This window comes from Veillonella parvula, assembly GCF_036456085.1.
GTDB classification, from domain to species: Bacteria; Bacillota; Negativicutes; order Veillonellales; family Veillonellaceae; genus Veillonella; species Veillonella parvula_E.
In genome coordinates this window covers 807402-865072 of the sequence record NZ_CP138632.1, presented here as the reverse complement: position 1 = coordinate 865072, position 57671 = coordinate 807402, and the positions used below count along the sequence as shown (strand labels likewise).

General features: G+C 37.5%; 51 protein-coding genes (1 of these 51 only partly in view). 45 read left to right on the top strand and 6 right to left on the bottom strand.

What is annotated here, in order from left to right:
• The first annotated feature begins 107 nt into the window (after nt 1–107).
• The 4 genes from ppx to PK1910_RS04130 all read left to right on the top strand — a co-directional run bounded on the left by ppx (nt 108) and on the right by PK1910_RS04130 (nt 6730).
• The gene (ppx, locus tag PK1910_RS04145; protein WP_058948405.1) at nt 108–1655 is read left to right on the top strand and encodes an exopolyphosphatase; all 1548 of its coding nucleotides are present in this window, start codon (nt 108–110) and stop codon (nt 1653–1655) included.
• Nucleotides 1655–3220 carry a Ppx/GppA phosphatase family protein gene (locus PK1910_RS04140; RefSeq protein ID WP_004697172.1) on the top strand — a complete coding sequence of 522 codons (1566 nt, stop codon included), beginning with the start codon at nt 1655–1657 and terminating at the stop codon, nt 3218–3220. The genes ppx and PK1910_RS04140 overlap by 1 nt, the downstream gene beginning before the upstream one ends.
• Entirely contained in the window at nt 3210–5327 is a 2118-nt protein-coding gene (gene ppk1 / locus PK1910_RS04135) for a polyphosphate kinase 1 (protein WP_058948406.1), read from the top strand. Before PK1910_RS04140 ends, ppk1 begins: the two co-directional genes overlap by 11 nt.
• Before the next feature lie 425 nt (nt 5328–5752).
• Entirely contained in the window at nt 5753–6730 is a 978-nt protein-coding gene (locus tag PK1910_RS04130) for a 3D domain-containing protein (protein ID WP_004693280.1), read from the top strand.
• A 122-nt stretch (nt 6731–6852) separates the two neighbouring features.
• On the opposite strand, the gene msrB is transcribed toward PK1910_RS04130, so the two are convergent.
• The 3 genes from msrB to PK1910_RS04115 all read right to left on the bottom strand — a co-directional run bounded on the left by msrB (nt 6853) and on the right by PK1910_RS04115 (nt 10105).
• Nucleotides 6853–7791, bottom strand: a complete 939-nt coding sequence (gene msrB / locus PK1910_RS04125; RefSeq protein ID WP_058948407.1) for a peptide-methionine (R)-S-oxide reductase MsrB — start codon at nt 7789–7791, stop codon at nt 6853–6855.
• Nucleotides 7792–8913, bottom strand: a complete 1122-nt coding sequence (locus PK1910_RS04120; RefSeq protein ID WP_058948408.1) for a 5-methyltetrahydropteroyltriglutamate--homocysteine S-methyltransferase — start codon at nt 8911–8913, stop codon at nt 7792–7794.
• Nucleotides 8914–9166: 253 nt separating this feature from the next.
• Entirely contained in the window at nt 9167–10105 is a 939-nt protein-coding gene (locus PK1910_RS04115; protein ID WP_004697127.1) for a LysR family transcriptional regulator, read from the bottom strand.
• Between the two features lie 106 nt (nt 10106–10211).
• On the opposite strand from PK1910_RS04115, the gene rnmV reads away from it, so the two are divergent.
• Nucleotides 10212–10739, top strand: a complete 528-nt coding sequence (rnmV, locus tag PK1910_RS04110) for a ribonuclease M5 (protein ID WP_004697202.1) — start codon at nt 10212–10214, stop codon at nt 10737–10739.
• A 13-nt stretch (nt 10740–10752) separates the two neighbouring features.
• Nucleotides 10753–11607, top strand: a complete 855-nt coding sequence (gene rsmA / locus PK1910_RS04105; protein ID WP_004697159.1) for a 16S rRNA (adenine(1518)-N(6)/adenine(1519)-N(6))-dimethyltransferase RsmA — start codon at nt 10753–10755, stop codon at nt 11605–11607.
• A 90-nt stretch (nt 11608–11697) separates the two neighbouring features.
• Here rsmA and PK1910_RS04100 read toward each other — a convergent pair whose 3' ends face one another.
• Entirely contained in the window at nt 11698–12945 is a 1248-nt protein-coding gene (locus tag PK1910_RS04100; RefSeq protein ID WP_058948409.1) for a sodium/glutamate symporter, read from the bottom strand.
• A gap of 444 nt (nt 12946–13389) precedes the next feature.
• The gene (locus PK1910_RS04095; protein WP_058948410.1) at nt 13390–14985 is read right to left on the bottom strand and encodes a peptide chain release factor 3; all 1596 of its coding nucleotides are present in this window, start codon (nt 14983–14985) and stop codon (nt 13390–13392) included.
• Between the two features lie 178 nt (nt 14986–15163).
• On the opposite strand from PK1910_RS04095, the gene PK1910_RS04090 reads away from it, so the two are divergent.
• On the top strand, nt 15164–17485 hold the full coding sequence (locus PK1910_RS04090; protein ID WP_058948411.1) for a DNA topoisomerase 3: 2322 nt from the start codon (nt 15164–15166) through the stop codon (nt 17483–17485).
• A 126-nt stretch (nt 17486–17611) separates the two neighbouring features.
• Here PK1910_RS04090 and PK1910_RS04085 read toward each other — a convergent pair whose 3' ends face one another.
• Entirely contained in the window at nt 17612–18910 is a 1299-nt protein-coding gene (locus PK1910_RS04085) for a DEAD/DEAH box helicase (protein WP_004693294.1), read from the bottom strand.
• A gap of 539 nt (nt 18911–19449) precedes the next feature.
• Between PK1910_RS04085 and PK1910_RS04080 the strand changes: the two genes are divergently transcribed.
• The 38 genes from PK1910_RS04080 to PK1910_RS03895 form a co-directional block, all read left to right on the top strand.
• A complete protein-coding gene (locus PK1910_RS04080) occupies nt 19450–19683 on the top strand; it encodes a FeoA family protein (protein WP_004693295.1) in 234 nt (77 codons plus the stop codon).
• 9 nt (nt 19684–19692) lie between these two features.
• The gene (feoB, locus tag PK1910_RS04075) at nt 19693–22062 is read left to right on the top strand and encodes a ferrous iron transport protein B (RefSeq protein ID WP_058948412.1); all 2370 of its coding nucleotides are present in this window, start codon (nt 19693–19695) and stop codon (nt 22060–22062) included.
• A 232-nt stretch (nt 22063–22294) separates the two neighbouring features.
• Complete coding sequence (locus PK1910_RS04070; protein ID WP_004693301.1) at nt 22295–22501, top strand: FeoB-associated Cys-rich membrane protein; 207 nt, start codon at nt 22295–22297, stop codon at nt 22499–22501.
• Between the two features lie 103 nt (nt 22502–22604).
• Entirely contained in the window at nt 22605–22865 is a 261-nt protein-coding gene (locus PK1910_RS04065) for a DUF6110 family protein (protein ID WP_004693303.1), read from the top strand.
• Between the two features lie 14 nt (nt 22866–22879).
• Complete coding sequence (locus PK1910_RS04060) at nt 22880–25018, top strand: heavy metal translocating P-type ATPase (RefSeq protein WP_058948413.1); 2139 nt, start codon at nt 22880–22882, stop codon at nt 25016–25018.
• 115 nt (nt 25019–25133) lie between these two features.
• Complete coding sequence (locus PK1910_RS04055) at nt 25134–25538, top strand: hypothetical protein (RefSeq protein ID WP_058948414.1); 405 nt, start codon at nt 25134–25136, stop codon at nt 25536–25538.
• Nucleotides 25531–26373 carry a hypothetical protein gene (locus PK1910_RS04050; protein ID WP_058948415.1) on the top strand — a complete coding sequence of 281 codons (843 nt, stop codon included), beginning with the start codon at nt 25531–25533 and terminating at the stop codon, nt 26371–26373. The genes PK1910_RS04055 and PK1910_RS04050 overlap by 8 nt, the downstream gene beginning before the upstream one ends.
• Before the next feature lie 49 nt (nt 26374–26422).
• A complete protein-coding gene (locus PK1910_RS04045; RefSeq protein ID WP_012864151.1) occupies nt 26423–27184 on the top strand; it encodes an ECF transporter S component in 762 nt (253 codons plus the stop codon).
• Between the two features lie 100 nt (nt 27185–27284).
• A complete protein-coding gene (scfA, locus tag PK1910_RS04040) occupies nt 27285–27428 on the top strand; it encodes a six-cysteine ranthipeptide SCIFF (RefSeq protein ID WP_004693318.1) in 144 nt (47 codons plus the stop codon).
• 166 nt (nt 27429–27594) lie between these two features.
• Nucleotides 27595–29004, top strand: a complete 1410-nt coding sequence (scfB, locus tag PK1910_RS04035) for a thioether cross-link-forming SCIFF peptide maturase (RefSeq protein WP_004697254.1) — start codon at nt 27595–27597, stop codon at nt 29002–29004.
• A gap of 35 nt (nt 29005–29039) precedes the next feature.
• A complete protein-coding gene (gene hypF, locus PK1910_RS04030; RefSeq protein WP_058948416.1) occupies nt 29040–31319 on the top strand; it encodes a carbamoyltransferase HypF in 2280 nt (759 codons plus the stop codon).
• Nucleotides 31320–31552: 233 nt separating this feature from the next.
• Complete coding sequence (locus tag PK1910_RS04025; protein WP_004693324.1) at nt 31553–31804, top strand: HypC/HybG/HupF family hydrogenase formation chaperone; 252 nt, start codon at nt 31553–31555, stop codon at nt 31802–31804.
• Nucleotides 31764–32882: a hydrogenase formation protein HypD gene (hypD, locus tag PK1910_RS04020; RefSeq protein ID WP_004693325.1), complete on the top strand. Its 1119-nt coding sequence runs from the start codon at nt 31764–31766 to the stop codon at nt 32880–32882. Before PK1910_RS04025 ends, hypD begins: the two co-directional genes overlap by 41 nt.
• 1 nt (nt 32883) lies before the next feature.
• Nucleotides 32884–33891: a hydrogenase expression/formation protein HypE gene (hypE, locus tag PK1910_RS04015; RefSeq protein ID WP_004693327.1), complete on the top strand. Its 1008-nt coding sequence runs from the start codon at nt 32884–32886 to the stop codon at nt 33889–33891.
• A gap of 261 nt (nt 33892–34152) precedes the next feature.
• Nucleotides 34153–34599 carry a hypothetical protein gene (locus tag PK1910_RS04010; RefSeq protein WP_004693328.1) on the top strand — a complete coding sequence of 149 codons (447 nt, stop codon included), beginning with the start codon at nt 34153–34155 and terminating at the stop codon, nt 34597–34599.
• 108 nt (nt 34600–34707) lie between these two features.
• The gene (locus tag PK1910_RS04005) at nt 34708–35820 is read left to right on the top strand and encodes a hypothetical protein (protein WP_004693331.1); all 1113 of its coding nucleotides are present in this window, start codon (nt 34708–34710) and stop codon (nt 35818–35820) included.
• Nucleotides 35821–35857: 37 nt separating this feature from the next.
• Nucleotides 35858–37411 carry an LPS-assembly protein LptD gene (locus tag PK1910_RS04000; RefSeq protein WP_004693332.1) on the top strand — a complete coding sequence of 518 codons (1554 nt, stop codon included), beginning with the start codon at nt 35858–35860 and terminating at the stop codon, nt 37409–37411.
• Nucleotides 37412–37424: 13 nt separating this feature from the next.
• Nucleotides 37425–38288, top strand: coding sequence for a UTP--glucose-1-phosphate uridylyltransferase GalU (gene galU / locus PK1910_RS03995; RefSeq protein WP_004693334.1), 864 nt, complete (start codon nt 37425–37427; stop codon nt 38286–38288).
• Nucleotides 38289–38461: 173 nt separating this feature from the next.
• On the top strand, nt 38462–39028 hold the full coding sequence (locus PK1910_RS03990; protein ID WP_004693337.1) for a hypothetical protein: 567 nt from the start codon (nt 38462–38464) through the stop codon (nt 39026–39028).
• 8 nt (nt 39029–39036) lie between these two features.
• On the top strand, nt 39037–39549 hold the full coding sequence (locus PK1910_RS03985) for a biotin transporter BioY (protein ID WP_004693338.1): 513 nt from the start codon (nt 39037–39039) through the stop codon (nt 39547–39549).
• Nucleotides 39550–39611: 62 nt separating this feature from the next.
• Nucleotides 39612–40718 carry an acetyl-CoA C-acyltransferase gene (locus PK1910_RS03980; RefSeq protein ID WP_004693340.1) on the top strand — a complete coding sequence of 369 codons (1107 nt, stop codon included), beginning with the start codon at nt 39612–39614 and terminating at the stop codon, nt 40716–40718.
• A 1-nt stretch (nt 40719) separates the two neighbouring features.
• A complete protein-coding gene (locus PK1910_RS03975) occupies nt 40720–42015 on the top strand; it encodes an AMP-binding protein (RefSeq protein ID WP_058948417.1) in 1296 nt (431 codons plus the stop codon).
• A 27-nt stretch (nt 42016–42042) separates the two neighbouring features.
• Nucleotides 42043–43041: a nucleoid-associated protein gene (locus PK1910_RS03970; protein ID WP_058948418.1), complete on the top strand. Its 999-nt coding sequence runs from the start codon at nt 42043–42045 to the stop codon at nt 43039–43041.
• 81 nt (nt 43042–43122) lie between these two features.
• Nucleotides 43123–43614 (top strand): Cys-tRNA(Pro) deacylase, encoded by a 492-nt coding sequence (gene ybaK / locus PK1910_RS03965; RefSeq protein ID WP_058948419.1) that lies wholly within the window; start codon nt 43123–43125, stop codon nt 43612–43614.
• 10 nt (nt 43615–43624) lie between these two features.
• Entirely contained in the window at nt 43625–44350 is a 726-nt protein-coding gene (locus PK1910_RS03960; RefSeq protein ID WP_008713648.1) for a ribonuclease H1 domain-containing protein, read from the top strand.
• A gap of 22 nt (nt 44351–44372) precedes the next feature.
• Nucleotides 44373–45296: an NAD-dependent epimerase/dehydratase family protein gene (locus tag PK1910_RS03955; protein ID WP_058948420.1), complete on the top strand. Its 924-nt coding sequence runs from the start codon at nt 44373–44375 to the stop codon at nt 45294–45296.
• A 20-nt stretch (nt 45297–45316) separates the two neighbouring features.
• Nucleotides 45317–45595 (top strand): DUF1294 domain-containing protein, encoded by a 279-nt coding sequence (locus PK1910_RS03950; RefSeq protein ID WP_058948421.1) that lies wholly within the window; start codon nt 45317–45319, stop codon nt 45593–45595.
• Nucleotides 45596–45678: 83 nt separating this feature from the next.
• Complete coding sequence (locus PK1910_RS03945; RefSeq protein ID WP_058948422.1) at nt 45679–47115, top strand: glucose-6-phosphate isomerase; 1437 nt, start codon at nt 45679–45681, stop codon at nt 47113–47115.
• A gap of 9 nt (nt 47116–47124) precedes the next feature.
• A complete protein-coding gene (gene galE, locus PK1910_RS03940) occupies nt 47125–48114 on the top strand; it encodes a UDP-glucose 4-epimerase GalE (RefSeq protein ID WP_058948423.1) in 990 nt (329 codons plus the stop codon).
• A 125-nt stretch (nt 48115–48239) separates the two neighbouring features.
• Nucleotides 48240–49088 (top strand): hypothetical protein, encoded by an 849-nt coding sequence (locus tag PK1910_RS03935; RefSeq protein ID WP_058948424.1) that lies wholly within the window; start codon nt 48240–48242, stop codon nt 49086–49088.
• Nucleotides 49070–50392 (top strand): type II secretion system protein GspD, encoded by a 1323-nt coding sequence (locus PK1910_RS03930; protein WP_038125307.1) that lies wholly within the window; start codon nt 49070–49072, stop codon nt 50390–50392. The genes PK1910_RS03935 and PK1910_RS03930 overlap by 19 nt, the downstream gene beginning before the upstream one ends.
• Before the next feature lie 28 nt (nt 50393–50420).
• Nucleotides 50421–52340, top strand: a complete 1920-nt coding sequence (locus tag PK1910_RS03925) for an ABC transporter ATP-binding protein (RefSeq protein WP_058948425.1) — start codon at nt 50421–50423, stop codon at nt 52338–52340.
• Between the two features lie 120 nt (nt 52341–52460).
• A complete protein-coding gene (locus PK1910_RS03920) occupies nt 52461–53609 on the top strand; it encodes an ABC transporter substrate-binding protein (RefSeq protein ID WP_024061207.1) in 1149 nt (382 codons plus the stop codon).
• Between the two features lie 14 nt (nt 53610–53623).
• Nucleotides 53624–54505, top strand: coding sequence for a branched-chain amino acid ABC transporter permease (locus PK1910_RS03915; RefSeq protein ID WP_024061206.1), 882 nt, complete (start codon nt 53624–53626; stop codon nt 54503–54505).
• Nucleotides 54505–55518: a branched-chain amino acid ABC transporter permease gene (locus tag PK1910_RS03910; RefSeq protein ID WP_024061205.1), complete on the top strand. Its 1014-nt coding sequence runs from the start codon at nt 54505–54507 to the stop codon at nt 55516–55518. Before PK1910_RS03915 ends, PK1910_RS03910 begins: the two co-directional genes overlap by 1 nt.
• Nucleotides 55519–55529: 11 nt before the next feature.
• The gene (locus tag PK1910_RS03905; RefSeq protein WP_058948426.1) at nt 55530–56291 is read left to right on the top strand and encodes an ABC transporter ATP-binding protein; all 762 of its coding nucleotides are present in this window, start codon (nt 55530–55532) and stop codon (nt 56289–56291) included.
• A gap of 1 nt (nt 56292) precedes the next feature.
• Nucleotides 56293–57003 carry an ABC transporter ATP-binding protein gene (locus PK1910_RS03900; protein WP_004697319.1) on the top strand — a complete coding sequence of 237 codons (711 nt, stop codon included), beginning with the start codon at nt 56293–56295 and terminating at the stop codon, nt 57001–57003.
• Between the two features lie 408 nt (nt 57004–57411).
• On the top strand, nt 57412–57671 hold the start of the coding sequence (locus PK1910_RS03895) for a polysaccharide biosynthesis/export family protein (RefSeq protein WP_004693377.1). Its footprint extends 484 nt past the window's final position; the window shows 260 of its 744 coding nt (coding positions 1–260); the start codon lies at nt 57412–57414; its stop codon lies off the right edge, out of view.

Below are 57671 nucleotides of genomic sequence, written 5' to 3'. Positions count from 1 at the left end.
AATTATAAATCATAAAACGCGGTTCTCCCTTATCGATGAGAATCGCGTTTTTCTATGGTATACTAAAGTATATTCAGACTGAACAGAAGTAAGATGAGGATAGCAACATGAAACGTATTGCATTTATAGATTTAGGCTCGAACTCAGTTCGTTTTGTCATATATGAAATTTCTAAGACTGGTAGTTATCGACTGATATATCAAGAGAAAGAAAGTGTACGTCTCAGTGAGAATATGTGGGGAACTCACGAATTGACTAAAGAAGCTATGGAACGCTCTTTGCGTGCTCTAAAAGGTTTTGTACACATGGCTGATGCAATGGAGGCAAATACGATTAAAGCTGTTGCTACCGCAGCAGTACGTTTGGCTAAAAATGGGGATGCTTTTATTAAATCCGTAAAAGAACGAACGGGTTTGGATTTAGAATGTATTGCTGGTGAAGAAGAGGCTCGCCTGGGGTTTCTTGGCGTTATCAATACCATTGGACTTAAGGATTTTATTATTTTTGATTTAGGTGGTGCCAGTACCGAGATAACCCTTGTACGAAATCGTCATATTACAAAATCGGTGAGCTTGCCGATAGGGGCCCTTACCTTAACAGGCACCTATCAGAAGGGGGATGAATATACTCCTAAAGAACTTGATAAACTGACGAAAGTTGTAAAGAAAACGATTAAGGAACATGCATGGCTTCGCAATGTGAAATTACCGCTCCTTGGTATCGGTGGCACTGCTCGTAATATTGCTAAAATGGATCAACGCAAGTTATCTTATCCCATTACAAAGCTACATAATTATGAAATTCCATATCATAGATTCCATGAAATTTTGGAAGAAGTAAAAGGCAAAACTCTAGAGGAACGCAAAAAGATTAGTGGTTTATCATCGGAGCGCGCTGATATCATTATTGCAGGTCTCACTATCGTAGAAGAATTATTTAACTACGTAAATACTAAAACACTCGTTGTTGGTGGGTGTGGTTTGCGAGAAGGTTTATTTTACGACTATTATGGAGCACACTACTTAGGTGGTAACTCTATTATTGATGATATTTTAGTACATTCTGCAGAGAATGTATTATTAGGTATGACTAAACATGAGTTAGTTCATGCTAAATATATTACAGATTTAGCTATTAAACTGTATGATGAATTAGAACCACTTCATAGAGCTAATAAAAATACAAGACGTTGTTTGATTGCGGCTAGCTTATTACATGATATTGGTAAACGGATTAATTATTATAGTCATGCCCGACATGGCTGCTATATGCTTGTCAATAGTAATTTATATGGGCTTTCCCATGTTGAACAAGCTTTTAGCGCGTTCCTTGTTATGAACTCTCATGGTTTGACGCCAAAAGAGTATAAAAACTTCTTATACGGTAAATTGTTAGATCAAGAACAGCGTTTGTTGGGCCAAAAAATATCTATTATTCTAGCCTTGGCTGAAGCTCTTGATGAAAGTCATGAACAATTTATTCGCCATTTATCCGTGAATCTAAAATATACTAGTGTACAATTAGTAGTAACCTATTTGAACGGTTGCGATATAAGTGTCACGAAAGCGGCTGTAGAGAAATTAGGAAAATCCTTCAAAAAAGAATTCAAGAAAACATTAGAAGTAGAGTGGAAGGAAGCTCGTAAGGAGGCATAATGGCATTACCAAAAGCGTTACGATATGCAGTGCTACATGTAGGCTCCAGTAGCATGAGTATTACTATTTTAGAATACAAGGGTATCGATGATGTACGCGTTATAGATTATGCAGCTAGGGAGGTAACCTTTGGGGAAGAATTATTCCAAACCTCTCGTTTAAGTTTTGAAACGATTGAGGAAATTTGTCATATCTTAAAGGGATATAAACAATTAATGGCTGATTACGGTGTGAGTCGCTCTAGATTATATGGTACTACTGTAATACGTGAAGCCGCTAATCGTCGTAGTATTCTGGACCAAATTTATATTCAAACAGGTATGCGTGTTGAGGTTATCGACATGCCTAAAGAGGTGTATTACAAATATGCCTTACTATACTACAAGATGACTAATCAGTACCGCTTGACGGATCCTACAAAGGCAACATTATTTCTTGATATTACTTCTGGTGGTGTAGGTTTAACCGTTTGGCGTGGTGAAAGCTTATTGTTCCAGCGCAATATGCATAGCGGGTCATTACGTGTTATGGAATCTTTTAATCGCAACCAACGTTCCTCTACATCGTTTCCAATGGCTATTACCGAGTATTTACATCGCATGATAGGCCCATTACGGGAGGAGCTTAAGACCTTCAATATTAATAGTGTTATTTTATCAGGCGATGAAGCTCAATATATGGCGCGTCTCATGGGAGATGGCAGTAATAAGGACGATATTATTACGATAGAACCAGAACGTTTTAAGGGCTTCATCAAATCCTTTGATGGTGTAACAGCCACTAAATTGATCAATCGATATAAACTACCTGAATATAAGGCGAATATTTTGATGCCTACTATGATTTTATTTAATGAAATTATAACAGCTATAGAGCCTAAATCGTTGATTTTTAGTAGCTTCTCCTTCTCTCAAGGAATAAGTTGGTTCTATGGCGTTGAGGCGGAAAATAATCCCTTTATGTACCAATTGCGTGAGCAAAATGCTCAATTAGCTCGTGCTGTTGCCGCTAGATATCATACTGACAGCATTCATGATGCTGAGGTGGAACGTTTCAGTTCTTTATTCTGTAAAACATTACGCCATAAAGGTTTACCGGAGCGGTGGGGTTACTTATGCCGCATTGCAGCTATATTGTGTTCTGTAGGCAAGTTTGTTAATTTACGAAACCATGGAGAGCATGCGTATCATATTGTGATGGGCACAGATATTTTTGGGCTTTCAGAAGAAGAAAAACAAGTAGTTGCAAATGTCGTATTTTATCACTATAAGGGAACTCCATCTGATGATGATACATATTTTAATTCCTTGACAGAATTACAAAAGATTCAAGTTACAAAGTTAGTAGCTATCATTCGTGTGGCCTGTGCTCTCGATGCAGGGAGTAACCAAAAAATCTCAGATGTTATATTGGAAGAGCGCGATAATGTATTGTATGTATTCTGTCGCACTAATGAGGATATTTCTTTAGAATGGTGGACGTTTAATCGAGATGCTGAATATTTTACAGAAGTATTTGGTATGGAACTTATGCTTGTAAGAGGAGGTGACCGCCATGTTCAGTAATGCTAAATATTATTTTAATCGTGAATTATCTTGGCTAAAATTTAATCAGCGTGTACTATTAGAGTCCATAGATCCAAATACTCCGCTGTTGGAGCGGTTGCGTTTTATTGCTATTGCTAGTTCTAATTTAGATGAGTTTTTTATGATTCGAGTGGCTGGCTTACGTCATCAAGTTGTGAATGGCATTGTTAAATATGATGCAGCTCATATGGATGCAAAAGCACAATTAAAGGCGATTGATGAATCTGTACAGCGTCTTGTTTCTATGCAAAGCACGTATTTAAATAATGTACTGACTGAACTAGAGGCTCATGGCTTTTTCTTTACCCATCCTGATACACTAGATGTAAAAACAAAAGCTTGGCTACGCCATTATTTTGAGGAACATATATACCCCGTAGTAACACCATTGGCTGTTGACTCGGGGCATCCATTTCCATTTTTAACAAATCATACCATTAATGCAATTGTACGTATCTTTCAAATACAAGAGGATGGGACTAAGGATTACAAGATTGCTATCTTGCCAATACCATCTGTATTAGATCGAATCATTGAAGTTCCGAGCCGAGGCAATAAGGAACATCGATTTGTTTATCTAGAAGATGTCATTACTTACTATGCAAATCAATTTTTCCAAGGTTATGGCATTGAAGATTATATGGTTTTCCGTATTACTCGTGATGCAGACCTTGAAATAGACGAGGAAGAAGCAACAGATTTGCTATCTGAAGTAGAGGCATCCTTGCGGCGTCGCCGTCGTGGTGATGCGGTACGTCTTGAAGTTTGTGGAGAGATAAAGGATCACTTATTAGACTTTGTCCTTACAAGTGTAGAATTAGAGCAAAAGGACGTATATCACATTGATGGACATTTGGATTGCCGTATGTATTTTGATTTCTGTAATTATCCAGGTTATGATAAGCTCCGATATGAACCGTTTGATCCTAAGATTCCTAGTGAATTAGTTGATCATGAAGGTGATAGCTTATTTTCTATTATTGGGAAGCAAGATCTTTTTGTTCATCATCCCTTTGAATCTTTTGCAGTGGTTGAGCAATTTATTGCACAAGCAGCTATAGATCCTGATGTATTGGCCATTAAACAAACATTATATCGCGTTAGTGGGGACTCTCCGATTATTGCGTCCTTAATAAAAGCGGCAGATAATGGGAAACAAGTAACCGTCCTTATGGAGGTTAAGGCGCGATTTGATGAAGAAAACAATATTCATATGGCTCGTCGACTCGAAAAAGCGGGATGTCATGTTATTTATGGTTTAAAAGGTCTTAAGACACACTCTAAAATTACTATGGTGGTACGCCGGGAAACGGATGGTATTAGGCGGTATGTCCATCTAGCAACGGGAAACTATAATGGTAAAACAGCTCGCATGTATACTGATTGTGGTATATTTACTTGTAATGATGAGTATGGTGATGATGCGTCACGTTTCTTTAACTTGATTTCTGGATATTCTGACCCACCGATTTGGAATAAGTTTATTGTAGCGCCTTTAAATTTACGTGAAAAAATTATGGAACTTATTGACCGTGAAATCGAGTTTGCTAAGAATGGGGAAGAAGCCTATATCATTGGTAAGATGAATTCTCTGCTCGATAAAAAGGTCATTGCTAAGTTGTATGAAGCTTCTTCTGCTGGAGTTCGTATCGATTTTATCGTGCGTGGTATTTGTACGCTTCGTCCTGGCATTGCCGGTGTTAGTGATAATATAACAGTACGCTCTATTGTGGGGCGTTTTCTTGAACATCATCGTTTGTTCTACTTCCGTAATGGAGGGAATGAAAGTCTGTACCTATCTAGTGCAGATTGGATGCCTCGAAATTTGAATGAACGTGTAGAGCTTATGATTCCTATTGAAGATAAACGCCATAAAGAACGGGTAAAAAGTATTTTAGATTTATATTTAGATGATACATTAAAAGCTCATTTTATGAGAGCAGATGGTTCGTATCATAAAATCAATGATCGAGAGAATCCTATATCTGCTCAAGAGGAGCTAATGAAAACTGCTATTGAGCATGAACACAGAGAGTCAATGACGGTCATTGAACGGTTACAACCGATGTTAAAAATGAATAGATGATGAAAAAACCTTAATATATTAGGTAATGAATTTTAATACAATTACATAACATATAAAAAGTCCATTATATGGGCTTTTTTACTTTCTTATACATTTAAAAATGAGGAGAAAGTGAAGTTTTGAGTGTTCTAGAAAATATTGGTAACAATTGAAAAACACATAAAAATACAAATTTAGTAATAAAAAATCTGTATATACTATATGTGGTATTAGTGTTGTATATATGTACACAATTCGGAATATATTGTATAGTATTTAAAAATATAGATATGTACGCATACAGTGGACTTTTATTAAAAAATACAAAATACAATCTATTACGAATTCAGTATTTATAAAGGGTTTCGTCTTATTGTTAACTTATGGTGTTTGACAGGTTGTATCTATCTGTAGTAGAATAATACCATTACAGGAGGGATTACAACATGAGAATTCATAAGACACACAAGCGATATATTTCGTCTGTTGTTGCCGGATTGATTGTAACAGCTGTAACCATGACCGGTTTTTCTTATAATGATAAAACCGTTACCGTTATGGTAGATGGTGCAGCACACACTGTTAGAACGCATTTAAATTCTAACGAAGGCATTGTACGCGATGCTGGGGTTAAGTTAAATCCAAATGATAAAGTTATTTCTAGTTCATCTACAGTTCAAAATGGAACAACCTTAACGGTTGTTCGTGCTATTCCAGTTTATGTAACTGTAAATGGTAAAACAAGAGCTGTATTCACTACAGAAACAACTGCTCAAGGTGTTGCTAATGAGCTTGGTTTCAAAGCACCTAACTATGTAGTAGTGGGCGATGAAAATGGATCTGTTTTAAGTGGTACACGTATAACAATTGCTCAAGTAACAAGCCGCTCTCTATCTACAGTAGATCAAGAAGTTGCTGTTGAAGTGGTTCGTCAAAAAGATGATACTATGGCTAAGGGCGAAGAAGAGGTTGTTCAAGTTGGTCAACCTGGCTTAGAACGAGTACAACGTGAAACACTATATAGTAATGGTACAGTTATTAAAACTAATGATGTATCTAAAGTAACACAACGTGCAATGGTACCTACAATTATTAAAGAGGGCACTCGTGAGGTGACTACATCTCGTAATGTAGCAGGACGTGCATCTCGCGCTATCGTAATGGAAGCATCTGCTTATCTTGCTGGCGATGGTGATGGTGCTGGTATTACCGCTACGGGTCTACCTGCAGTACGTGGCATTGCCGCAGTAGACCCAGATGTTATTCCATTGGGTACACGTTTATTTATTCCTGGTTACGGTGAAGCTATTGCTGCCGATACAGGTGGTGCTATAGTAGGTAACAAAATCGACCTTGTAATGGACTCTTATGGGGAGGCTATGGACTTTGGTCGCCAAGACGTTACAGTGTACGTTTTGGACTAATATGATGATTTAGAGCGTATATCTATAAGATATATTCTCTTTTTATTGGACCTACTTAGCTCAGTAATATTCAATTATAATAGATATAGTAGAAGGACGCCTTATGATTAAGGCGTCCTTTTTTAGTCTTCAATATATGGAATTAGATATTCGTACTTTGTACCTTTTAATTCATCTTTAGGGATAAATCGTAAAGATGATCCATTGATACAGTAGCGAAGAGAGCCATTAGGACCATCTTCAAATACATGACCTAAATGAGCATTACCGATGCGGCTACGAACTTCTATGCGATTCATACCATGTGAGTTATCTTGGTAATACTTGATAACATCTTTAGCTATTGGTTTAGTAAAGCTAGGCCAGCCACAATGAGAATCGAATTTATGGGCTGATACAAATAGTGGCTCTCCAGTGGTGATATCTACATAGAGACCCGCTTTAAACTCATCTGTTAGTTCATGGCTGAAAGGCGCATCTGTAGCAGAGTTTTGAGTTACTTCAAATTCTTGTGGCGCTAAAGCCTTTAAATCTTCCTGGGAAGGTTTAGCATATGCATTATCATCGATGAGTGGTTCATCAGATAGACCCAATGGAATGTGACAATAGCCATTAGGATTTTTGTCTAAGTAATCTTGATGGTATTCCTCAGCAGAGTAGTAGTTCTCTAAAGGTAATACTTCGATAGCAAATGGTTTGCCTTCAAAGGCTTGAGCACGTGCTAAGGTACTTTCAATAACGGCTTTATCGGTTGGATCAGTATAATAAATACCCGTACGATATTGAATGCCTACGTCACCACCTTGTTTATTGACACTAAAGGGATCAATAGCACGTAGAAAATATTGAATTAAGTGATCTAAAGATAGTATATCAGCATCGTAAATGACCTTGAGCGCTTCTACGTGCCCACTGTTGTGGCATACATCTTCATAACTTGGATTTTCTGTAGGACCATTGGCATAGCCTACTTCGGTAGAAAGGACACCGGAGATCTTTCTGATATACCCTTGAAGGCCCCAGAAGCAACCACCGCCTAAATATATAGTATGTTCATTCATTTAATCACCCCAAACTTCATGAGCTATTTCTTTGACTAATGCGAGTTTAGCCCATTGTTCTTCTTCGGTCAATTGATTGCCGATTTCACAGGATGCAAAGCCACATTGAGGGGATAAGCAAAGTCTTTCAAGTGGAATATATTTTGTTGCTTCTTTGATACGTTCTTTGATGACTTCTTTATCTTCTAACTCAGGGCGTTTAGATGTGATAAGGCCTAATACAACTTTCTTATTAGGAGAAACTTCACGCAATGGCTCAAAACCTCCAGAGCGATCATCATCAAATTCTAAGTAATAAGCGTCTACATTTTCTTTAGCAAATAGAATAGGTGCAATAGGTTCGTATCCACCACTAGCGGCCCATGTAGAGTTATAGTTACCACGACATACATGTGTAGTAAATGCTAAATCTTTAGGACGACCTTCGAGTGCCAAGTTATTCAAACGTAAATATTTAGCAGTTTCTCCTTCAATGGTTACACTTTTATCCTTTTGACGACCTGTCCAATAAGCATGGTCACAACACATACCCCAAGTACAATCATCAAATTGAATATTGCGGCAACCTGCATCGTAGAGGTCTTTAATTACTTGGCGATAAGCGGCAGCAATATCTTGAATCAATTCTTCTAAATCTGGATAGAAGGAACGTGTTGTAATACCATTGTCTTCACGGAATAACTCTGCCAAAAACTGAGAGGGAGCAGGAATCGTTTGACGCGCCGTAGTATTTTCGTCTTCAAATTGTTTTACAAATTTGAAATGTTCAACGAATGGGTGGTTTGTTCCCGTAATTTTGCCAGTAAGGGCGAGGGAACCTGGCGCTGTTTCTTGACCGACGAATTTGTAACCGTGTTCAAGTTCAATTTCTTTTACGCCATTAAAGCCCCACATGAAGTCTAGATGCCAATAGGCACGACGGAATTCGCCATCTGTAATCACTGGTAGGCCAGCTGCTTTCTGTTTTTGAATGAGGTCTGTAATAAGACGATCTTCAACGGCTGTTAATTCTTCTCGAGTAATATTTCCCTTATTAAAAGCTTCACGTGCTTCTTTTAATTCTGCTGGGCGTAGGAAGGAACCTACGATATCAAAGTGGAATGGTGCTGTATGTTTGGACATAATAATCCTCCTTATATAAACGATTAAACCGATAATTTTGATAGGTTAATTATAGCTAAGTATGATTATATATAAAAATATCAATATGTTTAAGTTGTGTATAGTTTAAAGTTATGTCTATGAGTGATTTTATGCTTTAAGTTATACCCAAGAAGGCACTCTCTAAAATAGAGAGTGCCTTCTTTATGGATTATCTGATACATCTAAATTGAACAATAGTGTTGTATCGCTCTATAAATAATATGATATATAATTATTTTTTGTTTTCCGGTAATTGAATATGTCTACCGTAATTACTAACGTATTGTTCTAGGGCGTGGATATATTCTTGACCTAAACGGCTACGTTGCATTTTATTATTAGTAATGTAGCCAATGTGCATTAAACCTTCTTCGGCAAGTGGAACAGAAATGATATTTTCACCATTTACCTCTTTATCGATTACACCACTAGATACAGTGTATCCATCAAGGCCAAGTAATAGGCTAAATAAAGATGCTCTATCGCGAACACGGATATGTTTTGGGCGCACTACGGTACTGAAGATTTCTTCAGAGAAGTAGAAGGAGTTGTGATCGCCTTGCTCAAAGGAAATATATGGATATTCCTCTAATTCGTCCATAGAGACTACCTCTTTATGGGCTAATGGATGCGTTTTACCAATAAAGATATGAGGATGGGCCGTAAATAATTCAGTAAAGGTTAATTCGTTAGTATGAATTAATTTTTCTAATACAGGACGGTTGAAATCATTATAATAGAGCAAACCAATTTCACTCTTCATATGAGCTACGTCATCGATAATTTCATAGGTTTGTGTTTCTCGTAAGGATACATCATATTGATCGATTTCAGCGCCTTTTAAAAGCTCTACAAAGGCATTGACTGCAAAGGAGTAATGTTGAGTAGACACAGAAAATTGTTTTTTACCACCGCTTTGGCTCTTATATTGCTCCTCTAAAAGGGCTGCTTGTTCTAACACTTGGCGCGCATAGCCGAGAAAGCGTTCCCCTTCTTTAGATACGGTAATTCCTTTATTAGTACGATCGAAAATGGTAATACCCATTTCTTTCTCTAGTTCTTTAATAGCCTTGGTGAGACTCGGTTGAGACACAAATAATCTCTTGGCTGCCTCACTAATACTGCCTATATTGGCAATTGTTGTGACATACTTTAATTGTTGTAAGGTCATAATTGGCCTCCTTTTATATATTACACTATTAATACTACTCGATTATAAGTATTTAAGCAATGTTATATATATGTTACAATGTATTAATAAAATAAAAGGGGGATATATGTTAAAACAAGTCATTGTCGTAGAAGGAAAATCTGATATACAACGTATCGCTCAAGCTGTAGATGCTGATTGCATTGCTACAGAAGGATTTACCCTCAGAAGAGGTGTTATCGATATGATTCGCGTTGCCTATGAGAAACGTGGCATTATTATATTAACTGATCCTGATACAGCAGGGGAGCGAATCCGACGCGTTTTAACTAAAAAATTCCCTAATGCACAACATGCTTTTGTGCCTCGTGACGAAGCGTTTGCAAATGATGATATTGGCATAGAACAAGCCTCTCCTGAGTCAATCAGAAAGGCTTTATCTACATTACACGTAGAGTCTTTAGAATCATCCAACGAATTTACTATGGTGGACTTAGTGCGTCACGGACTGTCTGGTATGCCTGATAGTGCAGCTCGTCGAGCGGTTATTGGTGCTAAATTAGGTATTGGATACGGTAATGGAAAGCAATTTTTATACCGTTTAAATCATTATGGTATAACCCGAGATGCTTATGAAGAGGCAGTAAATTGTTAAAATAGGAGTTAAGATGTTAGAATCAGTAATTGCAAGCCCAGAGGTTGTGCATTATATATGTAAGCGCTTTGATATTAAAATGAGCAAAAAGCTAGGACAAAACTTCCTTATTAAGCGAGGTATAGTCGATGAAATTGTACATGCTGCGGAATTAACCGTGGGAGAACCTGTTCTAGAGGTCGGCCCTGGTATTGGTACCTTGACACAAGGTTTAGCTCAAAGTGGGGCAGATGTAACGGCTATCGAGCTAGATCGTCGCTTATTGGAGGTACTAGATACGACATTGGCATCTTATGACAATGTACGTATCATTCATGGTGATGTGTTAAAGCTTGATGTGCCAACGATTATGAATCATAAACCATTTAAAGTGGTTGCCAATTTGCCATACTATATTACAACACCTATTATTATGTCTTTGTTGGAAAGTAAACTACCTATTGAACGTCTAGTTGTGATGGTGCAAAAAGAGGTGGCCTTACGGATGATAGCAAAGCCCGGTACAAAGGACTATGGCGCATTATCTGTTGCTGTTCAGTATTATACGGAACCAGATATTGTTCTTGATGTACCGCCTAAATCTTTCTTGCCAGCTCCAGCGGTGACAAGTTCTGTTATCCGTTGCGTATTGCGTGATAAACCACCTGTAGATGTGATTGATGAGAAACTATTTTTTCGCGTTGTGAAAGCTGGTTTTGCGCAACGCCGTAAAACATTCTCTAATACGATGAAGACAACGGGTTTAACAAGAGATAGAATTGAAGAGTTATTAGCAAAAGCAAATATTGATGGTCAACGAAGAGGTGAGACCTTTACACTTCAAGAATTTGCCGATGTAGCCAACGCATGGGCAGCTTTAATCAAATAGTATAATACATAAAGAGCTTATTGGACTGATAAAATATCATTCCAGTAAGCTCTTTTTCATGAAAAAAGGACCCGAATGGGTCCTTTTTAGTTAGTAAAGAATGCCAGCCATGGTTGTAATGAGGAAAGCATTCGCAAAGTCAATTAAGAATGCACCTACTAAGGAAACTACGAGCCAAGCACGAGGAGATGGGCCGTGTTTACTTGCTAAGGATAACATGTTAACTAATGCGTTTGGTGTAGCACCTAATCCGAAACCGATAGCTCCGGCACCAAGCATAACTGCATCGTAGTTGCGACCAAAGAGGAAGTAAATAAGGTATGCAAATACACAGATAAGTGCCATTTGTACAACTAAGATTGTAATGAGTGGTAAAGCAAGATCAATTAATTGAACTAATTTCAAGCTGTTGATAGCCATTGTTACGAATAAGGATAATGCTACATTAGATACTGCATCAAGAGCTGCATCGTTGATTTTGTATGCTTTAGTAAAATCACCAAAGTTACGAATTACTGCTGCACAAATCATAGCGCCAATATATGCAGGTAGTGGAGTAAGAACAGATAATCCAGCACTTACGATGGTACCGATGCCTAATGCAAGGCCAATCCACATACAAATTGTTAAAAGATCTTGAGAGTTGAACTGTTTGCCACCACTTTCAACGTGATCTTCGATCATATCGATGCCTTCATCCTCCATTAGCTCAGGATTTTCATAAGGGGTTTTAACTTTATGCATTTTAATAATGCGTTCACCTACAGGCGCACCGAGGATTGTACCAGCTACCATGCCAAATGTTGCAGCTGCAACTGCTGCGGAAGCGGTACCAGGGATACCAAGTAATTGTTCGTAATATGGACCGAAGGCACCAGCTGTACCAAGGCCACCAATCATAGATACAGAACCAGCCATGATGCCAATAATTGGCTCAATTCCTAATGCTTTAGCAATCATAATACCTGCAGTATTTTGTACTACAATCCACACTGCACATGCTAAGAAGAAGAAAATAATGAAGATACCACCCTTTTTGAGGACTTTTAAGGATGCCATTAAACCGATAGTGGTAAAGAAGGCAAGCATTAGAAATGTTTGCAAGGAACCTTCAAAGGTAATGTTTAAGATTTTATAATAAGACAAAATAGCAGTTAAAAATGCAAATGGAAGAGCGCCTACGGCTGGTGCAGGCATACACATACGTTGTAAGAACTTGGAATGCTTATTGATCCAAGTACCGATGAATAAGGTAATTACAGCAAGACCTACAGTTTGAATCATGGACAGTTTTAAGGTCCATACATTGTTGACTAGGGCTAAGTCAATAAGTGGCATAAAATCACTCCTTTAAAATAAAAAATAAAACTGAATTTTATGGTATCATGAATGGTCAAAAAATACTATAGAATATATAACGTATAAAAAGTTTACATTTTTATCTTTAAACACTCATAATAACACAAAAAAACAATAATATTAATAAAGCTATTTTTATGATTATACATATAAATATAGAAAAGTAATAGTATATATTACTTATGTACATAATCATACTATATGTATTCGACTTAAATCTGTGATTTTCCTTCTTGTTATAAAAAAATAAACTGGAATATATTTTTTATATTTATAATTATATAAAATATACTCCAGTTTTAAAATTTAATATTTTTATGTTATTTCGTAAGGCTCTAAATTATAAATGCGATAAATTCGTTCTATAAATGCATGTTAAGATATAACTAAAATATATATACCTAGCAATAAGCTAATTAGAAGTTATAGCTCATGGTGTAATTTAGGGGTTGTTAAGAATGTTACATCCGGATTACGCTCTTGAACCCAACCCATTTGCCATTCGTTAGAGATAAGAACTACGGTGCGATCCCGATTATCTTTTACAATCATCGCATTATCTATACCTTTTAAGGCTGCAATATCAACTTCGCCATCAATCCAACGGGCTACACCATATGGCAATGTATGATTTAATAAATCAACGCCATATTCATTTTTGAGGCGGTACTCAAGAACTTCAAATTGAAGCATACCTACGGCACCGACCACGAAGGAATCAAGGGCACCTGGTTGTTCAAAGATTTGAACAGCCCCTTCTTGAGCCAATTGAGTCATACCCTTTTGGAATTGCTTACGTTTCATAGTATCTTTTGGGGATACACGAGCAAAAAACTCAGGAGGGAAGACAGGGAAGTCGCCAAAGGTTACTTTATGCTTTTGTGCACAAAGCGTATCTCCTACGCCCATAGTACCGGCATCAAAGACACCAATAATATCGCCAGGGTATGCATCTTCTACGATGGTACGTTCCGTAGCCAAAAATTGTTGAGGCTGAGATAGGCGGATTGTTTTATTAGATTGGCGATGTAATACAGACATACCTTTTTCGAATTTACCAGAGCAGATACGCATAAATACGATACGGTCATGATGATTAGGATCCATATTTGCTTGAATTTTGAATACTAGAGCAGAGAAGTCTTCGCTAGTAGGCTGTACCATTTCCTCTACCGCTTGTCGTGGAGCAGGGGATGGAGCTAGTTCTAAGAATTTTTCTAAGAATGGTTTTACCCCAAAGTTCGTCATAGCAGAACCGAAAAACATAGGCGTTAATTCACCAGCACGAACCTTATCAAAATCGAATGGATCGCCAGCAACATCGAGCAACTCAATATCGTCAAGCAATGCTTGGTATACATCGTCACCTAATAACTCTTTCATACGAGGATCCGTTAATGCCCCTTTTTCGGATGCAAGTTTTTCTTGACCATGAGTTTCGTCTTTTGCAAAGAGCTCTATAGTTTCGTGTTCTCTATCGTATACGCCTTTGTATTCGCCATTAATACCGATAGGCCAGTTCATAGGACACGTACGAATACCGAGAACATTTTCGATTTCTTCCATTAGATCGAATGGGCTGCGACCGAAATGGTCAATTTTGTTTACAAATGTAAAAATAGGAATACCGCGTTCTTTTGATACAGCAAATAGCTTCTTTGTTTGGGCCTCTACGCCTTTTGCTACGTCAATAAGCATGACAGCACTATCAGCAGCCATCAATGTACGGTATGTATCTTCAGAGAAGTCTTGGTGACCAGGAGTATCAAGGATGTTTACGCGACAACCATCGTAGTCAAATTGCAATACGGAACTCGTTACAGAGATACCACGTTGTTTCTCGATTTCCATCCAGTCGGATACGGCGTGTTTTGCAGTTTTACGAGACTTTACGGAGCCTGCTAAGTGAATAGCACCACCATATAATAGTAATTTTTCCGTTAATGTTGTTTTACCCGCATCCGGGTGAGATATGATTGCAAACGTACGACGACGTTGTACCTCTTCTAAAAATGTCATGATTCACCTCTATTAATATGTTGTGAAAGCAGATAAATCTTTAGGCTCTACTTTCACAGTCTATATATCGTAAAAATTATACATGATTTTTCTAGTTATGACCACTAAATTGTAGTATAATGAGATTTCATAGAACGGCTTGGGGTTGGCCGTTATCTTCAGGTTAAGGAGGGGAACCATGCGGTTATTTATTGCAGAAAAGCCATCCATGGCTCGCGAAATCAGTAAATGCTTACCAGAAAATAAGAATATCGAAAAGCGGAATGGCTATTTTATCCAGGGTGACGATGTGGTGACCTGGGTAGTAGGTCATGTACTGCATCAGGCTGAGCCCGGAGATTACGATGATAAATATATCCGTTGGCGTCCTCAAGATTTGCCTATCGTGCCAGCTGAGTGGAAATTGCTTGTCACAGATAGCAGCCGTCAACAGTTTGAGATTGTAAAAGACCTTATCGACAAAGCTGATGTCATCGTCAACGCAGGTGACCCGGATCGGGAAGGGCAACTCTTAGTTGATGAAGTTTTGTACTATGTAGGTAATACAAAACCAGTACAGCGTATTCTATTAAATGCCCTCGATGAAAAATCCATTCGTTCTGCACTTGATGATTTGAGAGATAACAAGGACTTTCACAATCTATATCAATCTGCATTGGCAAGAGCACGGGCAGACTGGCTCATTGGGATGAATTTATCTCGGGCATATACATTATCTGAACGTTATAAAGGTAATAAGGTAACATTGCCAATTGGTCGTGTAAAGACACCAACGTTAGCTCTTGTTGTACGTAGAGAACGAGAATTAGCTGCATTTAAACCAGTAGACTATTTTACTGTAAAGGTATTATATAACCATCCTAATGGGGTGTTTTGGGCCACTTGGCAGCCTACAGACGAACAAAAGGGGCTTGACCCAGATGGACGACTCATTAATAAAGCTATTGCTGATGAATTAGTAGAACGTTTACAAGCTGGACCAGACGGTTTTATTAAAGGTGTTACAAAGTCTAAGAAAAAAGATGTACAACGATTGCCTTTATCCTTATCATCCTTACAAGTATTGGCAGGTAAAGCCTTTTCTTATGATCCACAGACTGTACTTGATACAGCGCAAAAATTATACGAAAAGAAATTAACTACCTATCCACGTTCTGATTGTGAATATTTACCACCCAATCAATATGATGATCGCAATGCAATCCTCAACAATCTACAAAATGCAGGTGATGAGAGATTAGCACAGTGGGCTGCCGATGCAGATCGTTCTATTAAGAGCCGTGCTTGGAATGAAAAGAAAATTACCGCCCATCATGCTATTATTCCTACAACGGTGGCTTGCAATATAAATAGTTTGTCCCAAGAGGAGCGAAATATTTATTCCCTCATCAGTCAAGCTTATATTGCTCAATTTTATGGGGAGCATATTTACGAGCAAACTAAAATTGTAGTAGAACAATGTAAGGAAGAGTTTGTAGCTAATGGTCGTGTAGTTATCGAAGAAGGATGGAAATTGCTTTATAAACGACATAAGTCTAAATCTACGACGGACAATGACGAGCCCGATCTAACCGATGAGCGTGGGGCTGAATCAGACCCTAAAAAAGAGATTATTGAAGAAACGGACCACTTGCCAGCAGTTAAAAAGAACGATACTGTTTTATATACGGATTCTTCTGTAGAGGCTAAACAAACAAAGCCACCATCCCGTTTTACGCCCTCCACATTACTACAAGCGATGAAGGAAATTCATAAATTCGTAAAAAATGAAGATTTGAAAAAACAATTAAAGGCTGTATCTGGTATTGGTACAGAAGCAACGCGGGCAAACATAATTGATGAGCTTATCAGTCGAGGCTTTATGAAAACGTCAGGGAAGAAGCAAGTCTTATCTCCAACGGAAACGGGATATCTCTTAGTAGATGCTCTGCCAGAAGAGCTGCTTTATCCTGATGAAACAGCTGTTTGGGAAGAACGCTTAGCACTTATGAGCGAAGGAGCGGATACGTTAGATTCCTTCTTAGCGGATCAAATTAAGTTTTTACAATTATTAATTGATAAACTTGATTTTGATAAAGTAATAAACTCTGATCAAATGATGCCAAATGTGGTACGAACTATAACGAGTCAAAATCGTAAGCGCCCTATGGATAGTGAAAGCGTAGACTTGTCTTCCTTACCTGTATGTCCTAAGTGTAAAAAGGGCCGTTTGCAACAGCGGAATGGTAAATTTGGTGCCTTTTTAGGCTGTACAAATTATCCTACTTGTAAACATACTCAGCCAGTAGAAGGGGATGTTTCTAGTATTGAAGATAATATTGAAGTATCTGATGAAGATAAACAATATAAATGCCCTAGATGTAAAGTAGGTTACTTTGTGAAACAAGAGGTGAGAGGTCGAACAAACTGGATTTGTAGTAATCGATCTCAATGTAAGACCCAATGTTCTGATGTAGATGGGGTACCGAGTATTTATGTTAACAAATCTAACATTACTTAGAAATGATTATTTTTATTGTAAATAATAAAAAGACGCGCACAGCTAAGCTGTACGCGTCTTTTTTGTTTAAAACTGCTTTTGTAGAAGAAAAATTTCTTCATTTAGTTTAGGATATTAAGCTGAATTTTATCTGCGTTTGCCACGACGCCCAGTCTGAGACGTAGACGCGCGGCGTTGGCGTGTATTTGAGCCTTTGTGACCTCGTGCCTTGTGAGCTTTAGCCTTAGTTGATTGGTAAGTGCTTGTAACCTTAGGTTTACTAGCTGATTTTGTGCGTTTCGGAGCAGTACTGGCGTTGCCCTTAGTCTTAATCTGACCATCTTTTGTATATTTTGTAAGCGTAGCTTGAATAGCTCGTTCAATACGTCTTAACCAAGCCTCATCCTGTGGAGTTGCAAATGTTACAGCAATACCTGAGTTACCAGCACGACCTGTACGTCCAATTCGATGGATATAGTAATCTACATCGTGAGGTACGTCGTAATTATATACATGTGTGATACCTTCAATGTCGATACCGCGAGCCGCAATATCGGTAGCTACTAAGATTTGTGTTTTCGCTTTTGCAAAGTCTCGTAGAATTTGTGTGCGACGACCTTGTGTCAAGTCACCGTGCATTTCTGCAATATTAAGCCCTGCTGCGGTTAACTCGTAGGATAAACGAATGGCACCTTCCCGTTTATTACAGAATACAATTGCTAAGAATGGATTGTCATCTTCAATCATTTTGATGAGACGTTGTGTTTTTTCTTCAGGATTCATCATATACACTCGTTGATCAATTGATTCGAGCGTGATATGTTTGCCTTCTGCTGTTACAGAAATAGGTTTAGACATGTATGCCTTTGCGAGATTTCGGATTTTATCTGGAATTGTTGCAGAGAATAGCAACAGTTGCCTATTAGCGTCTGTTTGGCTAATGAGATTTTCAATATCTGGTAAGAAACCCATATGCAACATTTGGTCTGCTTCGTCTAGTACAACACGGCGAATACAATCTAAATGTAGGGAACCGCGTTTTGCGTGATCTAATAATCGACCAGGTGTACCTAGAATAACTTGAGGACGACGTCCCAGTTGCTGTAGTTGGGCTTCAATAGTTTTACCACCGATGAGAGGGAGGATATCTACATTTAAAATAGAACCTAGTTCCTTCGCTTCGTCGGAAATTTGTTTAATTAGTTCCCGTGTAGGTGCAATGATAAGCACTTGTTCTTGATGAACATCAGTATGTACACGTTGTAAAATTGGCAGTAAGAAGGCTAGTGTCTTCCCCGTGCCTGTTTGAGCTTTTGCTATGACATCATTCCCTTTAAAGACGACAGGAATGGATTGTTCTTGAATTGGCGTGGGCTCCTTGATACCTTGTTTTTGTAGGGCTATGATGAGCTCATCACAAACACCTAAAGATTTAAAAGATTTCATGGATTGTCCTTTCTATAATACATATTATATTAATTATACAGTATGCACATACTAGGGGCAAATGAATTGAACTTGGAAGATTTATAGTCTTAATATATTCTAGACTCAAAAAAATATTATAGTACTTTCGAATATATTTTTTTGATAATATATAGAAAAATATTGATATAATTAAGTGAAATGAGAAATGAAAACATTAAAATAACTACATTTAAACTATTTATAAACTGTTAATTGAGAATGTGTTAGCATTTGTAAATGATAATCTTTGTAGTGTTTATTGATTACTGTATCTAAATATATAGCCATGAAATATTAAATTTCAGCTAGTATTCAGTATTTTATTAGATAATCATATAAATAATCTCATATTAAATATGATAATAAAATATAGATATGAGATAAAAATAAACCATAAAAATGATAATAATTGTTGAAATTAATGCTTGATTTGATATAATAATTTAAGATATTAATACGCATTATTATTTTGTGTGGTTAATATGAGGTTGTTAGGTACAATAATTAGGAGGTGTCGTATGGCTATCAAAAAGTTGAAAGACATGAAGCCAGGTGAGTCTGGTCTTATTGTTGCACTACATGGCAGTGGCAATGTTAAGCATCGTCTAATCGACATGGGTCTCGTACATGGTACAAAAATCCATGTTATGAAGTTTGCCCCTTTGGGTGATCCGGTGGAAGTCAAAGTAAAAAACTTTGAATTAGCACTTCGTACAAGTGAAGCTGGCATGATTGATGTAGATGTTCAATAGGAGGTTCAAATGGCAGAAAATGGGCAAATTCGCATTGCCTTAGCAGGTAACCCTAACTGTGGTAAAACTACAATGTTTAACAATATCACAGGAGCGAAGCAACACGTTGGTAACTATCCAGGTGTTACAGTAGAAAAAAAGGAAGGCCATACGAATTTTGATGGCCAAGAGTTATTGTTTATTGACTTACCAGGTACATATAGCTTAACTGCACGCTCCTTGGATGAGTTGGTGGCGCGTAATGTTATTGTAAATGATAACCCAGATGTAATCGTTAATGTTCTTGATGCATCTAACTTGGAACGTAACTTGTATTTAGCGGCTCAACTATTAGAATTAGAAAAACCTATGGTTATTGCCTTAAATATGTCCGATGTTGCGGAAGAAATGGGCATCAAATACGACCTAAAAAAAATGGCAGAAATGACAGGGGCTACAATTGTTAACACAGTAGGTCGTACAAACATTGGTACAAAAGAGTTGTTAGAAGCAACAGTTAGCGTAGCTGCTTCTAAAAAAGCTCCTGGTGTAACAATTAACTATGGTGATTTACTAGAAGGCAAAATTGCTGAGCTTGTAGACTTGCTAAAAGAAGCTGGTACTGTTACATATCCACTCCGTTGGATTGCTGTTAAGTTGCTAGAAAAAGATGCTGACGTTATTGGCAAAGTTATGCGCTTTGATAATACAGAAGCAGTTATTCAAAAAGCGGAAGCAATTCGTGAAGAAATTAAGAATCAAGTTGATCTTGATGTAGTATTCCAAGAATATCGTCACCGCTTCGCAGTAGAAGTATATAATACATGTTTAACACAGGCTCCTACACAATTAGAAACGCGTTCTGACCGTTATGATAAAATTTTAACTCACCGTATTCTTGGTTTGCCAATTTTTATGGTTGTAATGTGGTTACTATTTAACTTCGTAAATACTGTAGGTGCTATTCCTCAAACTTGGATTACAGATGGCTTTACTGCATTACAGGCATGGGTAGTAACAGTTATTCCAGAAGGTCAGTTACAATCACTTATTTCTGATGGTATCATCGCCGGTGTAGGTGCTGTATTATCCTTCGTACCATTAATTCTATTATTATTCCTTGGTATCTCTTTCTTGGAAGATACAGGGTATATGGCACGTGCTGCCTTCGTTATTGACCGTGTAATGCGCGCTTGTGGTTTACATGGTAAATCGTTTATTCCTTTATTATTAGGTTTTGGTTGTTCCGTACCATCCGTAATGGGTGCACGTATCCTTGATAACTACAAAGATCGTATGGTAACAATCTTAATTACTCCATTCATGAGTTGTTCTGCACGCTTACCTGTTTATACTTTGTTTGCAGCAGCATTTTTCCCTCCTGAATGGGCTGGTACTGTAGTATTTGGTGTGTATGCATTAGGTATTGTATTTGGTATCGTATTTGCTAAAATTTTCCGCAAATATTTATTTGCTGGCGAAGCAGAACCATTCGTAATGGAATTGCCTCCATATCATTTACCAACTTTAAAAGCTACATTAACTCATATGTTTGAACGTGGTATTATGTACCTAAAAAAAGCAGGTACTTTCATCCTTGCTGCTTCCATCCTCGTATGGTTCATCACAACATATCCAATGGATGTGGAATACTCCAAAGATTATGATGCATTGCATGATCAAGTAGCTCAAACATATGAAATGAAAGATGCTGAAACTTTGGCTCATTTTGGTATCACTACAGATGAACAAAAAGATCAAGTAAATGAAATTGTTGATAATATGAAATCTACTGTAGCAGATGCCACTACACAAGCAGAGGATGCTGGAGAAGATGCTCCTGAAATCGAAGTAGAAGATGATTCCGAAGCACCTGAATTGTTCAATGACATTAAAGAACAAAATGAACAATTATTCCCAGTAGCATGGTCTATGTACAAAAATAGCGTTAATTTAGATGATGAAAATCAAAAAATTGACCAAGAACAAAATTCTGAAAAATTGGAACAATCCTATGCTGCTATGTTCGGTAAAGCAATCAACCCAGTTCTTAAACCATTAGGCTTTGACTGGAAAATCGGTGTATCTCTTGTGGCTGGTTTAGCGGCTAAAGAAGTTGTTGTATCTACATTGGGTACAATTTATGCAGTAGGTGGCGATACACTTCACCCTCAAGCATTGACTGATTACTTACAAAATGATCCAGACTTTACACCATTGGTTGCATTAACATTAATGCTATTCATCTTGATTTACCCTCCATGTATCGCAGCACTAGCAGTCATTAGACGCGAAACTGGTTCTTGGAAATGGATGTTATTCATGTTCTTCTATGAAAATGCTTTCGCATGGATTGCATGCTTTATTTTCTATAACATCGGTTTAGCATTAGGTTTCTAATTAAAGCGTAGCTAATCACTATGATTTACATTCCTTAGATACCTAGAACTAAATTGTATTGACATGATGTAATTTAATTATAGAAAAAATTTAAAATAATTCTTGCCAATTATCATTATTTATGGTTAAATGATAATGAGAAAAGGGAAATATCCAAATATATTGCTTTTAACTCATTTATCACATATCAATTTATGATAAGTTGGTGGATATTGAGAAAGAAGGAATTATAATGGATAATCTTGTTATAGGACTCATAGTGATATTAGCATTGGCTTATCTTGGTACAAAAATTTATAAACAAGTGTCTGGTAAGGGTGGCTGCGGCTGTGGTAGCGGTGGCTCCAATTCTGGCTCTAAAAAATCTTCTGGTTGCGGTGGTAGCTGTAGCTGTGATGGTTCCAATAAAGCACTAGGCATTAAACGTACCGCTAAGTAAGCTAATACGAATTCTGAATTTGAAAGAGGGGTCTCTATAATGGGCTCCTCTTTTCAAATATAGTAAGTAAATTTTTATATATTTAGTAGAAAGGAATATTATCATGTTCAACTTCAACCAAAACAATCTTAAAAACGCTAATTTATTCGCAGCAGGTCTTGCATTGGGTACTGTAGGTCTTAAAGTATTAACTTCTAAAGACGCAAAAAAAGTATACGCTGGTATCTTGGCAGCTGGCCTTCGCGCTAAAGAAACTGTATTAGAAACTGCTGAAAAAGTACAAGCATCTGCATCTGATGTATTGGCAGAAGCTCAAGAAATCAACGAAGCACGCAACGAAGAAATCTTTGAAGAAAACAAATAATTGAGGATTTAACTATGTTACAATTTTCTGTTGTACGAAAACTCAGAAATCGCTTACACGTTAAGGTATCTGGGCATCGCTTTACAGAAGCAGAAGCTGCTTATGTAGAGGATACATTGCTCCTTAATGATGCAATTGTAGATGTAACCTTCTACACTCGTAGCAGTCAAATCGCCATTAAACATAATGGTGATTCTGATGCTGTGCGTGATGCAGTACTTGGTCTACGCGATTTAGATTTGTCCGAAGCACCAGCTTTGAACGAATACTCTCCACGCTTGGTAAATAAAAAATACCGTGAAATGATGATTAACCGCACAGCAGTTTACTTAGGTAAAAAAGCAGTGTTACCTGCACCAATTGCGGCTGCATGGGCATGGTTTGATGGGATTAAATTTATCGGTAAAGCGATTAAAACATTGTGGCAACGTAAGTTAACTGTAGAAGTACTTGATGGTGTAGCTATTGGTGCTGCATTACTTCAAAAAGATTATCCTACAGCAAGTGCCGTAATGTACTTACTTGGTATTGGTGATATCTTAGAAGAATGGACTCACCGTAAATCCGTATTGAATCTCGCTCAAAGCATGTCCTTGAACGTAGATAAAGTATGGGTATTGGTGGATGATATTGAGGTAAGCAAACCTGTTAACGAGGTTGTAGCTGGTGATCAAATTATCATTCGTCAAGGTGAAGTAATTCCTTTGGATGGCACTGTAATCGATGGTGTTGTTCTTGTTAATGAAAGCTCCATGACAGGGGAACCAGAAGCGGTTCGCCGTGACAAGGATACTTCTGTATATGCTGGTACTGTTGTTGAAGACGGTAAAGCTATTGTAGAAGTACGTAGTACATCTAAATCATCTCGTTACGAAAAAATCGTCAACCTTATTGAAGAGTCTGAACAAATGAAATCTGGTATGGAACAACAAGCATATCGCATGGCAGATAAATTAGTTCCAATTAGCTTCATTGGCGCTGGTTTAACATACTTGTTGACTCGCAATGTGATGAAAGCATTGTCTTTCGTAATGGTTGACTTCTCTTGTGCATTAAAATTATCTATTCCTTTAGCAGTACTTTCCGCTATGCAAGAAGCATCTAAACGCGGTATCACTGTTAAAGGTGGTAAGTTCCTAGAACAAATTGCACAAGCAGATATGATTGTATTTGATAAAACAGGCACTCTTACTAAAGCTGAACCTGAGTTTGAACAAATTATTCCATTTAACGGTCATGATGCAGATGAAATGTTGAAATTAGCTGCATGTATTGAGGAGCATTTCCCTCATTCCATGGCAAAAGCAATTGTACGTGCTGCTAAGGATCATGCATTACCTCACAAGGAAATGCACTCTGACGTAGAATACGTTGTGGCTCATGGTATTGCATCTAAGGTTGGCCGCTATCGTGTACGCATTGGTAGTGCTCATTACATCTTTGATGATGAAAAGACAAAGATTCCTGCTGATGAACAAGAAAAATTCAATAGTTTACCAAATACATCTTCACATATTTACCTCGCTATTGGTGGTACATTAGCAGCGGTTATTTGCATTAAAGACCCTGTACGTGAAGAGGCAAAACAAGTTATAGCTGATTTGCATGCATTAGGCATTAAAAAGGTTGTTATGATGACTGGTGACTCTAAGCGTAATGCACAACGTGTAGCTGATGAACTTGGTATTGATGAAGTGCATGCAGAAGTATTGCCAGAAGATAAAGCAAGTTATGTAAAACAAGCTAAAGCTGAAGGCTATACTGTTATGATGGTAGGGGACGGTATCAATGACTCCCCGGCAATTTCTGAAGCTCATGTTGGTATCGCTATGAATGAAGGCGCTCCAATCGCTCAAAAGATTGCTAATGTTACTATTTCTTCCGACCATCTACAAGCTCTTGTAGATTTGCGCCGCATTTCTATTGCATTGATGAAACGTATCAAAGCAAATTACAATGGTATCGTTGGTTTCAATGGTGCTCTTGTAGGTGGTGGCGTACTCGGTATTATGCCGCCAAGCCAAACAGCATGGTTGCATAACCTATTCACATTGGGAATAGGGCTTGAAAGCATGACCCCATTGTTGAAAAAAGATGAACCAAAGGAAACTGTTCCTACAATTGATGTAACAGCTGATTCTGTAGTAGCTTAATCAAAGAACCTCCATATAGGTATTGATTTACCTGTATGGAGGTTTTTCTTTTTTGATGACATTTATCTATGATTATTGTAAAATACAAGGAGATTACATATTGTAGGAGATTTATATGAACATTTTGATAGATATTTGTAAACGTTCCTTCTATTTGAATCTATTTATTGTGGTAATCCCCATTATTGCATATATGATTCATAATGGATCGAGTGCGACCGTAGCACTAGTATGGTATTTGTTGTTATCCTTATGTATGCCTTGGGCCTATTTATCATTTAAAAGCAGTACCTTTGATGATGGTAAATCTATAAGTCGCATTGCTTATGTAGTGAGTTGGGTTGTCGTTCATGGTATCAGCTATAAAGGTATTTTTTTAGGTGTTGATTTATCCATGTTATGGGGATGGCCAACAGTAGGTCGTGATATAGCCTTTTTATTAGCTATGTATTTAAGTGTCACATTTAGCTTGCTTATAGCTTATGGCTTAACTCGATTAGTGGGAGGCTATAATGAATAAAAGTTTTTGGCTATTTACGTTAATTTGTTCACTTTTTGTAAGTGCTATTACAACAGTACTTTCATTAAGTGGGGCACTATCATTATCCATTTTAGTGTTTCCAGTTTTGTCGCTAGTCATACCAATTATGGTGCGACGACTAAAGAATGCCAAGTTTAACGATGATTTACCGCTAAGCATGGGGTATCATGCTTATAGTTGGGCTTGGTGGACGGTATTTTCGTTTCTTCATACACCATTTAGCTTTAATGTAGATAATGGATTAGCAAAAGCGTTACTTTTGTTTGTAATATATTTTATCGTTCAAGTTCTTATTGAGTTATGTGGTTTGTTAGCCACAAAGTATTTCAATCGTACTCATCGATGGGGAATGATTGATGAAGCGTTAGATATAATTGCCTATACTATACCGATTCCGTTCTTGTATATTGCTTCAATCTTATATATAGATTTACAAGATCCGATGGTATATTTTATGTATGCATCATCCATGAATGTAAATATATTATTTGCTGAACTTGTATTATTATTAGTTTCTTTATTGGTCTTTGTATTCTATTTGTATCCAAGAGATTTAGCATATAAGGGTGTACGTTTGTTTCGTATCATTATTACTGCAGGCATATGGCTTGCTATGAACGCCCATATCTTGTATGGTGGTTATATTCCAGAATTTATTTTATCTTTAGTTCCCACCGTTTTTCCAACGTACCAAGGTAATCCACTAGTGTTTGTAACTCCAACTTTATTAGAAGCTGGTATGACCGGTGGCGCAGTGATTATAGGTGCATTGGTAGAGCGTGGTATTATTTCACGACGCCGTGAACGTATTTAATTTCTAGTTTCGACTTATATCCGTAAGGAATGAGAGCGAAGGAGGATCTATGAACAACATTGAACGTCCATTGGATGATAACTCAACTGTATCAATCCACGACAATGAAAAACTGAAGCAAGTTGAACGTAAAGAGGCCAAAAAAGAGAAGAAAAGTGGCATTACGATTCGAGAATTGACAATTATTGGTCTACTAGCAGGTATCACTATTGCATTAGGGCTTTCTGGTTATGGTATTATTCCATTAGGACCGCTAAATGTAACAACTTTACATGTACCAACTCTAATTGGTGCTATTGTAGAAGGACCAAAAGTGGGGGCCTTTGTTGGCTTTATCTTTGGTTGCTATAGTTTGTGGCAAAATATTACAGCTCCTAATATTTTATCCCCACTATTTATTAATCCAATCATTTCCGTATTACCGCGTATACTTTTCCCAGTATTAGCATATTTGGTATATCTATTATTGTGGAAAGCACCGCAAGGTCCGCGTATTATTGTTTCTGCTTTTATGGGGACTGTATTTCATACGATCATGGTTATGGGATTAATCTTCTTACTCTATGCAGATATGTTTGCTCTTAAAATGAATCTTAGTCCAGATCAAGTATTAGGCTCTATTGTATTCTTGTCTGTTACACATGGTATTCCAGAAGCAGTTTTTGCTGCTGTAATTGTAACACCAGTGGCAATGGCTTTACGAAAAGTATTGCGTAAGGATGCTCCTAAGAAAACTAAAGGTGAAGCTATGCGAGACGCAAAAGTTACAGACCATCAATTAGGAGAAACTGAAGTGGTAGAAACCAAATAAGCTGAAGTTGTAGACGAAAATATAACGAAATAGTATTTTACAGGCTTTTTATAAATATGATAAAATAAATATCATTCGATAAGTATTGAGGAGGATAATCATGGCTAAACGTATTCGTACTATCAACACTGAATCCTTACAAAAAACTGCTAAAACTGGCGGTTGTGGGGAATGTCAAACATCTTGCCAATCCGCTTGTAAAACAAGCTGCACAGTTGGTAACCAAGTTTGCAAACAAAAATAATGAAGAGGCTCGCTTAGCGGGCCTTTTTTATTTATGTTTTAAAGACATACATTGTATAGTATATCTTTATGACTCTTTTTATAACGTTTAGTGTGGAAATGTGGTACAATTATCTAGAAAGTTCTATATACTAGAGCTTTTACCATACAAATCAATTGGAGGTACCATGTTAGAATTAAAACCAATGATCCATAAGTTTCGGATGAAGGATAACTATTACTGCTTAGACGTAAATAGCGGTATTATCCATGTTATCGACGAACTCATCGATAGAGTTCTTGACATATATGATGGCACTAATCGCGATGCTGTACATGCTGCGTTAGATGCTAAAGAAGATGCAGTAGAACTAGATGAGATTATGGACGAGTTAGATGAGCTCATCAAAGCGGAGCAATTATTTGCACCGATGAGTAAAGAGTTTAAACTTGTAGTAGGTGAGAAACCTATTGTTAAGGCATTATGCTTAAATATTGCTCATGATTGTAACTTAGCATGCAAATATTGCTTTGCTAGTCAAGGTGATTACGGCGGTGTTAAACGAGAATTGATGAGCTTTGATGTAGCAAAACGAGCTGTGGACTTTCTTATTAAAATGAGTGGACCTCGCCAACATTGTGAAATTGACTTTTTCGGTGGTGAGCCATTGTTGAACTGGGATGTTGTTAAGCAAACGGTTGAATACATTGAATCCATTCAAGAAAAGCACAACAAAATCTTCAAACTTACATTGACCACGAATGGTATGCTTTTAACACAAGATAAAATTGATTATGTGAATGAGCATAAGATGAGTCTTGTATTATCTTTGGATGGTCGTGAATCCGTTCATAATGCGATGCGACCTGTAGCGGGTAGTGGTGCTGAATCCTATAAATATATTGCAAAGAATCTTGTCAATGCTGTAAAACAGCGTCACGGTCTTGAATACTATGTACGTGGTACGTATACACATAAAAACTTAGACTTTACTAAAGACGTTATGGCAATGTCTGATCTCGGCTTTGAGCATTTGTCCATGGAGCCTGTTGTCGGTGAAGAAGGGGACTATGTACTTCGTGAAGAAGATTGGCCAGCTTTAGAGAAAGAATATGAAAAACTAGCAGATATTTATTTACAACGCCAGTTAGAAGGCTGGGGTGAGAAGTTTAACTTCTTCCACTTCCGCATGGATTTATATCGTGGGCCATGTATGGCGAAACGCCTTCGAGGTTGTGGGGCAGGTCATGAATATATGGCGATTGTACCAAATGGTGATATTTATCCATGCCATCAATTTGTAGGCAAAGATGGATACGTGCTTGGTAATGTGTATGATGGTTTACAAAATACAGAGATTCCTAAAGATTTCCGTAATACACATGTATTCTCTAAGCCAATTTGTGCTGAATGTTGGGCGAAATTCTTCTGTTCCGGTGGCTGTCATGCTAACAACATTACATTGGGTGGCGATCTAGAGACACCTTATGAATTTGGTTGTCGTTTACAGAAGAAACGTATTGAATGTGCTATCATGATTCAAGCTGAATTAGAACAAGCTGGTATTGATGGCAGTATTCCTGTTGCATTAGGTTAATTACACTTGATTCTCCGAGTATAGTAGGAGTTTATATGAAACAAAATAGTAATCAAACTACAGAACGCTGGGGAATTCGCTATACCGGTATAGTTCAAGGGGTCGGATTCCGACCCCTTGTTTCTATGTTGGCCCATTCTCTAGGATTAACAGGTTTTGTATATAATGATAGTCAAGGCGTGTATGTTGAAGTTCAAGGTTTTCTAGGTGAATTGCAGTTATTTTTAGATGCTGTTCAAGAGGAGCAACCTCGTTTATGTCGTATTACTAGTCAAACTGTACAGCATCTTACACTTAATATGCATGAAAGTGATTTTGTTGTGCAGGCATCCCCTTTAGGTGAATCCATGAGTACCTTTATTAGTGCTGATACTGCGCCTTGTAATGATTGCCTTAAAGAGTTACAACAAGATAAACGTAGAAAGGAATATCCTTTCATCAATTGTACAAATTGCGGACCAAGGTATACGATAATCAAATCTTTGCCCTATGATCGAGAACGGACGACGATGAATGAGTTCCCCATGTGTGAAGATTGTAAGGCTGAATATGAAGATATAGAGGGGCGTCGTTATAGAGCTGAACCAAATGCATGTACTTATTGTGGGCCTTGGTATACTTTATACAAGCCAAATCGCACGGCTGTAGATACGGTAAATGTATGGAATACTACGCGGGAATTGATCAATGAAGGTAATATTATCGCCATAAAAGGTGTAGGAGGGTATCATCTTGTTTGCGATGCTAGAAATGACGCTGCTGTACAACGATTACGTAAGCGGAAGAATAGACCGCATAAACCATTAGCAATAATGGTGGGATCTCTAGATATGGCGATTGAGTTAGTACATATTAACGATGTAGAACTAGATGTATTAACGGGGATGGAACGTCCTATTGTGTTATTAGAAAGGAATCATAATAGTTCTGTTCGGTTAAGTCCTCACGTTGCACCTGACAATCATATGTTGGGTGTGATGTTGCCTTATTCACCAATGCATGAGGTGTTATTGCCCTCTGATGCAGCCTGGGTTATGACCAGTGGTAACAGAAGTGGTGATTCCGTATTATATAATGACGACCAAGCGTTTAATGAACTAGGTGAGGTAGCAGACTATTTCCTCGTTCATAATCGTGAAATCTATGCTCCTCTTGATGATTCTGTGGTGGTGGTCATCAATAATAAACCTCGATTTATTCGTCGCAGTCGTGGCTATGTACCTGAGCCAATTCATTGTGACTGTTTAGAACAAACTTCGATATTAGCTATGGGCAGTGATTTGAAAAATGCGTTTGCTGTGAATAAAGGTAGTGAAGCTCTTGTAGGACCCCATATTGGAGATTTAGAGAATGCATCTACTCATAAAACCTTAGAATGGACCATTGAGCGATATAAAAATTTATTTTCTATACAACCAGAAAAGATTATTATAGATAGTCATCCCCAGTTTTTCTCTTCTCGGTTAGGTGAAAGAATAGGTGAAAGTCTCCATCTTTCTGTTGTACCTGTTCAGCATCATCATGCTCATATAGCCTCTGTTATGGCAGAACACAATTTAAGGGGGCTGGTACTAGGAATTGCTATGGATGGTACTGGCTATGGACCAGATGGGACTATATGGGGGGGAGAATTCCTCCTTTGTAAAGGCAATCAATATCAGAGATTGGCACATATTCATGCGGCTCCATTGCCTGGTGGAGAAAAGGCTGTTTCTGAACCTTGGCGACAAGCCTTATGGTATATTCGTAATTATTATGGCGATGATATCCCTTTTGTATATCAAGAATGGATGAAAGAACTTCCAAAGGGATGGGAAATTTTAGATAAAGCATTACAATCTACGATGCCCATGATTCAAGCTACAAGCTGTGGGCGATTATTTGATACTGTAGGTGCTTTATTAGGTCTTGGTATGGTGCATAGTTATGATGCACAAATTGCCATTTCCTTAGAAACTCTATGTGGTGATGAAAAAGGATCACTACTTGCTTACAATTATGACGGACATATTCTTGATTTTACACCTACAATTCAATCTATTATGGATGGCGTTGTTCGTGGTGAATGTCGAGCTCATTTAGCCGCTTCATTTCATAAAACAATGGCAATCGCACTATGCGAAACGGCTGCAGACTTGATGGAGCGATATAATATTAGTGATGCAGCCATGTCTGGTGGTGTATTTCAAAATCGTAAACTATTAGAATTTATATATAAGACGTGGCATATAGGTAATTTATATATGAATGAAGCGGTTCCCTCTAATGATGGTGGACTTGCTTTAGGACAACTGTGGTTAGGAAATCAATTATAAATTGTCATATAGCTCTTATTCTTAGACAAATTTATTTAGTAATGTTTTGAATATTGTTTAATCTATGTGAGTGCCATAGCTAGTTTAAGTTCTAGTTGTTTGTGGCTACTATCACTAAATAATGAGTGTAACTGTGATACAATAATATTAATTTTATTCATATATTTCGGAGCTGTTTTATTGAAGTAAATGTATATAAAACTTGTTATAAATGATATAGATAAGGAGATAATATGTGCTTAGCTGTACCAGCGCAATTGATTGCTGTGAATGATGCTATTGGTACCGTTGAATTGACAGGTGCTACCCGTGACTGCAGCTTGCTCCTCGTACCAGATGCAAAGGTCGGGGACTGGTTGTTAGTTCATGCAGGTTTTGCTGTACAAATTGTTGATGAAGAAGAGGCTCAAAAAACATTAGAGGCCTTTAAGGAGTTAGAAGAACTTGAAGAAGCTTACTTTGCAGGAAAAGCAGCACACAGCTGATGCTTTGTTAAGGCGCATCAATGCGCTTCATAAGCCCGGTGAAACTGTGCGGCTTATGGAGGTTTGTGGTACGCATACAGTATCGATTTTCCGAGAAGGTCTTCGTCAATTATTGCCAAGTGGCATAGAACTTGTTAGTGGACCAGGATGTCCAGTATGTGTAACTGATCAAACCTATATGGATAAGGCTTTAGCCTATGCAGAACGTGAGGATGTTATTATTGCTACCTTTGGGGATATGTTAAAGGTTCCAGGTAGCTATAGTAGTCTCAATGAAGCTCAAACAAAAGGAGCTCATATCCATGTTATTTATACGCCTTTAGAGGTAATAGAACTTAGCAAAAAATATTCAGAAAAGAAAATAGTATTCTTAGCTATTGGCTTTGAAACGACTATTGCGATTATATGTGCTACTGTGAAAGCCGTTCACGCAGCAGGACTTAAGAATGTATTCTTTTTAGTATCTCATAAATTAGTGCCTCCAGCATTGCGTGCACTATTAGATAAACAAGAAGGTCATATCGATGGATTTATTTTACCTGGCCATGTGAGTGTTATTATTGGTGAAGAACCATACCGATTTTTGCCCAAAGAATACGGTATTCCATCTTGTATCGCTGGCTTTGATGGCTTAGAAATATTGTCTGCTATAGCTAATATTTTAGAGCAACGTGAGTCTGGTAATGTTGTGGTGGGCAATACGTATCATTCTGTAGTTATGCAGAAGGGAAACCCTGTAGCCCAAGCTATGATCGAGGAAGTGTATGAAGTATGCGATGATGTATGGCGTGGTATTGGTGTGATTCCTAACTCTGGTTTAGCATTAAAGGGGGAGTATGCAGCTTATGATGTAGAGCTTGCCCTTCCTATTAACTTGGATAAACCATCTCTTGATCCTAAAGGCTGTCAATGTGGACGTGTTTTGCAAGGCCTTATTAAACCGAGTGAATGTCCGTTATTTGGTAAAAGCTGTACCGCAGATCATCCGGTAGGTGCCTGTATGGTATCTGTAGAGGGTAGCTGTGCTGCATGGTATAAATATGGTTATTCTAGTGGTGGATCGACGTGGGAGGATTAATATGGAACGAGTTCGCTTAGTCCATGGTAATGGTGGACGATTTAGTCATGAGTTGACGGACCGTTTTATTTTGAAATATTTTACAAATGATTTATTGGCGCCCCTACACGATGGTGCCCAGTTTCCTGTTACAGCCGGGCGCATGGCCTTCTCTACAGATTCTTATGTGGTGCAACCTGCGTTCTTTCCTGGTGGTAATATTGGCAAGTTGGCTGTTTGTGGAACTGTGAATGATTTAGCCATGAATGGCGCGATACCTCAATATTTAAGTTGTGGTCTTATTTTAGAAGAAGGTTTGGCCTTTGAAGAGCTAGATGAAATTCTTCGCACTATGTCAGAAATGGCAAAAGCCGCAAATGTTCAAATTATTACAGGTGATACAAAGGTCGTTAAAAAGGGCGAAGTAGATAAAATCTACATTAATACTGCTGGTATTGGCATGATTCCAGATGGAATAGATATTGGTCCACATCGTGTGAAAGCAGGGCTAGATATCATTTTGTCTGGTGCTATTGGAGATCACTCCATTGCCGTTATGGGGCAACGGTTTGGGTTAGATTTATCTGACTCCTTAACAACTGACTGTGCACCACTAAATAAGATGGTTCAAGCAGTATTAGATAAAGTAGGAACTCAAGTTGCTTTGTTGAGAGATCCCACTCGTGGTGGCCTAGGTACCGTTTTAAAAGAGATCGCTGATCAGAGTCAAGTAGGCATTAAAGTTGAAGAAACGGCCATACCTATTCATGAAGAAGTGCAGTCAGTATGTAATATATTGGGGTATGACCCTTTATATTTAGCGAATGAAGGGAAAGTAGTTCTTATCGTTGAACCATCTGTTACGGACGAAGTTCTCAAGATTCTTCATAGTTTTGAAGAGGGAAGCGAAGCAGTTTTAATTGGTAAAACTTTAGATAAAAATATTGGTAAGGTTGGTCTACAAACGGCTATTGGAGGTGTTCGTTTGATTGATTTATTAGGTGAAGATCAGGTTCCACGAATTTGTTAAATTTATAATTAATAAAAGTAATTAAACTATATCATTTTGTTAATCTTTTTATTTCAATTTTTGAGCTTTCTAGATGTAGCTCGTATTAGATGTTGACACGATTTATCATTGATGATAGCATTAAATTAAGTTGCGTAAAATTCATTAAGAATTCATCGAAAATCTATATTATGTTAGTATCTTTATGTGTAAGTTCTTATACTTTCACTAGAATCTATGTATAGAATTTGTTAAAATATAAGTATCTATAGGAGGCTTATTATGAAAAAGAAGATTATTACAGCTGTTCTAGGGATTTGTTTAACTACAACTGCATTTGGTGGTATCTTGACAACTCAAGCTGGTGGACTTAGCAGCATTCTTGGTGGTGCAGCTAAAATTGGTGGTATCGGCATTGTTGTTAACAAATTTGGTCCACAAATTGACTCTTTCCTAAATAAATTATTGAAACAAAATAACTTGAGTACTGAATATACAACTAAAGTAGTTCCTATTATCAGTATTGGTACAAAAGGTTATATCGGTGCTGCTCAAGTTACTGGGCCTGCTTCTAGCATTGAAGAAGTTAAAGCTGTTGCTCAAGTAGAAGGTAGCTTTAATGGTATGGTTCGTGTAAAAGGCTTAGTTCCTGTTGATAGCACAAACCCAGTTGGTGCATCTCGTGTTCAAGGCGTAGGTGTATCTGCGATTATTGATTTGAAAATTTAATGGCCACTGAGCATATAAATTGATAGACTCAGGGAATAAGCACGGTCTTAGGCCCGTGCTTATTCTGTTGTATAACAGTTATACATTAGATACATTGTGGAGGAATTTATGAAGAAACAAGTACTTACACTTTTAATGGCATCCCTAATTTCAGGCACTGCATTTGCCGCTCCTGGTACAGTAACTGAAAAAACAAATGTTTTAGAAACTACTGTATATGGAACTGTACAAGATGGTGCTGTTGTGGACCGCATTAATCAACTTGATGAAACCGTGTATGGTACTGGTTTCAATGGTAATTCCGCAACATTGAGCAAACGTGTTGACTCCCTCTACAATTCTGTAGAAGGCAGTGGTACTAATATTTCTTTGCGCGAAGAAATGGATGCATTGGAATATACATATCAAAATAGCATTAACGCAGGATCTCTTGTAGACCGTGTAGAAAAGATGGAACGTAGCGTTAATGGTCGCATTGGTAGCGGTTCCTTACAAAAACGTATTATTTCTTTGAAGACAAAGGTATATGGTAGCAATGTGTCTCTTACTAACCAAGTAGGCACATTGTCTGGTAACCAAGTGTTCAAAGTGACTTTAAATGAAGCGGTTTCTTCTAAAACTAGTCGTGAAGGTGATACTGTATCCTTTACTGTTGCAGAAAATGTAATGGATGGCAATGTCTTATTAGTACCTGCGGGCACTGTAGGTTCCGGAACAATTACTTCTTTGAAAAAGGCTCGTTCCTTTGGTCGTAATGGTGCGTTAGATATTACATTTGATACAATCCCAGCTATTGATGGTACAGAATTTACTGCTGTACAAGGTAAAGAGGCTAAGGATAAAACTCGTAGTGAAGTTAAAGCAGCAGGTGCATCTGTGGCGGGCGCAGTTCTACTCGGTCCTGTTGGGCTTGTAGGGGGCGCTTTCATCAAAGGTAAAAATATTGAGTACCCAGCTGGTGCTACTGTATATGTACAACCTCAAGATTCCGTAACAATTCAAGGTCTTGTTATTGGTGGCGATGGTTTAGCTCATAGTGATGATGAATTAGCTGATGCTGTAACTGTACCTAATACAACAGGTGAATCTGAAGAATATGTAGAAAATAATGATACTGATGAAAATGCAGCTGTAGCTGAAGATGCTACAGCAGTTGAGGAGCCAGAAGAACCTGTAGAAAATGTTTCTCAACCTATCGTTGTTGTAAAGCGTAATCAATAATTAACAAATTCTTAAAGTAATAGGAGTTCTAGTAACCATGAGGAAACGTAAAGTACAATGGCTGGCAGCGGCATGTGTTTTTTGTTTAGCACAACCTGTATGGGCCGCTACTGAGTCAACTATTGTATATCAAGATACATTGGATAGCGTAGGTCAATCCTATGCAGGAGAAATTTCTAAAGCATCTACACCTGAATATAGTAATATCCGTGTTGTACGTCGTGGTGAAAAAGCGAAATCTGCTACTCCTGCTGAACAGTTGCCTACACGTATCGATGCTAACAAAATGTCTTATACTGGCTCTACAGGTGATGTATATGCTCAAGGCGATGTTGTGGTGTCTCAAGGTAATCAAACTTTGATGGCTCCACGTATTGAAGGTAATACTAAAACTACAGAGTATCGTACTGTTGGGGGCTATCGTTATTTGGAAGATGGCGGTAAAACAAAAGATATTACAGGTCAAAATATGACGTATCGCACTAGTGATCGTCACTTTGAGGCGGACCAAGCCATGGGATGGAGCGATCCCTATTATGTAAAGGGCAATAACGCCACTTTTGATGGTCAAATAGGCCATATGGAAAAGGGCATGGTAACTACAAAACATGCAATGGCTTTTGTTCATACTCCAGATTATCGTGTGGAGGGTCAAGATATTCAGGTATATCCTGGTGATAAAGTCGTTATTAAAAAACCATCCTTTTATATTAAAAACTTTAAAGTATTATCCTTGCCATCTTATACGACTTCATTGCGTCATGACAAAGAAGGCAAATTTAGTATTTTTTCCTTAATACCAAAACCTACGTATAGTAACGATGATGGTATTGGCTTACATGGTAGTACAGAATATCCTATCGGTAAAAACGGTGAAGCTTATATTGACTATCGTTGGTATTCTAAATCTGGTTTTAAACCTCAGGTGGGATATCGTCATTATTTACCTTGGGGGACTGCTTCTGTTGGGTATAGCAAGGAGTCTAATGAATATAATGATGAAACAGTATGGGTAGAAAAAATAGGTGAAGCTCGTTTGGATACTCATACATATCATGTAGGGAATTCTCCAATTACTGTACGTGGTGGTATTAATGCTGGTTATTGGAAAGAGGGTTCTGTAAAAGGTTCTCATAAAGAATATTATGCAGAAGTTTCTCATGATCCGATTAAGCTTGGCAAAAATGCTGATTTGCGCTTCTTAGGTGGTTACCAACGTGACTACTATGGCTATGATGGTAGTATCCGTAGCATGCCTTATTGGGGGGCTAGATTCCAATCTAAAGTTGGTAATCGTGCTAATGTATGGGTTAGCTATAATCAACGAAATATTACCTACAATAATTCACCTTATCGTTTTGATACGACAGAGCTTCCAAAAGAGCTTATTTATGGTGGTACCTATAAATTGACTCGCCTTGATGATATTTCTGTAAGTGTTAAGAATAACATGATGAGTGGGGATATTGATTCTGTCTATTATACATGGCATCGTGATTTACACTCCTTCGATATGTACTTAACATATAAAGATGGACATAAAAATAAAAATGATCAATGGAAAATTAAATTTGTAGGTAAAGACTTTTAGTTAGGAGAATACTATGCAACGCATTAGAAAAGCTGTAATTCCAGCAGCTGGTTTTGGTACACGTTTCTTACCAGCTACCAAGGCACAACCAAAAGAAATGCTTCCTATTGTCGATACACCTGCTATCCAATACATTGTAAAAGAAGCTTTAGATTCTGGGATTGAAGAAATTCTAATTATTACAGGTCGTAATAAACGTGCTATTGAGGACCATTTTGATAGTAGTGTTGAATTAGAATTGTTATTACAAAGTCAAGGTAAAAATAAACCATTGGCTATGATCAAGGATTTGGCGGACATTAAAGTTCACTTTATTCGTCAAAAAGCACCTCGTGGACTTGGTGATGCTGTATTGTGTGCAAAAGCATTTATTGGTGATGAGCCATTTGCAGTATTACTTGGTGATGATATTGTTTACAATCCAGAAAATCCATGCTTAAAACAGTTGATTGATTGCTATAATGAGCATCCTGGTATTATTTTAGGCGCTCAATTTGTACCGGAAGATAAAGTTAGTTCTTATGGTATTGTATCTGGTGAAGCATTGGCTGATAATTTATATCGCGTTGATAACTTGGTGGAAAAACCTAAGAAAGAGGATGCTCCATCTCGACTCGCTGTATTAGGTCGTTATATTTTAACACCAGATATTTTTAATATCTTAGAAGCTACTAAGCCTGGTGTAGGTAATGAAGTCCAATTAACTGATGCATTGGCAGCCTCTAAAACGGATACGTATGCATTAGCATATGAAGGTATTCGCTACGATACAGGGGATAAATTGGGCTATTTAAAAGCCACTGTTGAGTATGCATTGCGCAACGAAGAATTGGGTGAAAGCTTTAAAGCTTACCTAAAGGAATTAGATCTAAAATAGATAATCTATGAGACTTCCATGTGAGGGGCCTATGATATATGTCATAGGCTCTTTTTGTTTATAGTTTCAAACTCATTTGATATTTGTTAACATATGAACAATGCCTTTTGTTGACGAATGAAATAATGTTGATTATAATCAAGATATTGAATAAATAAAAGGACTGTGATTATATGAGAACATTATTTAAAGCATTATGTAATAATGATTTGAACCTACCGGGACATAGCGTTATTAAACATATGCATTATGATTCCTCAGGTAGTGATAGAACCCTATGTGAAATTGTATCGAAAGTAGCTAAAACCACCACAATTGGTATTATGGATACGTCTGGCTTCTTAATGGTCGATTTACGACCAGTGCCAAAACAATTTAACATTCGTTCTACTATAAACCAACAGGGAACAGATGGTGCTATATCTTTCTCTAAGGAAGAGGTCATACGATTTGTAAATGATATTAATGATACGAATCCAATCCATCGTGAGAATCCTTATGTTGTTCCTGGCTGCATGATTTTAGAAACGATGTGGGATTTTTGGAATATTAGTAAATCTGCTCTGCAAATGACGATTTATTTTCATGCACCAGTTATTGCAGATGACAAGGTAACTTTGGTGGAATATCCTGAAGATGCTCATGTAGAAGGTTACATTGGCGATACATTGGCATTTTCGGCTACGTTTTTCGGTGAAAATGAAGATTCATCATCTTTGAAACAAAGATGTATTAGTTAGAGGTAATTATGGAAACAAGACGTTTAACAAAAATGGCTTTATTAACAGCCTTATTATGTATTTCAGCATATATTTCTTTCCCATTGCCATTTAGTCCCGCTATGGTAACGGCTTTGACTTTGGTAGCCACATTAATCGGCCTATTGTTACAGCCTAAGGATGCACTTATCGTATTTATCATTTATATTTTGCTTGGTGCAGTTGGGTTACCAGTATTTGTTGGCGGTACGGCTGGTCTTGGCAAATTGTTGGGACCAACAGGTGGCTTTATTTTTTCTTGGCCAGTTGCATATACATTACTAAGTATATTTAAAGGTTCTAAAAAAAGCTTTTTCTCTTATGCCTGGCGATCTCTTGTGATTACCATTCCTGTAGTGTACCTCTTTGGTGTAGCAGGTTTTATGATTGTTACAAAAACAGAACTTTGGGCGGCCTTGCCTGTAGTCATGTTCCCATTTATTCCTGGAGATATCGTAAAATGTCTGGTTGCTTCTTGGTTAGCAACTAAAGTTAAAATTTAGAATACAATTAAAGTGGCATTCTGCGGGATGCCTCTTTTTTGCTTTTAATAGAAGGAGTATATATGTCAGTATATATTCATGGTGGGCTTAGAAGTCCCATCGGCGTTTTAAATGGACAATATAAACATATGAGACCCGAGATTTTGGGCTCTCAAGTAATTGATGAAATAATTAATCGTTATACTATTTCACATATAGATGGAATCTTCTGTGGTAATGCAGTTGGTACTGGTGGTAACCTTGGCCGTCTCATGGGTCTTATGTGTAATTTACCAAATTCTGTGCCTGCTATCACCGTTGATATGCAATGTGCCTCAGCTTTGATGAGTATTGAGATAGCATATGCACATATTGTGTCTGGTATTATGGATTCTGCTATTGCAGGCGGTATTGAAAGTTCGTCGTTACAGCCAGAGCGGGTGTATGCATCTGGGGATGACCGAGAAGGTCCCTATAAGGTAGCTCAATTTACGCCCCAAGATCAATCGCCTTTAGCCATGCTCAAAGGGGCCGAGCGGACTATTCATAAATACAATGTAACAAAGGAAGATTTATATCCGCATATTATTGGCAGTCATCAAAGAGCATCAGCAGCTTTAGATAACCCATATTTACAGTCATATATTATGCCTATTACTATAGATGGTAAAAGATGTATAGATGAATGTATTCGACCTACGATGAACGAAAAACTCTTGTCTAGGATGAAACCTTTGTTGGGAGCTGACTCTATTACAAATGCAGGCAATGCGTGTTTAACTCATGATGGAGCAGCCTTTGTATATTTATCTAATAAAAAAGGGCCTTTTAAAATTCATAGCGTCAAACCTTGGGCAGGAAATCCCCAGTTTAGTCCAGAGGGTGCCCTTGAAAGCACAGAAGCCATTTTAAAACGTACAGGTTTAACTATGGATGATATTGACGTAGTGGAATGGAATGAAGCCTTTGCCATTATTGATGTTCTTTTTGATAAGACTTATCCTAATCATATTGGGAAATATAACATGTTTGGTGGAGCGTTAGCTTATGGGCATCCCTATGGATGTTCTGGCGCCATATTAGTGCTTCACTGTATGGCTGCTTTAGAATCTTGTGGTGGTCGTTATGGTTTATGCGCTATTGCTGGTGCAGGAGGCACAGGATCGGCTTTAATTATGGAACGTATGTAATATGACAATTATTGAACGCTTACAACAGAATAAAGAGTTAGAGCCCCATAAAATTGCCCTAATCGTAGATGACATACAATATACATATGGTGAACTATATGATGCTATTCTATCGGTAGATATTAATAATACAAGTCACATTGTAAATTTTACTCAGTCTAAAGAGACATTAAAAACTAAGGTTCTTTTAATTAAGGAATTGTCGTTTGTTGAACAACTTACACAGTGGCTTGGGGCAATATATAAAGATAATATTCCTATGGTATGTCACAATGAGATGGATAAGGCTTATGTAGATGAGCTAGCTCGTATTATAGCCTATGAAGGTGTACCGCCATTAGCTGATTTTGGAGTACTTACATCGGGGACTACGGGACGACCAAAACCTTTGTGGAGACGAGAGAGGTCTTGGCGTGATTTTTTTGATATTCAAAATAATATTTTTCATATAAACAAAGATGTTAAAATCTTTTTACAAGGGAGTTTTAGTTTCACAGGTGTTAGCAATATGGTCATTGCCTCTTTATGGGCTGGAGGGACTGTTGTTACAACGAGTTCCTTGCGTCCTAGTAGATGGATGCAGCTTATAGAGGAATACAATGTAGACCATATATATGCATTACCAACGAAACTACGATTATTGGTTCGACATTGTAAAAGTAAATTATCATCCATTAAATACATCATTGCAGGATCTCAAGTTCTGGATCGACAATTAATGGAACAGTTACAACATATATGCCCTGATATGGAGTTTATCTTGTACTATGGTGCATCAGAGCTTAACTATATAACGTATTGCACTGGTAAAGAATGGTCAGCGCGAGAAGGTACGGTAGGGAGACCATTTCCAACCGTGAAAATCGCAGAGAATGATAATGTCATTTATGTGACAACAAATTATCGTATTGAAGGGATTCCCAATACGTATACTGTAAATGATTGTGGATACATTGATAGTGACGGATATCTTATGTTTAATGGGAGAGCAGGCGACGTAATTAATAAAGGGGGATATAAAATTTCTATCCCAGAGATGGAATTGTATTTACAATCCTTACAAGGAGTTTCTGAGATTGCTATTATCGATATTGCTGATGAGATACGAGGGGAAGACTACGTAGTTTATATGGTGCTAGATGGTGAGGTTAGATTGAGTGAAGTTATAGAACTTATTCATAATAAAAGACCTCCTGTAGAGTGGCCAAAAGCTATAATAGAAGTTCCTATGTTACCCCTTACGGAATGCTCAAAAGTTGATAAACGAAAGTTAAAAGAGTGGTATAATAAAGGGTAAACATTTTTTGTACTACAAGGAGGCATCATGCAGATTAATAAGGCGGCGCTAGAGATTTTTGACTTTACATCCTCGTTAGCTGTATATTCTGAACATGAATTAAAGGTTGGGGATCAAGCTATACAAGATTATATTGCAAATCATGTAGTTAAGGCTTTCAAAGATCCAGGGGCTAGAACCGGAACCTTACATGATGCGAGCCCTGTGGGCAAACAATTAGTAGACTATAAAAATGGAGCGCTTAAGTTTATTGATTTATGTAAGAATTTAGGTGAAAGCTTGTTTACATATATGAAACAAGCTACGGATTCCGTTGTTATTGATACGATTATTTGTGAAGCCGTTACGGATACGTTCTATGTTTGTATTCTTCTGTGCCAAGCTCATGATGCTTTTACCCATCAACTATTCAGTGAAGATGATGGTACATTGGCTACAGAACTTGTTTCTCATAAGGCAGTACTACCTATGCCATCACAAAAATTACGTGCCTTTGCATCTATTAATCTCTCTAATTTTAGTGTTCGTATTTTTGAACCTAAAGGTGAATTTGATGGTGAGGTATCCTATATCCTAGCAGATAAGGTCTTGCAATTAGGGACTAATCAATCCTCGCTAGATACGGTGAGAAAGGTAAAGACTATCGTAGATAAGGTGGCTCAAGCTCATGAGTCTGATGGCGTTGTTGAGTTGACAACGGCTAAATCTATGATTGCTAAAAATGCAGAAGTATCAGATACCGTTGATCCTGTTCGTATTGTAGAAGAGGTATTTAAAGCGAATCCTATTCAACAAGAGGCGGCAAAGAAAGAATTAGCTGATGCGGATATGTTGCGTCCTTTGCCAGTCAATCGTGAGTTTGCCACGAAGGTTGGAGAGCATCATAAGATTAAAACAGATACAGGTATTGAGATTTCATTTCCTGTAGAATATATGAAAAATCGTGAGTTTATTGAGATAAAAACTAATGATGATGGTACCTTGCGTATTGAATTAAAAAATATTAATAAAATCGTAAATAAATAGTAATGAAAAATTATATTTGTCTATAGAAATATATTATGTAATGATTAAATTTATTTGCTATGCTAGTATATGGAGGTTATGATGAGTAAAGAGAAACATAAAAAAACAAACGCATTACGTATTTTAGATACTCATAAGATACTTTATAGTATTAGCGAATATGAGTGGTCTGAAGAGCGTGCTGCTGGCCTTCATGTAGTAGAAGCATTAAAACTCGATGAGAAACAAGTCTTTAAAACATTAGTTGGCAAAGGTGACAAAACTGGATATGTAGTATTCTGTATTCCTGTGGCTGAAGAGTTAGATATGAAACAGGCAGCACGTGTTAGTCATAATAAGTCTGTAGAGCTTGTTCATGTTAAGGATTTGTTAGGTATTACAGGTTATTTGCGCGGTGGATGTTCTCCAGTAGGCATGAAAAAAGCATTTCCTACCTATTTTGATGCTACTATGGAACCCCAAAAGTTTGTATATGTAAGCGCAGGTTTACGCGGTATGCAAATGAAGGTAAATCCAAAGGATTTGGCATCTGTTGTAAATGCTGAATTTGTTGAACTGACAATGGACCATTAAGGGGGGGCGTATGGCAAAAAAGTTTTATGCTGTTCGTCAGGGTCGTGTACCAGGAGTTTACACTACATGGTCTGACTGTGAAAAACAAGTAAAGGGCTATGGTGGTGCTATCTACAAATCATTTTCGACAGAAGCCGAAGCACGTGCTTTTGTAGAGGATTCAGGTTTGTCTTTAAGTGATTTTATGAGCGCTAAAAAGAGTGAACTTAAATCGCCACAAGAAGTGAAGTTTAAATCTAAAAATTCTAGGCCTATAGTTTCTAGTTCTAGTATTCAAAGTAAAGTATCAGCAAATGTTGTGAAACCAGATTTTACTACTCCAAACTATATGGTTGCGTATATCGATGGTAGTTATAATAAAGAGACCAATACTGTTGGGGCAGGTGGGGTTATCTTTTTGAATGGCAAGAGGAAAACTTTTTCTTTTTCCTCTACTGATAAACGATATACATCGTTTTGGAATGTAGCTGGCGAGTTGTTGGCTGCTATGCATGTTATGAAATACGCCGTTGATAATGGGATTTCTGAATGTTCACTTTACTATGATTATATGGGCATAGAAATGTGGGCTACTAAGGGATGGAAACGTAATAATGAGCTAACCCAAGAGTACTCAGCATTTTATGATTCTATAAAAAATCGTGTGCGAGTTTACTTTCACAAGGTGGCTGCTCATACGGGCGATACATATAATGAAATGGCTGATGCACTAGCAAAACAAGGTGCAGGTATTTAAAGATGTTAGAAGGGAGGGCGCTATGAATATATGTGTTACTGGTGGGGCCGGATTTATTGGTTCCCATTTAGTTGATAGATTAATTGAATTAGGTCATGATGTACTCGTTATAGATAATTTATCTACAGGTATGCGCTCCTTTGTACATGAAGATGCTCAATTTATTGAGATGGATGTACGAGATCCAAAATTACTATCTGTATTTGAAGAGTTTAAGCCGTCTATCGTATTTCATGAAGCGGCGCAAACAATGGTTCAATCCTCCATGGAGAACCCAAGTTATGACTGTGATGTAAATCTAATAGGACTTATTAATGTTCTCGATGCTTGTCGTAAAGTGAAAGTTGAACAATTTTTAATGCCTTCATCAGCTGCTGTATATGGTGACTTGGCAGTATTGCCATTGACTGAAGACTTGAGTGGTATGCCTTCGTCTTTTTACGGCCTGACAAAGCTTACTGCAGAAGGTTATTTGCGTATTTATCATGAAGCTTTTGGATTAAATACAGTATGCTTTAGATATGCTAATGTATATGGACCACGTCAAGGTGATGGCGGTGAAGGAGGCGTTATCAGTATTTTCAACCGCTTGATTGTCGAAGGGCAACCATTAACTGTATTTGGTGATGGTGAGCAAACTAGAGATTTCATTTATGTAGATGATGTGGTAGATGCTAACATTAAGGCTATGGGGAATGGTCAATGCACAGGTATTTATAATATATCTACCAATAAGGGAACATCTGTGAATGAGTTGATTACGCGATTCCGGACTATTAGCGGGACAGATTTTATGGTTTATTATGAAGATGAGCGTATAGGAGATATTAAACATTCGCGCTTAAGTAATGTGAAAGCTGAACGTGATTTTGGCTTTACTGCTACTACAACATTAGAGGACGGCTTACAAAAGACATTAGAATACTTTAAAGCTCATCATAAGTAAGGGGTATAAGGTTTGGGGATATGAGTGATACGCAATTTTGGGTGACCGTAGGTATATGGAATTTTATCGTATTTAGCCTGTATGGATATGATAAATTATGTGCCATTAATGGATATGATCGGATTTCAGAGTTCACATTACTATTTTTAGCGTTTGCCTTTGGTGGTGTTGGTGCTTTATTAGGTATGGTCCTATGGCGTCATAAGACATTAAAAATTAAATTTAAATTAGCCATTCCTTTTGCATTACTTTGGTCTGTATATGCAGTCGGATTCGGTTATGGTTTGTGGGTAAAATGATTGTATAAACTAATATTTTATTCATTCTTTTATGGTATAATAAAAAAATATTGTACATAAAATGTCAGTGAAGGAGATATTTGATGTTGCGATTACAATCAGGTTTTGAGTTAGATTATGCTAATATATATAATGAAAGTTGCATACAAGAACGTGATGTGAATAATTTTGAACGGGCTATACAAAATGTATGGCGTCATACAAATATTTTGCGTTCTACAGGCTTCGAAGAAGGTCATGTTTCTAAAGATGGTTTACCTGAACCCGTGTTGTTTTACCAACTTCCATATATTTCAGAAGATGGTATCAATACACCAGATATGTTAGAGCGGCTTTACGAATTACGTGACTATGCACGCCATAATATTGATACAGTTGTATCCGTAGGTATTGGGGGCTCCTATTTGGGGAGCAAAGTTATTTTTGATGTGCAGTGTGGAGCATTTTGGAATAACTACAGTGCAGAGGAACGCGACGGCTATCCTAGGATGTACTTTGCAGGCTTTAATGTGGATGGTGATTACTTAGTAGGGCTAATTCGTACGTTAGAGTGTCAAGCTCAGAAAAAAGGTCCTGATTATAAGGTGATGCTCGTTATTAATTCTAAGTCTGGATCTACCATTGAACCAATGGCTAACTTCATGATTTTGGAGAAGGCTTTACAAGATCGTAATATTAACTACGAAGTGATAGCTGTTACAGATGTATCTGATGATGAACATCCTACAATTTTACGATCTATGGCGATAGAAAATAATTGGAAGACCTATAGCATTCCTTATGGTGTAGGTGGTCGTTTCTCTGTATTTACAGAAGTTGGTTTTGTAACAGCCACTCTTGTAGGATTTGATATTGAAGGATTCTTAGCTGGTGCTGCATCTATGGATGCAGCATGTCAAGAAGAAGACATTTTTAAAAATCCAGGCCTTTTAAGTGCATTATTGAAATATATTGCATCTGAACGATATGGTCGTATTATAGAGGTGTTTATGCCTTATAGTGAAGCACTCCACTCATTATCTGATTGGTATGTGCAGCTCTTATCCGAGTCTCTTGGAAAAATGAGTAATACTTGTCTACCATATGGTCGTACGCCAGTTGCTGCAGTAGGTACTATGGATATGCATGCTCAAGTTCAAGAGCATCAAGAGGGGCGCCTAAATAAGGTAGTTCAATTTATTAAGGTTAAGGATTGGAAACATAATCTCATTGTTCCAGATTCCTATAGTCAATATGAACGTTTACACTCTCTATCTGATGTAGGCATTTGTGATATTTTAAACATTGCTTTAGATGCTAATAGAGAAGCCTTGTCTAGTGACAATCGTTTTAACATGACTATAACTGTACCAACATTAAACGCATTCCATTTAGGAGAAATTATGTTTATGCATTGTTGGGCCGTTTATTTTGAGTCCATTTTTGCGGGTGTTGATGCTTTTGATCAACCAGGGGTAGAGGTTTATAAGCGTCTCATCGGACCCAAATTGGCTCGAGCAAAGGAAGTACATAATTCATGAGGGGGAACTATGAATATTTTAGTAACAGGTGGTGCTGGTTATATTGGGAGTCATACTGTACGTGCTTTACAACAAGCAGGATATACACCAATTATTGTAGATAATTTATCTCGTGGGCATGTAGAATCTATTCCTGAGGGGGTAAAGTTCTACAATATGGATATTGCTGATCCTAAACTAGTAGGTATTATGAAAGAACATAACATCCTAGGTGTAATGCATTTTGCTGCTCACTCACAAGTTGGTGAATCCATGCAAAATCCAGCTATTTATTATGAAAATAATGTAGTTGGTTCCTATCACCTTATTGAGTCTGGTCGTACCGCAGGTATAAAGCATTTTGTATTTTCTAGTACGGCTGCTGTGTATGGTGAGCCAAAGGTAGTGCCTATTCGTGAGGATGCTCAACTGCAACCAACAAATGTATATGGTCGCACTAAATTGATGATAGAAGAAATGTTGTCTGATTATAGTTCTATCTATGGTTCTACATATGTTGCGTTGCGTTATTTCAATGCGGCCGGTGCAGATCCGTCTGGTATGATTGGAGAAGACCATCATCCTGAAACTCATTTGATTCCACTTGTGTTAGATGCGGCTCGCGGTAAAAGAGAGCATATAACTGTATTTGGGACTGATTATGATACAGCTGATGGCACATGTGTACGCGACTATATTCATGTCAATGATTTAGCAGCTGCTCACGTATTGGCTATGGACTACTTGCGTAAAGGCGGAGAATCTCAAGTATTTAATCTTGGTAGTGGTAATGGATTCTCTGTAAAGGAAATCATCGAGACTGCAAAAGAGGTTACGGGTATCGATATTCCTGTTCAATATGGTGATCGTCGTGCTGGTGATCCAGGAACATTAATTGCTTCCTCTGAAAAAATCAAAAATTTACTTGGTTGGGATCCTATATTTAGTAATGTTGCTGATGTTATCAAAGATGCATGGCATTGGCATACATCTCATCCAGATGGATTTAATAGTAAATAAAGAACGAATTGTTTTGATTTGTCAATATAATGAATGACTCTATTAGTCACCTTGGTGACTGGTAGAGTCATTTTTTTGTAGGATTTTAAAAGAGCCTCCTAGAATATGTCAGCAGGAGGTGGATTATGAACTTACAAGACTATATAGAACGTATGAAAATGTGGATTGATAAGCAGCATTTTATTATGCGCCACTATAAGTTTGCACTTGGTATTTTCTTTATCATTACGGTTGCCCTTTTAGGCATTGGTATTTTTTATCCACATGAGGAGGAAAATGTTCATATTAGTTTAGATCAATCTAATGGTAGAGATGCTAAGCAAATTGAACGAGGCTCAGAAAAATTATCAAAAGAAACAACACATGATAATAGAAATGGGAAAGGAAAGAACTATTTTAAAGATGAAAGTGATATAAAAAATGTAAAGGATAGAGAGGTAAAAAGCGATGTTCATGGACGATTATTATATGATATTACCGGTGTTGAGCGAGCAAATTCTTGGCGAGAGGTTTTTAAAGATATTCCTATAGATGATTTACTTGGTCAGAATAAGATAACTAAAGATAGTAATGGCAATTTCGTTGATATAAATAATGATTTATATGAGTCCGATGATGAAATAAGTACTTTTGGAAAAACGGAAGATAAAAGTCGTAGAAATGGAAAATATCAACAAATAAGAAATAATAAAAAGCATAGTGGTAATTATATTGAATTAAAAGCTAAAGATATTAGTGCTAGACGAGTTGAATCCAGTATACAACCTTTTATAAGTAATCCTACCAAACAACATCCCATAGAGCTTATAGGTATTATTGAGGGACAACAGAATATTGCTATTTTACGAAAAGGTACAGAGGAACAAATGGTTAGTATAGGAAGTGTGTGGAAAGAAATATCAGTATCTAAGATAACTGCAAGTGGTGTAGAAATTATTGAAGGAGGTTCATCACGGTGGCTAAGAATCGAGTAAACTTTCTAGGTCTAAAATATATAGATAAGATTATAGTGATAGTTATATTGCGAATAAGCTTATGGATGGTCGTCATGCTTGTAACTCCGTTCATGGTATTTGCTAATAGTACTGATAGGATAGGTACTAATAGAAATGATAGAATAACTGCTAGTAGTTCTGAAACTATCGTAAATAGTAGTGAAGTAGATAAAAATGAAAAAAAGGTTGGGAACGAACTCATAACGATTTCTGTACGCAATGCATCCTTAAAGGAGACCGTCTTAGGCATTTGTCGTAGTTATGGTATATCCGTAATTGGTGTAGAGTCGTTAAAAGGGAGTATTACGGCCACTGTAAAGGGAGAATCACCAGAAGCAATTATTAATGAATTAGGTAAGTTATATCATTTTTCCGTATCGAAGGAGCATAATACACTTCTTATTGATTCTGATGATGAAACACTTGAAAAAAGAGAACTATATGTTATATCACCTGAACATTTACCGGCTGAGTCTTTGAAAAATGTGGTAGGCACAGTGGTAAAAAACGATAAAATGGCAGTGCTTTCAGAACAAAATGAAGTAATTATGCATTTGACGAGCGGAGAAAAGCGACGCGTAGAAACCTTAGTACGTGCTATCGACAAGGAACCAAAACAAGTGCAATTGGAAGCTACCATCATTGCTATGGAACAATCCTATGCTAAGGAACAAGGTTTTAGATGGTCTTGGCTTAGCTTGACCGGTCATGGAGAAGATAAAACACATTCCTATGGTGCCGTTACCTTTGGCAAAACACCGACTGGGGAAGCCTATAAGTTTTTTGTAAAACCAGAGCTAAGTCTTATGGAAAGCTCAGGTAAAGCCGTTCTAATTGCAAAGCCATCTATCATGGCTCTCAATGGTGAGACTGCACATATCTTGATAGGTGAAAGAATACCAGTTATAGAAGAATCGGAAGTGAATGGAGAACGAAAGCGTTCTACTCGTTATGAAGAGGTGGGCATTAAGTTGAATTATACTCCTATTATTACTGCTGATGATGGTGTAGATGCTAAAATACATGCAGAGGTGAGTACACCTATTATGGTATCTGAAATGAAAGCCTATAAAATAAGCACACGTCAAGCACATACAAGAGTACGATTACAACCAGGAGAAGTGCTGGTTATTGGTGGACTCATGGACAATCGAGATCAACATCAAATACAAAAGATACCTATTTTAGGAGATATCCCTTTGTTAGGAAAATTATTCCGTCATAGTCGAAAAACAAAAGATTCTATAGAAATGCTAATGTTAGTGAGGGCAACTGTGGTATAATGAAGAGTAAATGATTAGGAGGTTGTGAATGGAACGCATTCGAATGATAGGCCTTGGAAAATCGTTTGGAGTGCGCCAAGTATTTTCCAATGTGTCCTTTGAGTTAAAAGAAGGGGATCGACTCGCCTTGGTAGGCCCTAATGGGGCTGGAAAATCTACCTTGTTAAAGTGCATATTAGGCTATGAAGAGCTGGATGAAGGTAATGTAGTCAAGTCGCCTGTTGCTAGTATTGGCTATTTACAACAAGATGTAAATCTGGGGGATGATAGCCTTGCTACGGAAATAGAAAAGGCTTGGGCCGATGTTCATGCATTGGAAAAACAATTAAAAGAACTCACTAGTCGATTGGAATCTGAAGAGGCTAGCGAATCGGATTTACAACGCTTAGATTATTTACAGAATCGTCTAGAATGGTTAGGCGGGTATGACTACGAGCAAAAGACAAAGCGCATAGTCTATGGTCTTGGTTTTACTGACGATGACTTAGATAAGCCGGCTAATGCATTTTCAGGTGGTCAAAAAACACGTATTAACTTAGCTAAAGCATTAGTACGTAGTCCCGATTTTTTATTCTTAGACGAACCAACTAACCATTTAGATATGGATATGCTGGAGTGGTTAGAGGGGTACCTATCTGCCTATCAGGGTGGAATTCTCATTGTAAGTCATGACCGGTATTTTTTAGACCGTATTGTCACAGGTGTTGTAGAGTTAGATAATCATAAGGCTACAACCTATCGCGGTAACTATAGTCGGTATATTCAACAACGGGATGAACGCTTAAAGGCAGATATGGTGGCTTATGAAAAACAACAGGAGTACATTAAGAAAACAGAGGCTTATATAGATAAATACCGTGCTGGTATCAAGTCTAAAATGGCTCGTGGTCGTCAGTCCCAACTTAATCGATTAGAACGTCTAGAGGCACCTGTTACTTCACATCATTTACAATTTTCGTTCCCTCCTGCAGCAATGAGTGCCGATAAGGTTTTAGTACTAGATCGCTTATCTGTAGGATATGGTGAAAGTCGTATTATTAATGATATCTCTCTTGTTGTTCGACGTGGTGAATCCGTAGCACTTATCGGGCCTAATGGAGCTGGTAAGTCTACACTGGTGAAAACTATTGTAGGAGAATTATTCCCTGAAAATGGTCATGTAGATATTGGCAATCGGGTACAAGTGGGTTACTTCTCACAAGAGCACGAAGAGTTGCACGATTCTTGGCAGGTAGTAGAAGAGATTATGAATCACTTTAACTACAGTGAGGATAAGGCGCGTAATGTGCTTGGGTCGTTCTTATTTAAAGGTGATGATGTATTTAAGCTAGTAGGTGAATTATCTGGTGGTGAGCGCGCTCGTTTAGCTTTGCTTAAGTTATTTCTTCAAGGCGATAATTTCCTAATTTTAGATGAACCGACAAACCATTTAGATATTCCTACACGAGAAATCGTAGAAAGAGCATTACAACAATTTGAAGGGACTTGCTTTATTATTTCTCATGATAGATACTTCTTAGATCAAGTTTCTACAAAAACAGTAATTCTAGATGAAGGTAAAATTACAGAGTACCTCGGTAATTATTCATACTATAAGGAAAAGCTGAAAGAGAAAGAAGACTTATTAGCATTAGCTAATGAGAAAAACTCTGAGAGAAGTAAGCGTGATAGTAAAGCTACTCCTACTAATGAGTCAATGCTTTCAGCATCAGAAACTATAGAGGAAAATCAGAAGAAGCCAAATGCTTATATGGTAGAAAAACAATTAGCTGAGGTAGAAGCTGAAATTGCTCGTTTAGAGGCGACGATGAAGATGTATGAAGTGCAATTAGCGAATCCTGTAGTTCAGCAAGATTTAGATGAAATGTCTAAAATTTCCATACAAATTGAAGAGACTCAAACTGAGTTGGATTCATTATATGAGAAGTGGGAACGGCTATGTGAATAGCTTTTTAATGTATATATTATTAAGGAATTAAAATCATTTTCTTTTAATTGACAAAAGATTGAAATTTCTCATAATATAGGTATAGAATCAAAGTTTTATGTTTCAAAGGAAGGGTGTAGCATGAATAAATCCATGTTAAAAAAAGCAGCCATTTTTGGCCTTGCTGGTGTAATGGCAGTTGCTGCTGGTTGTGGCAGTAATAAAGATGCAGGTAATGCAAATAGCAATGAAGCTAAAATCGCATTGTTGACAACAACAACTGGTGGTGCAGCCGCATATGGTGAGTCCATTAAAGCTGGTGCAGAATTGGCAGTAAGCGAAATTAACGCTGATGCAAATGCTGTAAAAATTAACTTATTAGTAGAAGATACTAAAGGTGATAAAAACGAAGCAATTAATGCAATGAATAAAGTAATTTCTAAGGATAAAGTTGTAGCTGTTATCGGCCCAATGTTATCTGGTGAAATGATGGCAGCTGGTCCTGTAGCAAACAAAAGTAAAATCGTAGCTCTTGGTACATCTACAACTGCTGAAGGTATTACAGATATCGGCGATTACATTTTCCGTAATGCTGTACCTGAATCCTTGGCAGTAGATACTGCAATTAAAGAAGCACATAAAACTTTAGGCTTCAAAACTGCAGCTATTATGTACTCCAATAATAATGACCAAATGGTATCTGTAAATAATACAGCTCGTAAAGCATTGGAATCTGAAGGCGTACAAATCGTTGATACTGAAACATTTGCAGATAAAGATACTGATTTCTCTGCACAATTAACTAAGATTCAACAAGCAAAACCTGATGTTATCGTAGTTGCTTCTCTTTACCAAGAAGGCGCATTAATCATGAAAAAAATGCGTGAAATGGGTATGAATCAACCTGTAGTTGGTTCCAATGGCTTCAATAGCCCACAATTTATTAAAATTGCTGGCGATGCTGCTAATGGTGTTATTGTTGGTACGCCATGGTTCCCTAATAAAGACGATCAAAAGGTAAAAGACTTCCGTAAAGCTTATAAAGATAAATACGGTAAAGAACCAGACCAATTCGCAGCTCAAGCTTATGATGCGGTATACCTCTATGAAGCAGCTTTGAAAAAAGCCGGCTCCACAACAGATCGCGAAAAATTCCGAGAAGCATTGAAAAATATTGCTGACTTCGTTGGTGTAACTGGTCAATTCAAGTTCAACGAAAAGCGCGATCCTTCCATGGAAGTTCAAGTATTACAAATTAAAAACGGTCAATTTGACGCATTAACAAAATAAGTTGAGGTAGTATAGTGTTTTTACAACAATTAGTTAACGGGTTAACCCTCGGTAGCTTATATGCTGTACTCGCTATTGGCTTAACACTAGTGTTCGGTGTTTTGAATATTATCAACATGGCTCACGGAGGCATCTTTATGATAGGTGCCTTCGTTGGTCTTTTTATGGTAACTGTTTTTGACGTTAACATTTTTGTAGCCCTTATCGTAGCTATGGCTGTCGGTGCTATCCTTGGTTATCTTTTAGAATTTGTGGCGCTTCGTCCACTTCGTAAGAAAAAGGTGTCTCACTTGGCACCACTTATTAGTACCATTGGTGTTTCTATTTTCCTTGAAAGTTTGGCATTATTGCTTTGGGGCCCTCAAACTAGATCGTTCCCACCAGACTATATTGGTGGCCTAATCGACTTTGGAGCTTTCAAAATTTCCATGGTACAAATTATTGGCTTAGGCGTTTCTATTGTTTTAATGCTGATTCTTAATATAGTTATTAAGAAAACTAAGATTGGTAAGGCTATTCGCGCTGTATCTATGAGTACGGAAACAGCAGCTCTCTTGGGTATTAATCCAACAATGATTATATCTGTTACAGTTATGATTGCATCTGCTTTAGGTGCTGCTGCAGGCGTGTTGGTAGGCTTGTCCTTTAATGCTATTGAGCCTACGATGGGGGTTATTATAGGCTTTAAAGGCCTTGCAGTACTTATCTTAGGTGGCCTTGGTAATATTACAGGTGCCATGGTTGGCGGCTTCATTTTAGGCGTAGCAGAAATCTTCTCTGTTGCATATGGCGCATCTACATTCCGTGATGCTGTGGCCTTTGGTCTCATCATCCTATTATTATTCTGGCGCCCACAAGGCTTGTTTGGATCTAAAGATAAAGGGGGGAGACCATAATGGATTTATTGAACCCGTATTATCTACAGATCGTGATGTTTTTCATCATCAATGCCATCATGGGTATTTCAATTTATTTCACACTTGCAAGTGGTCAGCTTTCTTTAGGGGCTGCTGGCTTTATGAGCGTTGGTGCATATGTAGGCGCTATCCTTTCTTTGAAAGCTGATTTGCCTATCGTTTTAGGCATTATCATTGGTGGCTTAGTTGCTAGCCTTGTAGCCGTTATTATCGGTTTACCAACAACACGTCTTCGCGGATTATATCTTGCCATTGCTACTCTTGGTTTTGGCGAAGTTGTGCGTGTTATTTTCTTGAACTTGGATATTACTAATGGTGCATTAGGCCTTTCTGGTATTCCATCCATTCCTCAAGAATTAACAAACTTAGCCTATGAACTTGATATCGATGGTTTAATGGGCATTGATGCTGTTGCATGGGGCAATCTAATGGCTATCATTATTTTGTTAGCTATTTTAGTATTGATTATTGCCTTTTGTGTACGAATCAATAATAGTCGTGTGGGCCGTGCCTTTGCAGCGATTAAGGCTGATGATCATGCAGCAGAATTGATGGGGATTAACGTTGTATACTATAAGATGATGGCCTTTATCATTGGTGCTTTCATCGCTGGTATTGGCGGTGGTTTGTATGCGCATATTACAAACTTTATCAATCCTACAGACTTTAGTTACCATAAGGTAGTACAAATCTTATTATTCCCTGTATTTGGTGGTTCTAATGTAGTATGGGGTTCCGTATTAGGTTCCTTTATTCTTACATTATTGCCAGAAGTATTGCGTTTCTTATCCGATTATCGGGACATCATCTATGGTGCATTACTAGTCATTTTGATGGCAGTTCGTCCAGATGGTATTCTGACAGAATCGATGGTAGACAAAATTAGTCGCAAATTAGGCTTTAAAAAGGCTCCATATATTCCTGAATCACAAGTGTTGACAGAACGTTTTGAAGCATATAAACGCAAACAACAAGAAGAAAAACAAGGATAGGAGGGAACTGAATGCTATTAGAATTAAATGACGTAAGTAAAAGCTTTGGTGGCGTTGCAGCCCTCACAGGAGTATCTTTTGGCGTTAAACAAGGTGAAGTATTTGGTGTTATTGGTCCAAATGGTGCTGGTAAGACGACACTGTTCAACTTGATTACAGGTGTATTCCCAGTAAGTTCGGGCGAAATTGTTTTTGATGGTATGTCTGCTGTAGGGATTAAGCCTCATAGAACTGTTGAAATGGGTATTGCTCGTACATTCCAAAATATTCGTCTCTTTGGCAATATGACAGCTCTTGAAACTGTATTAACCGGTATGCATTGTCGCACTGGCTCTGGATTCCTATCTAGCTTCTTGAAAACAAAACGTCAACGTATTGAAGAAGAACGTTGCCGTGGTATTGCCTATGAGTTTTTAAAGCTTGTAGGGCTTGAAGAAGATGCGGAAGAGGTTGCCACATCATTACCGTATGGTAAGCAACGTCGTCTTGAAATTGCCCGTGCCTTAGCGACACATCCTCAGTTAATCTTGCTTGATGAACCGGCAGCCGGTATGAATGATAGTGAAACTGAAGTTTTGCGTCAATTGATTGGCAAGATTCGTGATCTAGGTATTACCGTTGTGGTTATTGAACATGCCATGGAATTGATGATGAATATCTGTGATCGTTTGGTAGTACTTAACTTTGGCAAGAAAATTGCTGAAGGTACACCTCAAGAAATTCAAAATAATGAAGCTGTAATTGAAGCATACTTAGGTAAAGAAGAGGTGTAATATGTTAAAACTAGAAAATATTGTGGCTGGTTATGGACATATTACAGCCCTAAAAGATATAAGCCTAGAGGTTCCACAAGGTTCGATTGTATCTCTTATTGGTGCTAATGGTGCTGGTAAGACTACTACGATGAAGACTATTATGGGACTTGTAAAACCCACATCTGGTCGAGTGATTTTTGAAGGTCAAGATATTACGAGTCGTCAAACTCATCAAGTTGTACAGAATGGTATCTCTTTAGTTCCTGAAGGGCGTCAAATACTACAAGATATGAGTGTTTATGAGAACCTTGAAATGGGTGCTTATACACGTAAAGATAAAGAAATCGAAGCAGATATCAAAAAGGTATTTAAACGATTCCCTATTCTTGATGAACGAAGCTATCAATTGGGTGGTACTTTATCTGGTGGTCAACAGCAAATGCTAGCTATTGGCCGTGCACTTATGGCTCGTCCAAAGTTGTTATTACTAGACGAACCATCTATGGGGCTTGCGCCTTTAGTAGTAAATGAGATTTTTGAAACCATTAAAGAAATTAGTGCCGATGGAACAACAGTTCTTTTAGTAGAACAAAATGTACGTCAAGCATTGAAGATTGCTGATTATGCGTATGTTTTAGAGACTGGTAAAATGGTATTATCTGGATCTGCTGATGAAGTTCGCCATAATCCTCGTGTTATGGAAGCTTATTTAGGCGGTCGTGTTGAATAAGTAATTATATAAAGCGATCATTATTGTCAAAAACTTTGAATAAGGTGTATATACTAGATTTCTAGTATATACACCTTATTTTTTATCACTAATTCTGATAGAAATAGCAGCACTATGTGAGCTGATAATGAAGTGAGTTTATAAATTTTTTATTATTTTTAAGATAATCAATAATAAATCTAGTGAATTAAGAATGAAAAAAGCAAATAATAATTAATGAACATATATTGAAAATACTGTATTTTTAGGGAATTGTTGTTGAAGATTATATGAAGTTCGCCTGGAAGATACTAGATTTGTAGAAGTATATTTAAAAAAATGATAAAATAGCATGACTGATTTTTTAGATATAAGATACATCAATAATTAAGTGATGAATTAAATAAGTTGAATAAAAAAGAGGTAAGTATGAAGAAGAAACAGTATATGATGATGGCTACATTCTTATGTACTACAACAATGGCTATGGCTGCACCAGTTAATATAAATACTAATCAGCCTTATAATGCTAAGAATGTACAAATGGAAGGCCATGCACCATTGGAAAATAGTGCATCTGTAATTAGCTCTGATAAAGAATATCGTCTGCGTCAAGGCGATGAACTGAATATTCAAGTGGTTCAGCAGGCAGAGCTTGGTACGCGTAATGGTAATGACATTGTGTATAC

What these genes read in the sequence shown, in the direction of transcription:
- PK1910_RS04095 (WP_058948410.1), bottom strand. Translation starts at nt 14,985, where the DNA reads ATGACATTTTTAGAAGAGGTACAACGTCGTCGTACGTTTGCAATCATA.
- PK1910_RS04010 (WP_004693328.1), top strand. Translation starts at nt 34,153, where the DNA reads ATGAAAAAGAAGATTATTACAGCTGTTCTAGGGATTTGTTTAACTACA.
- PK1910_RS03910 (WP_024061205.1), top strand. Translation starts at nt 54,505, where the DNA reads ATGGATTTATTGAACCCGTATTATCTACAGATCGTGATGTTTTTCATC.
- ppx (WP_058948405.1), top strand. Translation starts at nt 108, where the DNA reads ATGAAACGTATTGCATTTATAGATTTAGGCTCGAACTCAGTTCGTTTT.
- PK1910_RS04140 (WP_004697172.1), top strand. Translation starts at nt 1,655, where the DNA reads ATGGCATTACCAAAAGCGTTACGATATGCAGTGCTACATGTAGGCTCC.
- PK1910_RS03960 (WP_008713648.1), top strand. Translation starts at nt 43,625, where the DNA reads ATGGCAAAAAAGTTTTATGCTGTTCGTCAGGGTCGTGTACCAGGAGTT.
- feoB (WP_058948412.1), top strand. Translation starts at nt 19,693, where the DNA reads ATGGCAGAAAATGGGCAAATTCGCATTGCCTTAGCAGGTAACCCTAAC.
- PK1910_RS03920 (WP_024061207.1), top strand. Translation starts at nt 52,461, where the DNA reads ATGAATAAATCCATGTTAAAAAAAGCAGCCATTTTTGGCCTTGCTGGT.
- PK1910_RS04025 (WP_004693324.1), top strand. Translation starts at nt 31,553, where the DNA reads ATGTGCTTAGCTGTACCAGCGCAATTGATTGCTGTGAATGATGCTATT.
- rsmA (WP_004697159.1), top strand. Translation starts at nt 10,753, where the DNA reads ATGTTAGAATCAGTAATTGCAAGCCCAGAGGTTGTGCATTATATATGT.
- PK1910_RS03925 (WP_058948425.1), top strand. Translation starts at nt 50,421, where the DNA reads ATGGAACGCATTCGAATGATAGGCCTTGGAAAATCGTTTGGAGTGCGC.
- rnmV (WP_004697202.1), top strand. Translation starts at nt 10,212, where the DNA reads ATGTTAAAACAAGTCATTGTCGTAGAAGGAAAATCTGATATACAACGT.
- PK1910_RS03990 (WP_004693337.1), top strand. Translation starts at nt 38,462, where the DNA reads ATGAGAACATTATTTAAAGCATTATGTAATAATGATTTGAACCTACCG.
- galU (WP_004693334.1), top strand. Translation starts at nt 37,425, where the DNA reads ATGCAACGCATTAGAAAAGCTGTAATTCCAGCAGCTGGTTTTGGTACA.
- PK1910_RS04115 (WP_004697127.1), bottom strand. Translation starts at nt 10,105, where the DNA reads ATGACCTTACAACAATTAAAGTATGTCACAACAATTGCCAATATAGGC.
- PK1910_RS04120 (WP_058948408.1), bottom strand. Translation starts at nt 8,913, where the DNA reads ATGTCCAAACATACAGCACCATTCCACTTTGATATCGTAGGTTCCTTC.
- PK1910_RS04005 (WP_004693331.1), top strand. Translation starts at nt 34,708, where the DNA reads ATGAAGAAACAAGTACTTACACTTTTAATGGCATCCCTAATTTCAGGC.
- scfB (WP_004697254.1), top strand. Translation starts at nt 27,595, where the DNA reads ATGTTAGAATTAAAACCAATGATCCATAAGTTTCGGATGAAGGATAAC.
- PK1910_RS04085 (WP_004693294.1), bottom strand. Translation starts at nt 18,910, where the DNA reads ATGAAATCTTTTAAATCTTTAGGTGTTTGTGATGAGCTCATCATAGCC.
- PK1910_RS04045 (WP_012864151.1), top strand. Translation starts at nt 26,423, where the DNA reads ATGAACAACATTGAACGTCCATTGGATGATAACTCAACTGTATCAATC.
- PK1910_RS04080 (WP_004693295.1), top strand. Translation starts at nt 19,450, where the DNA reads ATGGCTATCAAAAAGTTGAAAGACATGAAGCCAGGTGAGTCTGGTCTT.
- PK1910_RS03945 (WP_058948422.1), top strand. Translation starts at nt 45,679, where the DNA reads ATGTTGCGATTACAATCAGGTTTTGAGTTAGATTATGCTAATATATAT.
- PK1910_RS03985 (WP_004693338.1), top strand. Translation starts at nt 39,037, where the DNA reads ATGGAAACAAGACGTTTAACAAAAATGGCTTTATTAACAGCCTTATTA.
- PK1910_RS04070 (WP_004693301.1), top strand. Translation starts at nt 22,295, where the DNA reads ATGGATAATCTTGTTATAGGACTCATAGTGATATTAGCATTGGCTTAT.
- hypE (WP_004693327.1), top strand. Translation starts at nt 32,884, where the DNA reads ATGGAACGAGTTCGCTTAGTCCATGGTAATGGTGGACGATTTAGTCAT.
- PK1910_RS04050 (WP_058948415.1), top strand. Translation starts at nt 25,531, where the DNA reads ATGAATAAAAGTTTTTGGCTATTTACGTTAATTTGTTCACTTTTTGTA.
- ybaK (WP_058948419.1), top strand. Translation starts at nt 43,123, where the DNA reads ATGAGTAAAGAGAAACATAAAAAAACAAACGCATTACGTATTTTAGAT.
- PK1910_RS04065 (WP_004693303.1), top strand. Translation starts at nt 22,605, where the DNA reads ATGTTCAACTTCAACCAAAACAATCTTAAAAACGCTAATTTATTCGCA.
- PK1910_RS04090 (WP_058948411.1), top strand. Translation starts at nt 15,164, where the DNA reads ATGCGGTTATTTATTGCAGAAAAGCCATCCATGGCTCGCGAAATCAGT.
- PK1910_RS04055 (WP_058948414.1), top strand. Translation starts at nt 25,134, where the DNA reads ATGAACATTTTGATAGATATTTGTAAACGTTCCTTCTATTTGAATCTA.
- PK1910_RS03900 (WP_004697319.1), top strand. Translation starts at nt 56,293, where the DNA reads ATGTTAAAACTAGAAAATATTGTGGCTGGTTATGGACATATTACAGCC.
- PK1910_RS03955 (WP_058948420.1), top strand. Translation starts at nt 44,373, where the DNA reads ATGAATATATGTGTTACTGGTGGGGCCGGATTTATTGGTTCCCATTTA.
- PK1910_RS03980 (WP_004693340.1), top strand. Translation starts at nt 39,612, where the DNA reads ATGTCAGTATATATTCATGGTGGGCTTAGAAGTCCCATCGGCGTTTTA.
- PK1910_RS03905 (WP_058948426.1), top strand. Translation starts at nt 55,530, where the DNA reads ATGCTATTAGAATTAAATGACGTAAGTAAAAGCTTTGGTGGCGTTGCA.
- PK1910_RS04000 (WP_004693332.1), top strand. Translation starts at nt 35,858, where the DNA reads ATGAGGAAACGTAAAGTACAATGGCTGGCAGCGGCATGTGTTTTTTGT.
- PK1910_RS04060 (WP_058948413.1), top strand. Translation starts at nt 22,880, where the DNA reads ATGTTACAATTTTCTGTTGTACGAAAACTCAGAAATCGCTTACACGTT.
- msrB (WP_058948407.1), bottom strand. Translation starts at nt 7,791, where the DNA reads ATGAATGAACATACTATATATTTAGGCGGTGGTTGCTTCTGGGGCCTT.
- PK1910_RS04130 (WP_004693280.1), top strand. Translation starts at nt 5,753, where the DNA reads ATGAGAATTCATAAGACACACAAGCGATATATTTCGTCTGTTGTTGCC.
- galE (WP_058948423.1), top strand. Translation starts at nt 47,125, where the DNA reads ATGAATATTTTAGTAACAGGTGGTGCTGGTTATATTGGGAGTCATACT.
- ppk1 (WP_058948406.1), top strand. Translation starts at nt 3,210, where the DNA reads ATGTTCAGTAATGCTAAATATTATTTTAATCGTGAATTATCTTGGCTA.
- PK1910_RS03950 (WP_058948421.1), top strand. Translation starts at nt 45,317, where the DNA reads ATGAGTGATACGCAATTTTGGGTGACCGTAGGTATATGGAATTTTATC.
- hypF (WP_058948416.1), top strand. Translation starts at nt 29,040, where the DNA reads ATGAAACAAAATAGTAATCAAACTACAGAACGCTGGGGAATTCGCTAT.
- PK1910_RS03935 (WP_058948424.1), top strand. Translation starts at nt 48,240, where the DNA reads ATGAACTTACAAGACTATATAGAACGTATGAAAATGTGGATTGATAAG.
- scfA (WP_004693318.1), top strand. Translation starts at nt 27,285, where the DNA reads ATGGCTAAACGTATTCGTACTATCAACACTGAATCCTTACAAAAAACT.
- PK1910_RS04100 (WP_058948409.1), bottom strand. Translation starts at nt 12,945, where the DNA reads ATGCCACTTATTGACTTAGCCCTAGTCAACAATGTATGGACCTTAAAA.
- PK1910_RS03975 (WP_058948417.1), top strand. Translation starts at nt 40,720, where the DNA reads ATGACAATTATTGAACGCTTACAACAGAATAAAGAGTTAGAGCCCCAT.
- PK1910_RS03970 (WP_058948418.1), top strand. Translation starts at nt 42,043, where the DNA reads ATGCAGATTAATAAGGCGGCGCTAGAGATTTTTGACTTTACATCCTCG.